We start from the raw sequence: 57,671 nt of genomic DNA on the forward strand, positions 1-57,671 counted from the left end.
CATTACCATCTGTTTTTTGAACTCGTTAGTAAAGCTGCGTTTTTCTCTTCGGGTTAAATTGATTGTCATTATTGTTACCTTTTTTTATTGTTGGTTTATCATAACAATGACCTTATAAAATTGGTACTAATTAGTGTAGCCTATCCAGGACAAATTGTTAGTGGTATCACAGATGCAAAAGGACATACCCGACGAATATTTACTGAGAATCCAGAAACAATTGTCGGTAAGGCTCTTGAGAAAAAATCACAAAATACGTTCGAAGCAAGACATATAGCAACAGGTAAGCGAGTAAAGCTCGATTTTAATGATAGTTAGGATAAAAAACAATGAATGGAATGAGTAATAAAAAAACCGCAAAACCAACAACTGCAGGGCGCAGTACTGCCACAACTCGTCGTGATGCATCCGAATTAGGTACAGTTTTATTAGTAGATAATGCTGTCGATATTTTTTATTTATGTAATAAAATGCAAGCAGCAAAAAATTCTCCCTATATTTGTAAAACAAATAATACGCCACGATATCAACGACAAGTAACCATGTGGATTAGGCAAGATGCTGCAAATTTTGGGTATCAATTCCCATATTGTGGTGAGGTAGGATACAACATGACCACTAACCCTCCAACTCCATTAATGAGTAAAAGTGAACCGTCTCGACCAAGTTATTGGCCCGTATCGAAATATCAAATGATCTATCGTGAATACCGCGAAACAAATATATATGGTGACCCAACAGGAGGTTATCAATTTGATTTTGGTGGCGTTAACGTGGTTGATTCTATGGTTAATAAAACAACACTTGAAAACGAGCTATCGCTAAAAAGAAGTCGTGATAATGACATTGAAAAAGGATATCGAACACTCGATCCTGAGAAAGCAAATGAGCGATTCCCAAATGGACGAGGTATGATCCGAATTCCTGACGTAATTAAAAAAAAGGATCATACTTTAACCGGTGAAAAAGGTTACCATCCTGATAATATTAATACTGTTATTGAAATAAAATTTCCTGGGGATAGTCTTACTGAGTTGCAGTTTAGAGCTTATTTAAGAATAGCGGGATATGATACCGATAAATTTCGCTTAATGACGTTAAAACAATGTGAATTTCGTAATAGCAAAGATAAAGAAGAAGAGATGCTTACCAAGGCTAAAAAAGAACCACTTTATCAAACTGTTGGCGAAACCGCTATGGCCAATACCAAATCAGTACTTAGCATTGAACAGCGCATGCAGCTTGAATATGATGCTATATACAAGCATATTATTAAATGGGTTAAACAACAAGAGATTGAGTATAGCCGTCCACAATTAGTGGCAATTGATGATTCCAACCAAAAAAGATATGCCGAAGCTTGGCAACGTTATGAACAACGGCATGAGATGATTGTTAACTATCCATTAGCTTCAGTTGGCATTGCAAGCATGTCCGCAATGGCTGGTACTTTCGTTGCTGGAACCTCCGTTACCGAAATAGCAACTACAACAACAGTAGTTCGTAGTGGGGCTAAAGTCATAGAGTTTACCCCAATAACAAAAGCCACGGTAGCAACCATTGGAGCAACATCTTTGCCATTAGCAGCCGAGCAGGGAATGACTAATAATTATGTATTAGAACGCAATGGACAGCTTACCTATTATCCAGAATTTAATGAGCAAGAAAAGCTTAAATATGAAGATGATCGCCTTATTGAAATTGATTATCGTTATCAGCAGAATTTAGACTTTGATAAAATAAACACAAAGATAGGATATATAGATGATTCTGCCGAAGCTAAGCAAAATAAGGACAGATTTCGGTTGGATAAAAACTATTATAAAATTCATTACTATCCATATCGACAACAGTTTTATTACTATTTTACTCCCGGCGATGAACCAACAGATTTTGAAAGCAATTGATAACCACTAGGCACACTTAATTATAGGATATACCATGCAAGATAAATTACAAAAGTTATTAGATGAATATCAGGAAAACTATAACAGATTTACCTATGGTCATTATTTAGATCCCAATAATATTGAAGATGCAATAAAAACCGGCTTGGTAGGGTGTTATTATTTAGATCAGGGTTATCTACCCGAAAAGCGCCAAGCAATAGGTCAGGTTTTGACGCTATATGATAAATATTGGGGCGATAAGCTAAAGTTTGGTTTTTTTGATGGAAATTCTAACCAACTGCATCCTTATCAAAAATTAAGTATAGATAAAAAACAAGATCTTATTAATAATTATGCATTAGATGTATTGAATTTTTATTGGAGTAATGTTGATAATTTAGAGTTTGTTCCAGAATATCTAATTAAAACTTTTTCAGAACCAGAGTGGTATGAAAAATTATATCCAGACGTAACTTATGTTCAACTCTATTTACCCATATCCGAACTTAAAGAGTTTGGCGTAGAGCAATTAATAGCGTTAAATCAACAAATCAGCGAAATATTACAACCAATGCATGGATTTTTTGGATTAGGTATCCAGCATAGTCATGAGTATTACGATTATCAATATTTAGAGTATGAACTGGCTCATCAGTTTTTGGGTTTAGATATTTCTAATGTTGAAGGTGATGAGCACCTTAGAGAGGGTTTTAAATGTATCAACTGGTTAACCATACTCAGTGACCAACTTATAACCGATAAATTAGGCAGTCTTGAGGCGTTAAAAGAGCATAATAATGATAACGAGATCCGTTTTTATCCTTACGCCGGAGGTGTGATTGTTCGGGCAGGCGAAGTGCCTGAGTTGGGTGATGTAGCAAGCAACCCCTATCCTAAGCACTATGTCAATGTTAATGCTTTATTAAAACCCGCACGAGCACCAGAAATTCTTTCACTAGGTTTGGGTTCAATAAACGGTGAAATTCGTTTTAACAAACGAACTTCAAAAGAGTGGCAAGGTCGGTTTGATGATGTCGAAGCAACGGATACTACAGTAAGTAATGAACCACAATCAGCGCAGATTATTAATATGGATTCAAAGGTTCGAATTAGCATTCAAACCGGTCAATTATGCCCACATACGGGCGTTTATTCTGCCCAGATCAATGGTAAGGTTGAGTATCGGGAGTTAACCCAAGGTCATAAAGTTGAGCCATTTATTGATAGTGAAACGCAACAAGTCTATAACGATGTAACTTGGCAACTGTTACGTCGGGAAGATGGTGGAAATGTCTATCGTGATTAACCCAAGGCTGAGCAGTGAATGAAAAATAAATTACAAAAGTTATTAGATGAATATCAGGAAAACTATAACAGATTTACCTATGGTCATTATTTAGATCCCAATAATATTGAAGATGCAATAAAAACCGGCTTGGTAGGGTGTTATTATTTAGATCAGGGTTATCTACCCGAAAAGCGCCAAGCAATAGGTCAGGTTTTGGCGCTATATGATAAATATTGGGGTGATAAGCTAAAGTTTGGATATATTGACGGTGAACCAAATAATCTAATTTCTTATACACAAACAACATTACATGAAAAAATTAATCAAATTAATCTAGCAGGAACAGATAATATTTGTTTTTATTGGAGTAATGTTGATGATTTAGAGTTCGTTCCAGGATATTTATGCAATGCCTATTCAAGAGCAGAATGGTATGAGAAGGTACATCAAGAAATAAGTTATGTTCAATTCTATTTACCCATATCCGAACTTAAAGAGTTTGGCGTAGAGCAATTAATAGCGTTAAATCAACAAATCAGTGAGATATTACAGCCAATGCATGGATTTTTTGGATTAGGTATCCAGCATAGTCATGAGTATTACGATTATCAATATTTAGAGTATGAACTGGCACATCAGTTTTTGGGTCTAGACATTTCTAATGTTCAAGCTGATAAGCGCCTTAGAGAAGGTTTTAAATGTATCAACTGGTTAACCATACTCAGTGACCAACTTATAACCGATAAATTAGGCAGTCTTGAGGCATTAAAAGAGCGTAATAGTGATAACCAGATCCGTTTTTATCCTTACGCCGGAGGTGTGGTTGTTCGGGCAGGTGAAGTGCCTGAGCTCGGTGATGTAGCAAGAAATCCCTATCCTAAGCACTATGTTAATGTTAATGCTTTATTAAAACCCGCACGAGCACCAGAAATTGCCTCATTAGGTTTTGGCTCAATAAACGGTGAAGTTCGTTTTAACAAACGAACATCAAAAGAGTGGCAATGTCGGTTTGATGATGTCGAAGCAACGGATATTGCAGTAAGTCATGAGCCACAATCAGCGCAGATTATTAATATGGATTCAAAGGTTCGAATTAGCATTCAAACCGGTCAATTATGCCCACATACTGGCGTTTATTCTGCCCAGATCAATGGTAAGGTAGAGTATCGGGAGTTAACTCAAGGTCATAAAGTTGAGCCATTTATTGATAGTGAAACGCAACAAGTCTATAACGATGTAACTTGGCAACTGTTACGTCGGGAAGATGGTGGAAATGTCTATCGTGATTAACCCAAGGCTGAGCAGTGAATGAAAAATAAATTACAAAAGTTATTAGATGAATATCAGGAAAACTATAACAGATTTACCTATGGTCATTATTTAGATCCCAATAATATTGAAGATGCAATAAAAACAGGTTTGGTAGGGTGTTATTATTTAGATCAGGGTTATCTACCTGAAAAGCGCCAAGCAATCGGTCAGATTTTGGCACTATATGATAAATATTGGGGTGATAAGCTAAAGTTTGGATATATTGACGGTGAACCAAATAATCTAATTTCTTATACACAAACAACATTATATGAAAAAATTAATCAAATTAATCTAGCAGGAACAGATAATATTTGTTTTTATTGGAGTAATGTTGATGATTTAGAGTTTGTTCCAGAATATTTATGTAATGCCTATTCAAGAGCAGAATGGTATGAGAAATTACATCAGGACATAAGTTTTGTTCAAATTTATTTACCCATATCCGAACTTAAAGAGTTTGGTGCCGAGCAATTAATAGCGTTAAATCAACAGATCAGCGAAATATTACAGCCAATGAATGGATTTTTTGGATTAGGTATCCAGCATAGTCATGAGTATTACGATTATCAATATTTAGAGTATGAACTGGCACATCAATTTTTGGGTTTAGATATTTCTAACGATGAAGCCGATGAACACTTTAGAGAAGGTTTTAAATGTATCAACTGGTTAACCATACTCAGTGACCAACTTATAGCCGATAAATTAGGCAGTCTTGAGACGTTAAAAGAGCGTAATAGTGATAACGAGATCCGTTTTTATCCTTACACCGGAGGTGTGGTTGTTCGGGCAGGTGAAGTGCCTGAGCTGGGTGATGTAGCAAGAAACCCCTATCCTAAGCACTATGTTAATGTTAATGCTTTATTAAAACCCGCACGAGCACCAGAAATTGCCTCATTAGGTTTTGGTTCAATAAACGGTGAAATTCGTTTTAATAATCGTACCTCAAAAGAGTGGCAATGTCGGTTTGATGATGTCGAAGCAACGGATATAACCGTAAGTCATGAGCCACAATCAGCGCAGATTATTAATATGGATTCAAAGGTTCGGATTAGCATACAAACCGGTCAATTATGCCCACATACTGGCGTTTATTCTGCCCAGTTCAATGGTAAGGTTGAATATCGGGAGTTAATCCAAGGCCATAAAGTTGAGCCATTTATTGATAGTGAAACGCAACAAGTCTATAACGATGTAACTTGGCAACTGTTACGTCGGGAAGATGGTGGAAATGTCTATCGTGATTAACCCAAAACAGAGCAATTAATGAAAAATAAATTACAAAAGTTATTAGATGAATATCAGGAAAACTATAACAGATTTACCTATGGTCATTATTTAGATCCGAATAATATTGAAGATGCAATAAAAACAGGCTTGGTAGGGTGTTATTATTTAGACCAAGGTTATCTACCTGAAAAGCGCTAAGCAATCGGTCAGGTTTTGGCACTATATGATAAATATTGGGGCGATAAGCTAAAGTTTGGTTTTTTTTGATGGAAACCCTAACCAACTGCATCCATATCAAAAGTTCAGTATAGATAAAAAGCAAGAGCTTATTAATAACTATGCTTTTGAGACATTAAATTTTTATTGGAGTAATGTTGATAATTTAGAGTTTGTTCCAGAATATTTTATTGAGACCTTTTCAAAACCAGAGTGGTATGAAAAATTACATCAGGATATAACTTATGTTCAACTCTATTTACCTATATCGGAACTTAAAGAGTTTGGCGTAGAGCAATTAATAGCGTTAAATCAACAGATAAGCGAAATATTACAGCCAATGCATGGATTTTTTGGATTAGGCATCCAACATAGTCATGAGTATTACGATTATCAATATTTAGAGTATGAACTGGCGCATCAGTTTTTGGGATTAGACATTTCTAACGATGAAGACGATGAACACCTTAGAGAAGGTTTTAAATGTATCAACTGGTTAACCATACTCAGTGACCAACTTATAACCGATAAATTAGGCAGTCTTGAGGCATTAAAAGAGCGTAATAGTGATAACGAGATCCGTTTTTATCCTTACGCAGGAGGTGTGGTTGTTCGAGCAGGTGAAGTGCCTGAGCTCGGTGATGTAGCAAGCAACCCCTATCCTAAGCACTATGTCAATGTTAATGCTTTATTAAAACCCGCACGAGCACCAGAAATTGCCTCATTAGGTTTTGGCTCAATAAACGGTGAAGTTCGTTTTAACAAACGAACATCAAAAGAGTGGCAATGTCGGTTTGATGATGTCGAAGCAACGGATATTGCAGTAAGTCATGAACCACAATCAGCGCAGATTATTAATATGGATTCAAAGGTTCGAATTAGCATTCAAACCGGTCAATTATGCCCACATACGGGCGTTTATTCTGCCAAAATCAATGGCAAGATTGAGTATCGGGAGTTAATCCAAGGTCATAAAGTTGAGCCATTTATTGATAGTGAAACGCAACAAGTCTATAACGATGTAACTTGGCAACTGTTACGTCGGGAAGATGGTGGCAATGTCTTTCGTGATTAACCCAAAATAGAGCAGTTAAGGAGATACTAAATTAAAAGAGATACAACCTATGAGCATAAAAGACTTTTATAAAATCCAGAAAGAAATTGAAGATAGATCTTGGCGTCATCAGCCAACGAAACCTGTCTTACCTTGTTTGGGCAATGAATTTATTGCAATTCGAGGCAAGATAGAGCGAATTGATAAAGAAGTAGAAAAAGCAGGATTTGAAATTGAGTCTTATGAGCATGTAAAAAAGAGTATTCAAAAAATGCACGAAGGAGCAAAAATAGGCGCAATTCTTGGTGCATTACGTGGTCAATATGGTTTGACGGGCGGTGCATATGTTGAACCAGCTCGTATTAAAGCTAATTTTGTCAATATACAGATTAATAATGAGATTTATCGAGGTTGGGTGGGTGATTGCCCGTTTGAAGCTGGTGATGAAGTTGAAGTAGTAGTTGAATGGCAAAACGACCACTACGAATTGTATGCCATTGCAAAACCAGACGAACGAATAATCAGTGTCTGTCCAAACTGTTTTAGAGGGCGATGGGCCTATTTCTTTTACACTTTTCCTCGTACAATAATTATATGGTTTATATCTCTTCTTGTGATAACCTTTTTCATGTATAATAGTATTGATGAATTATTATCATTGAACAAATCTTTTCTGAATAGGGTATTGGTTATAGCATATAATATGGGTTTCATTGCTATTTTAGGTTTATATATGGCAATAAAAGACAGTTTAACAACAAAAGTCAAAATTGCTGAACAGATATTTAAAGCACTAAACCTAGAAAAACTAACAAGGATTGATTTAAGGAAAAAAACTAACAGAAAAGTACGAAGATTAAAACGACAAGGAACATATCAATTAAATTCTCTCAAACCTAAAATTATTTTATTAACATGGATGAATGATAATTATCTATTTTATTACTAAAAATAATAATTATTGTGAATGAAATTATGAGCATAAAAGACTTTTATAAAATTCAAAAAGAAGTTGAAGATAGATCTTGGCGTCATCAGCCAACGAAACCTGTTTTACCCTGTTGGGGCAATGAATTTATTGCAATTCGAGGCAAGATAGAGCGAATTGATAAAGAAGTAGAAAAAGCAGGATTTGAAATTGAGTCTTATGAGCATGTAAAAAAGAGTATTCAAAAAATGCACGAAGGGGCAAAAATAGGCGCAATTCTTGGTACATTACGTGGTCAATATGGTTTGACGGGCGGTGCATATGTTGAGCCTCTTTCGCGTAAAGCTAATTTTGTCAATGTACAGATTAATAATGAGATTTATCGAGGTTGGGTAGGTGATTGCCCGTTTGAAGCAGGAGATGAAGTTGAAGTAGTAGTTGAATGGCAAAACGACCACTACGAACTGTATGCCATTGCAAAGCCAGACGAACGAATAATCAGTGTCTGTCCAAACTGTTTTAGAGGGCGCTGGGCCTATTTCTTTTATACTTTTCCCCGAGCTATTATTACTTTATTAATAATATCGCTAGTAATGACTGGCTTCTATATACACTATAATGACTTGGATAGCGTATTGACATTAAATAAAGAATATAAAAGATACATTTCATTTTCCACATTTTTTTTCGGTAGTGTTACAACTTTAGGTTTATATATGGCAATAAAAGACAGTTTAACAACAAAAGTCAAAATTGCTGAACAGATATTTAAAGCACTAAACCTAGAAAAACTAACAAGGATTGATTTAAGGAAAAAAACTAACAGAAAAGTACGAAGATTAAAACGACAAGGAACATATCAATCGAATTCTCTCAAACCTAAAATTATTTTATTAACATGGATGAATGACAATTATCTATTTTATTATTAAAAATAATAATTATTGTGAATGAAATTATGAGTATAAAAGACTTTTATAAAATTCAAAAAGAAGTTGAAAATAGATCTTGGTGTCATTAACTAACCCTTGTTGTTTAAAGCGTTAATTTCTTTCCTTAGTATATCCCTAAGGTTGGTAAACAGTTATCTAATAGTTTATTCTTTCTTAAATATTCCTATAATACTTTGAGCGATTCAATTATGAACGCTCAAAATAATTATTTAGGACGGTTTTCACACATTTTTTATATAATCAGAAGTAGCTAAGGGAATCAGTCGTAATTCCCTTAATTTATATGAGATGGTTGTAATGAAAGCGTTTATTCATCACTCAATTTAGAATTAATTGAACTAAAATATACCAATCACGACACCCACAGAAGTAATGGCCGTTAGGATCAAAATGACTTTGGTCGCGCTCATCTGTTTGGCTGACACGAGCCACCAAGCCAGTAATACCATAGTTAATGGTAGAATTTTAGGAAATATACCATCCAGTACACTTTGTAATGAACGCATGCTTTCACCCATCGGAATTTCTAGTTCTGAATTAAGCACAATATTCCCTGCGGCAAGTCCTCCCACCACCATAATACCAAGAACATTAAAGGCATCTGTAATGCGTTTTACATTATCACCAATAATATTATCAATGGCATTTACACCAAGTTTATAACCGTAATGGAAGCTGATGTAAGAAATCAATGGTCCTAAAATACCATATGATAAAATATAGAAGATTGGACCTATAGCATTTCCTCCTGCTGCCATACCCATTGCAATGGATAACAAAATAGGAACAATGATGCCTTGAATTAATGAATCACCAATTCCCGCTAATGGTCCCATTAACGTTGCTTTGATATTAACCGGTAATTCTTCAGGAACGTTGTGTCCTAAAGCTATCTCTTCTTCCATAGAGGCGACAATCCCATTGATGATTTGTCCCGTTTGCGGTTCGGTATTGTAAAACATTGAATGCCGGGTTAATAAACGGCGTTTTGCTTCGGGATCATGTTTGTAATATTTTTCGGCAAACGGAATATAAGAAAACGCCCAAGCGTGAGCTTGTAATTTTTCATAGCTCATTGAAGATAGATGTGTAAAACCCCATCGATACCAAATTTGACGTAACTCTTTTTTAGTCAATTTTGATTGGTTATTAATTGCTTTATCCATTGTTAATTCTCCTATCAAAATAGATCATCATCTTCAAATACATCAGAATTTGAGGTTGAATTATTCGACTCTTTGATTGCTGATGCAGCGGGTTTATTGATTGCCATATAGTATAAATAAGCAACTAAAGCGGAAATAAACACTAACGCAACCATACTTAATCCAGCGAATGCTAATAGTACAAAGCCTGCAAAGAAAAAGATAAGCTGAATTTTTGATTTAATGACAATATTCATTAGCATTGCAATACCTAATGCAGGTAATACACCGCCTAATACTGAGATGATTTTTGTTATTACTTCTGGTACATGATTTAATAACCAATCCACTAAACCTGAACCATAAAAGATCGCCAAAAATATTGGTATTGCTCTTAATAAAAATGTAGTGATTTGTGGAAAGAATAGATGATTAAGAACGATACCCCGTGTATCATTGTGTTCAGCAGCTTGCTGTGCTCTATTATTCCAAAACGAATAGACTGCCATTCGCGTATTATAGAAGATTAAACCAAATGTTTGCCCTAAAAATACTGACAAGGTCACAGCTACCGCAGGCTCTTTAGTCGTTGCTAATGCTAGACCAATACCGCCATAAGCCGCATAAGTAATTTCACTGTTGGTTGCGCCACCTGTTGATAAGTTGGCAATAAAAACAGCTTGAACGGCTAAACCACAAGCAACTCCCGCTTGAACGTCATTAAAGGCTAAACCAACTAAAAGACCTGCAACCAAAGGACGTCCAACAACATAAAATCCTCCTGACATACCAAATAACCAAGGTGATTCAATCGCGCCTAAGTAACAGAATATACCTGTAAGCAAGGCTGGGATAAATAGTGTTTCCATGATGTTTTCCTCAATTATTGAAAACTATAAGGTGTCATATTTTTTCTTCATAACTGACCAGCTTTTCGGTTCATCATCGGGTAGCAACTGAAATTCAATGGTGATACCTTGACTTTCGATATAATCAAAAGCTTGATAGTCTTTATCATCAATGGCAACCGTTCGCCCTAACACTTTGGTATCCGGTCTGGTATTCATACAACCGATATTAAGTACTGGATTGAGTTTTGCTCCAGCTTTAAGGAGTTTTTCAAACGTTTGAGGTGAATCACTTATTAAAAAAAAATTCTTAGCCGATTCCATGCCTTGCTGGATTTTTTCTACTCCTTGAGCAACGGTATAAATGCCTATTTTTAAGTTGCCAGCCGCCGCTTTTAGTACCCGTTTACGTAAGTCATCTGCGGCAATATTATCGCCAACAACTAAGATGCCATCGACAGGTCTTACTTTTGTCCAACGGGTCATTATTTGACCATGAATCACCCGATCATCCACTCTGGTTAATGTGATTGCCATAACTATTTACTCCTATCATTTAACTTTTAAAAATCCAAATCGTTATTGTTCGTTATTGCTGTTGGTGCAAGTGAAATTGAGTCTTGACCCGCTTGCAGAATTGAATCAAGTAATGCGTGAATATCTGATTCATCTTCAGATGCGCTACCTGCTTGAATCAGCATTGGTAAATTTAATCCTGAGATTAAAAATACTTTTTTATCTGGGTTAGCGAGCAGGTAACGAAATGTTTCGTTATAGGGCGTTCCCCCCACAATGTCACTTAACACAATGACAAATTCATTTGAAGTTAGTAAACTATCTAGAACGTTATTTAGTCTTACTGAAAAGTCACTAATCCCTTTCTCATCAAGTTTCACTACCGTAAAATGTGATGTATCCCCAGCAATCATTGCATAGCTTGTTAAAATGCCTTCACATAAGTCTCCATGTGAAGTGATCACAATTTTCATTATTTTTCACCCTCCCTTAAAACGATACTTATTAAATATATATTTACATATTGATTTTTTTATAACAAATAAATTATGTTTTATTTTTCGAAATGTGAGATATCTATCACATTTTAAAGGCTATTGTTATTGACAATACTGTTAATATTTTTAATATATGTTTTTACATATATAAATAACAAGGTGGAATTATGAATAAATATTCTTTGATACAATTAAGCCAACTTATTGATCACACTAACTTAAAACCTGATGCGACCAAAGCCATGATGGAAAAATTATGTCAGGAAGCAAAAAACTATCATTTTAAAATGGTGGCAATCAATCAGGTTCAGTCACAGCTTTGTGCGCAGCTATTGAAAGGAACGGGGGTTGATATCGGTGCTGCCATCGCTTTTCCGTTAGGGCAAACGACTATTGCTTCAAAATGTTTTGAAACTCAAAATGCTATTGAAAATGGTGCAACCGAAATTGATTATGTAATTAATATCTCAGAGTTAAAAGCAGGAAATTTACAATATATTGAAGATGAAATGACGCAAATAGTTAAAATTTGTCGACAACATAATGTGGTATCGAAAGTTATTTTTGAAAACTGTTATTTAACCGATGAAGAGAAGATCGCACTTTGTAAAATTGCGGTTAAAGTTAAACCTGATTTTATAAAAACTTCTACTGGATTTGGCACTTCAGGCGCCACTGTCGAGGATGTTAAATTAATGAAAAATCAGGTAGGTGATGCAGTTAAAGTTAAAGCGGCTGGCGGAATACGCAGTGCCGATATTTTCAAAAAAATGATTGCAGCCGGTGCACAACGAATTGGTACCAGTTCAGGCATAGCTATTATTGATGAGCTAAAACAGGAGTTAGTAGCAAGTAATAAAGATACGATCGAGCTTTAATCATCAATTTATTTAAATACTATCTGTCTTGATGCTGATTATCCTCGCAAACAACTAAATTGCGAGGATAATTTTTTCACATTAATTTGTTAAATGTGAGTTAACTTGCATGATTTAGTTCAAATACAAAAGAGTTAATATCACCACGATATTTAGAAATTGAGTACTCAATGGGGATCCGATCGTGAGTGAAAGCAATGGAATGGAAATAAAAAATCGGATCGCCTGCTTCTATATCCAATAGATCACTTGTGGTTTCGTCGGCTTTTAATACTTCAAGTTTGCGACGAATCTGTAAAATAGGAAAGTCCATCTTTTGTAATACTGAATACAGTTTTTCCTGAGTAAAATCATTATTGATGAAATTAGGTAAAAGTTTGGCGGGCAAATAAGTGGTAACTAATACCACAGGTTTACTTTCTGCATAGCGCAGGCGAACGAGCTTGTAGACATCTTCATACTCATTTATCTGCAAATTATTGGCAATATCAGCATTAGCTTTATCCAGCTTAAATGTAAGTACTTTAGTTTTAGGATGAAGTCCTTTCCGATTCATCTCGGAATCATAACTTTCAATAATGTGGGTAAATTCTTGACTGATCTTCTGTTGTTTAACAATCGTGCCTCGGCGTTTTCGACGTTCAAGGTAACCATCATTAACTAACTGCTGAATTGCTTGACGTACCGTTGGTCTACTGACTTGATAGATTTCAGTAAGTTCACATTCTTTCGGTATTAACTGCCCTTGAGGATAGACACCTGACTGTATTTTTTTTAATAGATCTTGTTGAATAGTCAAATGACGTGGCATTTTATTAATATGATTCATAATGATAGTAGTTTATTTGTTATGTTGCTACATATTAGTCGAAAGATTTTATTATGTAAAATTATTATCATAATTATCTTCGGTTTATTGTTGAAAAAGAGTAATAAAAGATTGTTTGATGATGCTAATGGTTCATTATTCTTGGCTAACACGAAAAGTCCGTGACACTATTTAACGATAATAAATCCGCTAAATCTGTCAAAAAATTTCAGGTTAACTATACGGTTAAGTATAAAAAGAGAAGCGATTTATTGATTCGAAGCATTAGTTAACACACTCAAGATTTGATGGCTAATGCGTTAAATATCATAAGCAACAAAATCTGAAACTTTTTGAATCATGATAATTTATGACACGATTTAATAATAATTAAGTCGCTAAATCTGTCAAAAAGTTTCAGGTTAACCATACGTTTGAGTATAAAAAAGAGAATCGAGTTATTGATTCGAAACGTTAGTTAACACACTCAAGATTTGATGGCTAATACATTAAATGTCATAAGCGACAAAAACTGAAACTTTTTGAATAATGATAATTTATGACACGATTTAATGATAATTAAGTCGCCAAATTTGTCAAAAAGTTTCAGGTTAACCATACGTTTGAGTATAAAAAATAAGTATATCTTTTATTTAATTTGAAACTTTTGCTAATACGCCTTGACCTTGATAACGATAAATTCTTGTATTATAGGCGACAAAAGCTGATTCACCTTTAATCAGTGTCAGTGTTACCGATTTTGTTGTTAAAGTGATGTTGCCCTCAATGCAAAATAGTATCTGCGGACTGGTTACCTTTTCATCTCTTGCTTGATTATCACTTTCAATAATTTCAAACTTAAAATCATCAACAGGAATAGGAAAATCAATTTTATTTTGATGAATAACAGGCGAAGTTAATAACTTATCTAAACTAAGGCTATTAAACTGGGTATTTTTCAATAATTCATCGACATCTAAATGCTTATTGGTCAAACCTGCCCGTAATACATTATCCGAGCTTGCCATCACTTCAAGTCCAGTACCACTTAAATAAGCATGCGGTGTTTGAGCGGATAAAAACATGGCTTGCGTTGGTTGCAGTTCAATAACATTTAAGATTAATGGCATAAATACCCCAATATCATTTGGGTAATCCTTAGCAAGAGTTTTAATGGTTAAATAAGGCTCGTTTGAAAACGGTTCAATATTAGTTAACAATTGGTTAATCGCTTGCTCTTTTCTTTCTGGAGATAGTGTTAGCAATGCCTGAAAAAACAGCTTTAATTGTTGTTCATTTGCATAATTTTGCAATTGTTCAAGTTCATTGCTTAATGCCGTAACATTAATTTCCTTAAACAACTGCAAAATTTCAGTAATAGGGCGAAAAGAGCGCAGGGCCTTAAATGGCGTTAGAGCATAAATCAGCTCTGGTTTGTGGTTAGGATCTTTATAATTGCGCTTAGGATCATCTAAAGCGATACCTAATTGATTCTCTTTTGCAAAACCTTGTTCGGCATTTAACTTAGTTGGGTGTACTTGTATCGATAATGCTTTATTTGCTGATAGTACTTTAAATAAGTAGGGAAGAGCAGAATATTGTTGATGAGTTTTAGCACCTAACGTTTCTAAAGGATGTTTTTTAATAAGATCATCAAGTCTGATTTTTTTATGATGATTATCGATAGCCAATGAACATCCCATTGGGTGAGCGCCCATCCAGATTTCAGCAATGGGTTTTTTCGTTGGATTTTTGATAGCAAACAATCTAGGTATATCCTCAATACTTCCCCAATCGTAATTTTTAACACTATTTTCAAGTTTCCATATGGTTTGGTGCATAAATTTAATCCTCTAGTTTTTCAGTTATATCCATACTATTTAATACTTGTTATAGGCTACTATACTCTTTGTAATCATCAATGCATAACCTAAAAACAAACCAATATATTGCAATAAATTGGTTTGTTTTAGAAGTCATATTACTGTTCGCTTTGCATTACTGGTAATTAATTAATAAAAATATTTAAATCTTATACGAGCACCGTATCGATCATCAGTATTATCACCATGTGATTTATTTCTATCTAATAATGACCAATAAGCACCTAAATAAATATTAAAATTATCCATATCCAATACATTATCAATCAAATAAGAGGCATTAACGGTGTGAATTTTATATTTGCCTTTGCTATTAATATGCCCATCTTTAATTTTATTTTCTGGATTAAATTTTTTAATATTATTGTTGGCATAGTAGTAACCTAGCCCAACTTTTTCCCAGATGATATCGGCACCGATGGTCATGTCATTTTCATCTTTGGCACTCATATAAGCAAAGCTGGTATTGATTTTGAGACCTTTGTTTTCCGCCCCCCAATCACCTTCACTGTTCCAAGAAAAAGTTGCGCCATAACCAGTACGCTGTGATTGATCGCGGAATTTACCATTTTTGTCGTAATACCCATACGCGTTTTTTACCACATTGGTTTCAGCTGCGATGGCGGTTGAGAAACTATTATTTTTCCAAGATAAAACGGGGCGAACATATACTACATTTTTCTTTTTCTCAATGTCATAACCGTGATAGGTCGATTTATTAAACATTTTTTCGCCGTTATTGACTAACGCATTGACTTCTAAATTGAAATTATTCAAAAAAGGCTTATTTAATTGGATGCTACCACCGTTTTTACTGCGTCCGCGACCTTCTTTCATCATATAAATATAGCCAAAACCATCTTCATAGATATCATTAGCCGTATTGCCTGAATATTCAATAAAAGTATCTTGACCAAGAGGAAACATATCATAGGCTTCGTAACGTCCTACTTTGATGCTCCATTCTTGTTTTTGTCCAAAATAAAAAGCCGCATCATCCAAATTCATATCTCCCCCCAGATCAGCCAGTGGTTGTACCACAAAACCCGCAAAATTATGACCATTTATTTCGCGATACCCATCTAAACCTATCAAAATTCGACCATTAATATCCCAGCGATCTTTATCAGCAGGTTTATTTTTTTTCTCGGCACTTTCTTTTAGTGAGCTAAGTTGTTGCTTGCTACTTGCAGCATCAACATTTATTTCAACATCGCCATAGAGTTTAAGTTTGCCTTGTGGGGTATCCCACTCAATTGCAGCATTGGCCATTGAACTCAACCCTATTAAACTGAATATAACTATTTTTTTCATAAAACTAACCCCTCAACCGTTTTGTATTATTTCATTGTTTGTAGGATGTATGCGATAACATTATATTGAAAAGTAATGTCAATTATTATTTATGTAACTACTTAAAAAATAATAAATGATATCGTTTACATTTATGATGTTATAGGCTGATGAGTATTTTTCAAACTTCAAAAATCTATTTATGTGACAGGTGTAACATTTTTAATTTTAATTTATCTCAGATTCTTAATTTTGAGGTTAACAAAAATGTTCAAGCTATACGAAGATGAGCCTAAGCTATATTTTACGAGTGATTAAGTATATAATGTTAAGCATATCCTATTAATTTAAGTTAAAGTTATATATTTATGAAATCTTCAATTATCAGTAAGTTAGAAACATTGCAAGAACGTTATGAAGAAGTTCAAGCATTATTATCTGACCCTTCGGTAATCGCCGATCAAAATCGCTTTCGCACACTTTCTAAAGAATATGCACAATTAGGTGGTGTAGTGAAGTGTTTTGCTAGCTGGAAGCAAACTCAAGAAAATATTGAAACCGCTAAAATGATGCTTTCTGATCCAGAAATGAGTGAAATGGCTCAAGAAGAGCTGAATGAAGCTTTAGGACAAGTGGAAGAACAAGAAAGACAGTTACAGGTATTATTATTACCAAAAGATCCGAATGATGATTATAACTGTTTTGTCGAAGTTCGCGCAGGAACCGGCGGAGATGAAGCGGCGATTTTTGCGGGTGATTTAGCTAGAATGTATACCCGTTATGCTGAATCACGTCGTTGGCGAGTTGAAATAATGAGCTCGAATGAGGGTGAGCATGGTGGCTATAAAGAAGTGATTATGCTAATTAGTGGCGATGGCGTCTACGGTAACTTAAAATTCGAATCGGGTGGTCATCGTGTTCAGCGTGTGCCTGAAACAGAGTCTCAAGGACGTATTCATACTTCTGCGTGTACTGTTGCTGTTTTACCAGAAATCCCTGAAGCGGAAATGCCTGAAATCAATCCAGCCGATTTAAAAATCGATACTTATCGTTCATCGGGTGCGGGTGGTCAGCACGTTAATACTACCGATTCAGCTATTCGTATTACCCACTTGCCAACGGGAATTGTTGTTGAGTGTCAAGATGAACGTTCACAACATAAAAATAAAGCCAAAGCCATGTCTGTGTTAGCTGCTCGTATTCAGGATGCTGAAATACGTAAACGTCAACAAGAAGAAGCGTCAACTCGGCGTAATCTTTTAGGTTCTGGCGATCGCTCAGATAGAATTAGAACCTATAACTATCCACAAGGGCGAGTGACCGATCATCGAATCAACCTGACTATCTATCGCTTAGACGAAGTAATGGAAGGTAAACTAGAAATGTTAATCGATCCAATTGTACAAGAATATCAAGCAGACCAACTTGCAGCTTTATCGGAACAGGATGAATGACATATTTAGAATGGCTTAAGGGCGCTTCACAAACATTAATTGATAGTGAAAGTCCTAAGCGTGATGCCGAAATTTTATTAAGTTTTGTCACACATAAAACACGCACATTTTTAATGGCATTTAGCGAAACCAAATTAACCGATGATGAGCTAATTGCCTTAGATAGAAATTTGAAACGTCGCCAAGCCGGTGAGCCTATCGCTTATATTACGGGTGAAAAAGAATTTTGGTCTTTGAAGTTTAATGTGTCAAACGCGACGTTAATCCCAAGACCCGATACTGAAAAATTGGTTGAGCTTAGTTTAGAATATTTACCTAAAGTACCGTGTGAAGTGTTAGATCTTGGTACTGGTACCGGTGCCATAGCCATTGCTATGGCAACTGAACGCCCAGATTGTTTATTTACTGGCGTTGAAAAAAATAATGATGCTTTAAATTTAGCTCAGAAAAATGCCAACCAGATTGGGGTTAATAACGTCTATTTTTTAAAAGGTGATTGGTATAAACCAATAAAAAACCGTAAATTTTCAATGATAACCAGTAATCCGCCTTATATCGAACCCACAGATATTCATTTATCACAAGGCGATGTTCGATTCGAACCGAAAAGCGCCTTAGTATCTGAAGATGAGGGATTAGCTGATATTAAATTGATTGTTCAAGGAGCAACGAAACATCTAAATCAATATGGCTGGCTACTCATCGAACATGGCTGGAAACAAGGCGAAGCCGTACAGACCATTTTTAAACAACACGGATTTCAATTAGTTGAAACTTTCACCGACTATAGTGGCAATGATAGGGTCACGCTCGGTCGCTGGTTTAAACCTTAACAAGGATAATTTTATGATGAAACAAAAAAGAGTAAACGTTGGTGATATTACCGTAGCCAATGATCTACCATTTGTGTTATTTGGTGGTATGAACGTACTTGAATCACGTGATTTGGCTATGAAAATTTGTGAACATTATGTCACTGTAACGGATAAATTAAATATCCCTTATATTTTCAAAGCATCTTTTGACAAAGCCAATCGATCATCAATTCACTCGTATCGTGGACCCGGCTTAGAAGAAGGGTTAAAAATCTTCCAAGAACTTAAACAGCAGTTTGGCATAAAAATCATTACTGATGTTCACACTGAAGAGCAATGTCAACCCGTTGCTGATGTGGTTGATGTCATTCAATTACCTGCCTTTTTAGCCAGACAAACGGATCTAGTGGTTGCAATGGCAAAAACAGGTGCAGTGATTAATGTTAAAAAACCACAATTTGTCAGCCCTGGTCAAATGGGGAATATTGTGGAAAAATTCGAAGAAGCGGGTAACAACAAAGTGATTCTTTGTGATCGCGGTAGCTGTTTTGGTTATGACAATTTAGTCGTTGATATGCTTGGTTTTAATATCATGAAAAAAGCCAGCAAAGGCTCACCGGTGATTTTTGATGTCACTCATGCACTCCAATGTCGTGACCCTATGGGTGCAGCCTCTGGCGGACGACGAGGTCAAGTGACTGAACTTGCCCGTTCAGGTATGGCGGTAGGTATAGCTGGACTATTTTTAGAATCACATCCTGATCCAAATCACGCAAAATGTGATGGTCCGTCAGCATTGCCATTAGCGAAACTGGAACCTTTCTTAAAACAGATGAAAGCGATTGATGAACTCGTAAAAAGTTTCGAAGAAATTGATACTGAAAGTTAATCTAATTCTATATTAAATTTCAATTTTAAAGATAAGGGAAATGCTGGGCATTTCTCTTTTTTTGCCTTACATTCCAAACCCGCCTTAACAAAAATCATGTTGATAATTTAATCTATCATAATAGTATAAATTATTTATTTAACCTGTTTTATCTCAATACATTATTATTTTTTAAAATAAAAAAAGTGAACTTTTTTTCAACTAAAATCATTCAAAATTAGATCTTTTTAGTGATTAGGATCACGAATTTAAATTATTTAATTTGCTAACTAAAATATGTTTATGCATTATAAAAATAGACATTTAGCTTCTTTTTTGGTTTAGCAAAGCTTTTTAAAAGTGTTAATGAAAACGTATAAAATAAAAATGGATTCAATTTTGAGTTAAATAGCGAGATCTTCTAACGAAGAATTGCTATTTAAATTAAATGGAATCGTTTTAAGGAAATAAATTATGAACCACTATAATAGATTAAACATTCCTCGTTCTTTGAGTTGTTTGACTAAACTCATCCTATCTTTGACCGTGTTAACCAGTGTTACACCCGTTTATGCTGCTTATGAAAGTAATTTTGTTGATGATTCGTCACTCACTGGCAATGTATTTTTCTGGAACCGTGATCGTGAAAGAAAAAATATCGACGAACATAAATATGAAAAAAACCTTAGGCACTCATCATTTAACACAAATTTAGATTTCAAGTCTGGTTATATTGCTGATCGATTTGCGATTGAATTAGGCGGTTATGGCGCTTGGGAAGTGAGTAACGGTGGTAATGGACATCCTAATGAAATCGGTTTTAGTGGCGCCAATACTCGATGGGGTGAAGATTGGAAAAAAGATGTCAGTGGACTCAGTTTTTATAAAGCATTAGTTAATTTTAAACTCGACGATAAATTTTGGCTCAGAGCAGGATATATCCAACCCTCAGGTCAAACGTTACTTGCTCCACATTGGAGTTTATTACCGGGCACTTATCGAGGTGTGGAATTCGGCACTTTGCTTGATTTCGATGATGCGGGTGCGTTATCCATGTCTTATATGTGGACAGATAAATATAAAGCACCTTGGTATAAACGACTTTATGAATTTAAACAATGGGGAAAAGGGAAAAAAATTGATTACCTCCATTCTGCTGGTTTGAAATATGACTTTAAAAACGATTTTGTAATAGAAAGTGCTTTCGGTCAGGCACAAAATTATATGAACCAATTTTTTGGTAAAGCCTCATATAAAACAGATGTATTTAATCATCCACTGACTATGAGCTACCAATTTTATGGCGCTAAAGATCAGTCTCACAAAGGTAAAAATGTTTATGATGGCTTAGCATGGTTGCAGGCCGCTACCTTAGGTTATCAAATGGGGCCTGTTGGTTTACGACTTGAAGGTGTTGTTGTTAAAGCAGAAGGGGAGCAAGGATTCTTTTTGCAACGTATGACGCCTGATTATGCTTCTTCAAATGGTCGATTAGATATCTGGTGGAATTCTCGCTCTGACTTTAATGCCAATGGTGAAAAAGCACTATTTGCAGAAATCACTTATGATTTAGGGGACTTATCAAATTACTTAACAGGGTGGAGAACAGGTGCTTCTTATGCTTATGGTTGGGATGCAAAACCAAGCACAAACAAACAATTTAATCAGAAAAAACGTTTAATTGAATCAGCTTATAACTTTGATTTAGGTTATACCGTACAAAATGGTTGGATAAAAGATACCTCTTTGCAACTTCATTTTACCAAATATAACAATCACACCAATATCCCAAGTTGGGGAGGTGGATATGGCAATATCTTCCAAGATGAACGCGATATCAAATTTATTGTTACTGTACCTTTCACCGTTTTCAATGCTAAACATAAATAGGTAATCGTCATGAAAAAGTTTAAATCAGCTATTATTGCTACATCCATAGCAACATTATTAAGTATGGGAGCAACACAATCTGCTAGTGCTTCACAAAAAATTGTAGATACCATGAGTTCACAATTACGTCTAAATTATCAAATCGTGGATAATGATGCTGTAAATCATGGAATAGATTGTGCGGCATTGGGTGCAGATTGGGCATCATGTAACAAAGTGACCTTAACCCTTAAAAATACAGGGTCTGCGATTACTGACAAAGATTGGGCAATCTATTTTCATAATATTCGAATGATCTTAGCGGTAAACAATGATCAATTTAAAATTACCCATGTCACCGGTGACCTACACAAGCTTGAACCTACGGAGAAATTCAAAAATATTCCCGCAAATGCTGTTGTGACTATTCCGATCATTGGTGAATATTGGCAAATCAGTGAAAGTGATGTTATGCCTAGATGGTATGTGACCTCATCAAAAGCTGAACCAAAAGTGATTGCCAATACCGATACCGATTCTGATAATCTCTCTGCATTTGTAAAACCATTAGGCGAACAATGGAAAATCTCGCCAAATGATCATAATGTTTTAATGACGCCTGAAAATCGTTATCAACGTAACAAAGATATACAAGAAATTAACGAAGAGTTGTTAAAAGGGCAAATTTTACCGACTCCATCTAAACTTACTGTTGGTAAAGAGACAATTACCCTAAATGAAAATGGCGTTAATTTAGTGCTTAATCACTTATCAAAAGAGAGTAAATCAGTATTAGAGGAACATTTTAGAAAACTAGAGATTGCTGTTAGCAGTAAAGGTTTTAACATTAATGCTTCAATTGATAAAAGTGCATTTAAAAAAGGTGTAAAAGGGAGTTATAAATTAGAGATAACGCCTCAAGGAGCAACCATTTTAGCCTTTGATGAAAGCGGAATTTTTTATGGTGTAGAATCGATATTATCAGTAATACATGCTAAAAACCCTCAAGTTATACCTACACTTTCAGCCGAGGATGCTCCTCGATTTGAATATCGAGGAATGATGTTAGATACCGGTCGAAACTTTAAAAGTAAAGAAGCGGTATTACAGTTACTTGATACGATGTCAAAATATAAAATGAATAAATTTCATTTCCATTTAAGTGACGATGAAGGTTGGCGAATTGAAATTCCGGGTTTACCTGAATTGACCGAGTTTGGAAGCAAACGCTGTCATGATTTAAGTGAGACAAAATGCTTATTACCACAACTCGGATCGGGTCCAAATAGCAACAATAGTGGCAGTGGATACTTTACTCGAAATGATTATATTGAAATAGTGAAGTATGCAAATGCTCGATTTATTGAAGTCATCCCAGAAATAGATATGCCTGCACATGCTAGAGCGGCGATTATGTCGATGGAAGTGAGATATCAACGCCTAATGAATAAAGGTCAAGAACAACAAGCTAATGAATATCGATTAGTCGATCCAACCGATACATCAAATACGACCACAGTACAATTTTATAATCGACAAAGTTATCTTAATCCGTGTTTAGATTCTTCGAAAAAATTTGTGAATAAAGTCATTAGTGAAATAGCCAAAATGCATGCTGAAGCTAAACAACCAATTTCAACTTGGCATTTTGGTGGTGATGAAGCGAAAAATATTCATTTTGGTAATGGCTACCAAGATATTAATGCCGCTCAAAAAGAGGCGGGTAAAGGTTTAATTGATCAAAGTATTGAAGATCATCCATGGGCAAAATCACAAGCTTGCCAAACCTTTGTTAACAAAGGGATTGTTAAAAACATTGAGCATCTACCAAGTCATTTTGCTGTCGAAGTGAGTAAAATCATTAAAAACAACGGAATTAATCGCATGCAAGTATGGCAAGATGGCGTAAAATTCGCAACCGATGCCAAATCTTTTGCCACCGATGAAGTGATTGTCAATTTCTGGGATAGTTTGTATTGGGGGGGATATGATTCAGTAAATGAATTCGCCAATAAAGGCTATAAAGTTATTGTATCTAACCCTGATTATGTCTATTTAGATATGCCTTACGAAGTTAATCCAAAAGAAAGTGGTTACTATTGGGCTTCTCGTTTCAATGATGAACGCAAAATATTCAGTTTTGCGCCCGATAACTTATCACAGAATGCAGAAACATCGTTTGATCGTAATGGTGATGCATTTGCTGCAAAAGGCACTATGAATTGGCCGGGCGCATATGGATTATCCGCTCAAATTTGGACTGAAAATATTCGCACAGATGATAAAATGGCTTACATGGCTTATCCTCGATTGCTCAGTGTTGCAGAGCGTGCATGGCATAAAGCCGATTGGGAGACAAATTATCAAAAAGATCGCCAATTCCAACAAGGCGAAACCCATTATGTTGATCAGCAAAAGCTTTTCAATGATTGGAATCAATTTGCCAATTTAATCGGTCAACGAGAATTAGCTAAATTAGATGCAGCTTCAATTAATTATCGTCTACCTGTCCCGGGTGCGAAGATTGAAAATGGTAAATTGATCGCGAACATCGTCTTCCCTGGTTTAAGTATTGAATATTCAATTGATAAAGGTAATCAGTGGCAACGCTATCAAGGTCCTACTGCCATTAAGAAAGGTGAAAGTGTCATTATTCGTAGTGTCTCGCCAAATAAACAAAGGACCAGTCGCATTGAAATTGTGAAATAAATTAATATTAATCATTATTCTTATCCGTTATTTAACGGATAAGAATAAAATAAAGAAGAATAAATAATCGATAAAACAAATAGATTAAAAATATCACCCCTATTAATGAAGCGTTTCCATATTATCATCAACCTCATTAAAATCATCACTGCCATCTTCAAAATAGGTTCCCCAACCATCATAATTGACACCAAATTGGTTAGTTAATGTGATGATTTCCGCTATTTGGGCATTAATTAATTCTGCATTAAGTGGACTTTCCGCCACAATATCAAACCCGATAACAACATTGCCAGTATCATCTACATCTTCATCAGGGTCGGTAGCTTCATAACCTAATTTATAAGCTTCTACAGCGACTTTTTCAAGTAGATCAAAATTTTGTGATGAGATATGATGTTCAATAATATAAAGCGCATGAGGATCGCTACCATCTTCTAATAGTTCTTCAATAATAGCGTTAGTATCTTGTTGAGCAAGCATAATTTGATCTTTCATAATTTACCTTTTAGTGGTCATGCAATTTGTGTGGTATATTACACGTTTAAAAATAATTTTCGAGAAAAAAAGTGATCGTTGATTTACATTCGCATACAACTGCGTCAGATGGCATATTGACACCTAGTGAACTGGTCAAAAGAGCAGCTGATAATCAAATCAGTATGTTAGCAATTACCGATCATGATACTATCAAAGGTCTGTTAGAGGCAAAAAACACGATAGAACGTGACAATTTACCCGTTAAATTAATTTATGGCGTTGAAGTGTCAACAATTTGGAAGAATAATGAAATTCATATTGTTGGATTAAATATCGATATTGAAAATTCACCGTTGCTTGAATTGTTATCAGCCCAAGAACAAGGTCGAATTGATAGAGCAATAAGTATTGATCAAAAATTGGCGAAAGTTAGCATTGATAATGCATATCAACAAGCACAACAATTTTCGAAAGGTGATATTGTATCACGTGCCCATTTTGCCCGTTTTTTAGTGGCCAATGGTCATGTTAAAGATGTTAAACAAGCATTTAAAAAATATTTAGGCAAAAGTGGTTATGCTTATGTGCCTGCAAAATGTTGCTCTATTGGTGATGCGGTTAATGCTATTCATGCAGCAGGTGGGCAAGCAGTACTTGCTCATCCTAGTCGTTATGATTTAACGTTAACTAAATTAAAAACCTTAATTGGTGAATTTAAAGAATATGGTGGTGATGCAATGGAAGTATCACAAAGCCGACAAACACAAGATGATTTACAACGATTGGCAAAATTAGCTAATGAATTCGGATTATTGGCATCTCAAGGTTCCGATTTTCATGATTTGGTTAATTATCTTGATTTAGGTAAAACCACACCTTTGCCAGCCAGTGTGACACCAATCTGGCATAATTGGAATGACTAAATAAAAAAACGAAACTTAACCATAACACTAATATAGAAGAAAACTATGAGCCAAACTTTTTATATTCATCCTGATAATCCACAAACAAGATTATTAGATCAAGTTGTCAAAATTTTAAATGATGGTGGCGTTATCGCTTTTCCGACAGATTCAGGTTATTCACTAGGCTGCTTGCTCGATAATAAGTATGGTGTTGATCGCATTTGCCAAATTCGCCAGCTTGATAAATATCACAACTTTACTTTAATGTGTCGCGATCTTTCGGAACTATCATCTTACGCTTTTGTTGATAACACGACTTTCCGTCTCTTGAAGAATAATACCCCCGGTAAATATGTCTTTATTTTGCAAGCCAGCAAAGAAGTACCTCGTCGATTAATGAATGAAAAACGTAAAACCATTGGTTTACGTATTCCTGATAATAAAATTGATTTAGCATTACTTGAATTGTTAGGGCAACCATTAATGACAACCACATTAATTTTACCTAATGAAGATGAAGCCCAATCCGATCCTGAAGAGATTGAAGATAAAATTGGTCATCAACTTGATGCTATTGTGCATGGTGGATACATTGGTCCGCAACCTACAACAGTAATCGACTTAACTAATGACTATCCAGATATTATTCGTCAAGGCAGTGGTGATATAAGCCCGTTTATTTAATGTAACTTTCTGTATAGATTAATGAAATATAAAATAATTAAACCTTTTGCTTTGGGAGGTATATTTTTCTATTTGTTAAGTGCTTTGTGGGCTTACCTACAAATTGGTTTTATTAATGAATCAGACTCAACAATAGGTTATGTTACAAATTTTAAATATGAATATAGTCTTTTTAGAGACCGATATAATCATCATGGTTTAATTTATTATCCTATTGTTACTTTTACTGATAAAAATGAAAAAAAGAGAATCTTCACTTCATCACTTGGGTCTAGTCCCAGTCCTTATGATATAGGTCAACAGGTGAAAGTTCTTTATAATGATAACACAGCTAAAATATCGGATTTTAGGACACTTTGGTCTGGTATAATTTTTATCGCTTTTATGGGAACGATATTTAGTGCAATTGGATTTTATTTGCCTTATTTTTTGGCAAAACATTCTGAAAATTATAGAATTAATCTCTTAAACAGCAAACGACATAAACGCAAGCACAAATATAAAATACTTCGAAAGAATAAACGTAAATAAAATAATTATTTAGTAACATTAAAAATTTATACCTATTTTTTGTTGCAAATTGAGTAACTCAATATTCAACAAATAAAATTTACTAACTGTATCAAAATAATAAAATCGATTTTGATATAAGTTTTCACTTAAAGTTAAACAAATATGATACCTGTGAAGGTAGCGAGAACTGCTTATGAAAAACATAAAAGATAATACTGAAAAATTACAAAAGGTACTAGCCAATTTAGGCAATGGTTCACGGCGTGAGATTGAAGCCATGATAGCGGCAGGGAAGATCAGCGTTAACGGTAAAATTGCCAATTTAGGCGATCGTGTCGATGTCAGTGCTAACCCTAAAATTCGCATCAATGGGCATTTAATTCAACTAAGAAGTAAAGAAAAAGAGATCTGCCGAGTTCTGGCTTATTATAAACCAGAGGGTGAAATTTGTTCACGTAATGATCCTCAAGGTCGTGCGACGGTATTTGAACGATTGCCACGTTTAAAAAATGCACGTTGGATCAATATTGGTCGTTTAGACATCAATACGTCAGGACTTTTGTTATTTACTACTGATGGTGAATTGGCTAACCGTTTAATGCATCCAAGACATGAAATCGAACGTGAATATGCTGTGCGAGTGTTTGGTAATATTACCGATCAGCAAATTAATCAATTGCGCAAAGGTGTACAATTGGAAGACGGTCCTGCTTCATTTAATTCAATTAAAGCACAAGGTGGTGATGGTCTTAACCAATGGTTTAATGTCGTTATAACCGAAGGTCGTAATCGTGAAGTGCGTAGAATGTGGGAAGCCATCGATGTACAAGTAAGCCGCTTATTGCGTATTCGTTATGGCAACATCAACTTACCAAAAGGCTTATCACGCGGTACATGGATGGAACTAGGTATTGATTCTGTCAACTATTTACGTGAACTTGTGGGCTTACCAGCAGAAGTTAAAAGTTTTACTAAAACAACTTCATCATCGGACAAAAAAACGGTTAGACCAAAACGTATCAAATTGAATAATCCGTCTAAATCACCTCGCCGTGCTACGGCTAAAAAACCTACTCGAAAATAGAGTTATTCATCACCTCAATACATAATTTGTATTGAGGTATGCGCTCATCAAAAAATTGATTAATGTTAAAAATATTATTTTTTACGCTTTGTTATCATCGTTGTGGTATAGAAATATAGCATTAAATGAAAAATGCTAAGTATTTTTTTTTCATAAAATCGGCAAAAATAATTAAAGGCTATTTTAATTAACGTGTAACCCATCAAACTTGTTATATTCTAAATAGTTTGATAAAGGATGAATAATTATTGAAAGGAAATATTATGCGAATAGTAATAACCATTTTTGTCATTTTTTTTCTTACCGCTTGCCATACACGTACAAGTGAGGAAGCATATAAAGAGGGAAAATATCTAGAAAGTATCAGTTTATTAACTAACAATATTGAAGAAAAAGGCCTTAAAAAGTATGACAAAGATAAAGCCGAAAAGTTACGCACTTTAGTCACTAATGTTATGGAACATTATGAAACCAATCTAGCCAATACTTCAGACACCGATTATAAAAAACGTATTGATATCTACCAAAACTTACTTAAGATGAAAATGATGCTTAGGGATCGTTTTTATAGTTCAACGGTCGATTTTTTTAATAATAAATACGATTCGGAACAATTGGAGCAAACCATTGCTAAACAATATTACGATTATGCAAATTCAATAACGGGCACAGACAGTATAAGCTATAAGAACAAAGCCAATTTATACCAACGTGGTTTAGAACGATATAATTATAAAGATATTGAAAAACGGTATCAAAACGCCAATACGAAATATATGCAGGTTGCTGCCAAAGAATACTATGATTTAGGTAAAAAATTTGCACAAGAAAAAAACTACAAAGAGGCTGCAACGGCTTTTAGTAATGCTTCACAAGTTTATCAACCACTCGGTAAATATAGAGATAGTGATAAACGAGCAATTGAAAATGACAAAAAATATTGTACGCAACAAGCCGAGGCTGCTTATCAACAAGCCCAACAACTCTCTCAAAATGCCAGAAAGCGTCACGAGTTTCGAGAAGTGGCAGATTACTTTAACAAAGCAGTAAAAGTTTACCAGCCATATGGAAAATATCGTGATGCAAAAGCATTAGCTGAAACTTACCAAAAAAAGGGAATTGTTAAAGTCTACTATAATTCATCCCCATCTCAATTTACGAATGAAATTAGAGAATATATAGGCTCATATTATATTGAGTTTACCAATTACTTGAGTGAAGCAGATATTGATATACGAATTGACTACGATATTGATTTTAATGATCTTGGCAAATCAGCTAATTATGAAACAAAAACTGAACAGGTATTTGATAAATATGTCGAAGTGCCAGATAAAAAAGGGAGAATTACCAAACTCAAAAGCTATAAAGATCAGCGCTACACTATAGAAACAGAAACTCATAGCAATCAACTAACATTAACGACAAACATCATGGTTAACGGTATGTATAGCTATATTAAATCATTTAAAGTTAAAGAAACTTCCGCTAAATACAAATATATTTATAGTGGTGATGTACCATCAAAATATCGTAACTATAGTGAAGGAAGTTTAAAATCTCGAGATGAACTCTATAAGCAAGCCCAACAAGAACAACTAACCGAATTAAGGTCTAGATTAAAGGATATTGCTAATGATCTTTCTTACCTTTAATAGAAAGATTTAAGAGATGATAAAAAGTATCTTGAGGTTGATAATGGACATGTTGCACATACTTTTTTAGTAAATTGCACGACTACGTTAACACCTCAAGATACCAACTCTACAGCTAATTATCATAAAATAAGAATCATTTAGTAGTGAAAATAAAATTCAAATTGACTGATATATAATCGGTATCTGAATGAGGCCTATTTCGGTATGTATCAATACTGATGATTGTGCATTAATGCCTACAACTATTGCTAATGAACACGACGTGATGATGAAAACGGCAATCAAACATTTTGATATTGGTCATTGCCAAGCAGAAGAGTGGATTGAACGGATTCGTCAAAAGGGTGTAGATATTTTTGATTCAAATCATATTGATTGGAATAATATATTTGAGCAATATTAAGTATTGCTAATATAGCGAATAACGTTAATTTTCAATAAAGTTGATATGGCAACAAAAGGCTCTAAATTAATTGACATATCGGTTAAACGAAGTTGGAATTAATTCAAATTTTTTCTTCGTTATATAATCGCCTAAGTTTTTCGGTTCGTTGGATTAGTTTGTGACGGACGTGTTCAGGCTCTAAGCAGAGGCATTGATGCCCAAAACTCATTAATATACCGTAACTATAATCATCTTCGATAAAATCAAAATCGACTAGATATTTATTATCATCGAATGGATTTATATCTTTCTCATCACAATAATCTAATATGCGTTCTAAGATAGAGCTATCAATTAATAATTTTATTTTAAAGACCTTTTTTTTCATGTCTCGTTTAAATAAAGAAACCATGTCGGGATTCGATCTTTTAGTAAAATTTATGTCTGTTTTATGGACGTTAGACATTTTCAATAATTTAAATAGGCGAAAATCATTTCTATTTAAACAGTAACCTTGTAAGTACCACTCTTTTTCTTTAAATAATAGTTGGTAAGGCTCAATTAATCGAGAAATCGTATCATGTTTAATTTTTACATAATCAAACGATAACAGTAATTGCTGACTCAACGCCACTTTAATAATCGCTATTTTATTATTATTATTATTGTTTTGTTTTAAAAACCAAGGAGATAAATCCACAGCAAGTTGGTTCAGCTCATTGCCTAAATCATTAAGTTCTTGCTGAGTTAAAAAGCTTTTAATTTTTTCTTGAGTAAGGGATTTTTCATTGTCACTTAAAATTGGAGAAGATAATAAATTCAGACCTTTTAAAAGAACAGTCACATCATCTTTAGTAAATAGACCTTTACTGATTTTATAATCTTTTAAAATACTGATTCCGCCCTGACTTCCTGCATAAGTGATGATCGGAATTCCCGCACGTTCAATAACTTGTATATCTCGATAAATGGTGCGCAATGATACATCTAATTTTTCCGATAATACTTTAGCACTTATCCTATCTTTTTGAAGTAATATCATAATGATAGTAATTATACGGTTAATTTTCATATATTAAATTTTGAAATAATTGATCTTAAATTTTTAATATGACATACAGTTGTCAGGGTTACCTCATCATAATATAGATAACATAATTTAAATATATTAATTTTTTTATATATACTACAAAAAGGTAACCAAAATGTTTAAACCAAATAGCGTTATTATCTATGTTAAAAACATCGATATTAGTACCGATTTTTACACAAAAATACTTAAACAAAATCCTATTGAAACCTATCCAGGATTTACAGTCTTTTTATTGAAAGACGATTTTATTTTAGGATTACAACAAGCCGATCAAATCACACCTAGTGCGCCGAATTATTATGGTGGTTTTGAGCTCTCTTTTAGTGATGTAACAAAAGATAAGGTAGACGAAATTTATTCATTGTGGAAAAAGTTGAACGTAAAAATAGAACTTGAACCTCAAATGCTTGATTTTGGATATACTTGTGTTGGCAATGATCCAGACGGGCATCGCCTTAGAATTTGCGCCACTGACACCTCAAAGTTTGAATAAAAGTGATTAAATAAAATTATAAAAACAATGATTATCTTTTTTTCATGAAGGTTTTATATTTAAATTAATTTGGGTGATAGGAAGAATAGGAGCGGTGGAACTCGCTCCTATATAAATAGGATATTCTAAATTAAATACTATTTGATATTTTATCTTGTTCTTCAAACCACATTTCAATGAAATCATCTTCTTTTGAAGATCTTTGATAAAGGGTACCGACAATAATTGCCCCGATAATAAAAAGTCCCGCAATAAAAGAAAAAACGCCTATTTGCATCAAAAATTCTGAATCTGTTTCTTCAAGTGAAAATATTATTGTTAAACAGATGCAAAACAAGAGTAATAAGCAACTTAAACAAGTTATGGTTGGATAGTAACCTTTTATGTTATCTTCTTTTGTCGGTGTATATGCCGTTTCATCGGATAATTGCATAATATTAATTGAATCTTTATTTTGCGTAGCAATGATTTGCCCTTTTTGCTCTTTAACTATACCATCTGCAGCGAGTGACAATGCAAGCCATGCATGACTATAATCTAACTTACCTAAATTTATCTCCAATTGATAAAATTTATTTGGTTCAAGTTTTATTCCGCTATTTGGATCAAATAATGTAGCTTTAAAACTGTGTAAAGCTGGAGATGGTAAATAGAGTGTCCATGCTTGGTTAATCTTTTCTCTTTGTACTTGTTTAGAATCCAAAAAGTACTCTAGATCTTTATTGAAATTAGTTAAATTTGTATTAAGGGAGCGGAATAAATTTATTTTCAAAGGAGATTGATTTAGTATTTCTTCATCATTTGAAAACAATAGTGCACAACAATATTCTGTTACCTGTAATTGAGTTTCAGTATCAAATAATAGATTAATTAATAGAATATTTTGTATCGAATTATCATCAATCCAATCATTAATCTTATCTATAGAAGGTATTATGTTGGAAAAAGTAATATTAGATTGATGAATATTTAGCTCATTGAGTTGACTATAAGTCATTAATACATTTTTTATAACTTCCATGTCTTGATTAGTGTTTAAAAGAATTGTCACACTTGGAAGAATGTTTAATTTAGATTTCATTGGTAATAAAATCTTATCAAACAAATGTAATAATGGACAACTGTCATTTTCTCTTATAATTGAAATGGGTATTACTTTATCTGGATTTATTGGAGAGTGCCCCTCAATTTTCATTATTTTTAAAGAGACATTATCAATTCCTGTAATATAATGGTAATCAATCAAATTAATTGAATTTTGGCACCAACTTTGCCAATTTATACGCATGTTTTTTAGATAGTTATTAAATATTAACGCATCAACTTTTTCATAAAAAAAGAAGCTGTATAAAAAACCTATCATAGACAAACCAAATAATATTGGCATAATAATAAAAAAAATGAAGATAAGATTAAATTGTGAGAACACAGCATCGTTATCATTCTGAACAATAACAATAAAAATGATATAAAATAAAAAACTAATCACAAAAATCAAAAAATACCCCCATTTTGAAAAATTCTTGGGTATTGTTTTTTCTTCAATATTTGGTAATTGCCATTTCATTAGTTGCATCCCACTTGTGTTAATGTTGATATTAATACACAGCCACATGCGGCATGACATCCTTCAACAACAACTTGGCGTTCATGCATTAACCAAGTAGGATGCCCTTCAATAATCGGATTTATACCATGCCCTTTTTTCGGGCAAGATACACTGTCTCCCACTAAAGCAACAGGTATACCATCAAAATCAGCTCCAGATGCACTAATAACATTTCCACCATGCGAATGTGGATCACCTAACCGTATTACACCCTTCATAAATAAATTCCTTATTTATAGTTTATTTACTTTTTCTGCACCAATTTCACAATGAATTTTGTCCCAACCTTGATAGGGTTCAGGTTTAATATTATCTGCGCCAGTTATCCGCTCTATTCTTGCCAATACATCAACAATGGTTAACCTGACACTTTTATCGGCTTATTTGTTAATATTAGAATTATTTTTCTGCCCCAATTTCACAACGAATTTTGTCCCAACCTTGATAGGGTTCAAGTTTAATATTACGCGCGTCAGTTATGCGCTCTATATAAGCGGGTTTATAATAAATTTCCCAATATCGCCCCAATAGTTGGACTTCTTTCAGGTGTTCACCTTTAAGGTATAAATCAATATTTTTTTTTGTGTTTACAACACCACTTAATGAATGAAAAGTTTGTTGAGGATATTTAAACATTTGCCAAAATACAGTATCCCCAAACAGTACATCATTTTTTAGAATAAAATAGCCTGTATTACCAGAAACGGTAACAGTATTAATAAAGCTTTCCATAGTCGATTTTTTAACATCATTAAATTGCAGGGTTAATGGTTTATCATCTACCCCAATAAAACGCTCGACTTGCTCACTTGGGTTAGCTGCAAAATCGGTCACCTCGCCAACATAAAAAGTTTTACCGCCGTCAATTGAAAACGGTATTGCTGACATATCGTCGGTTGGAATGCCAATATAGTCCTTACCTGGGTTGTAATAGTTAAATTTTGGTAACCTATCATGAGTAAAAAAGATTTTATCGATACGCGTATGAATATTTTTGGCCTGATCGTGGTACCAAATTAATCCTTCACAGTTTTCACCTTGTAGCTCTAAATAACGATCTGCATCATAACGGTAAATAACCTGACGTTTTTCACTTAAATAATAAAACGAAGCTGTATAGTTGGGATTACTTGTTTTAATAATTTCTGGATAAATAATTTCATAACCTTGCCTTGGCTCTGGCATTGAAATATCCAGTCCCGTTGTTTCTTCATATGTTTCCGGTAAATTGGAACCAAAGTTAATGATAAATGCCCATAAACCACCAGGAATGACAATGCAACAGATTAACAATTTAATTAGTTTCTTTTTCATGCTTTACCTCGTCTGTTACGCCTAATAGATGGCGTATTTGGACCTGTAATTTAATAAGTGGCGCATAACGGTTATAGACGGTTATCGGTTGTTTTAAGCTAGGATCACACTGCCATCGCTGCCAACCAGTATAATTGGCAGGCATGATTGGTATAGTTTGAGGTTGATCCGTCCAACGATACCCTTTATATTGTCTGAGACCTGCTAAATATTCCTCGTGAGCGGGCGATAATATCGCAAATCCCGAACCGATAGGCTTAGGCGAACGGTAAATACCTCGATTTTTATCTTTTAAGAAAAATTGATTATTCATAACCATAATGTTTTCTATAGTATTATAAGTAGGTTGATAACTTCCCATACCCTCATACGTCTCAATATGAATGGTACGAAAAGAACGTCCGCCGTCTTGGGAAACATCTATAGCAGAATAATCACTTAAAGGTACAAAGATATAATCTTCAGGCATATGGGCAAAAGGCTCGGTTAAAACCTTTGCCGAGTGCCGAGCTAATTCGTAATAGATCTGCTTTTGATCATCAACATAGTACATTCGCCCTTGGCAACCATAGCCAGTAAGTTGAATAAATCGATGCTCATCAAAACGGAACACAACTTGGGTAGGGGCTGTATATTTAACTTTATCTTCACCCGGTAAAGGGATGATTGCCAAAAAACAGACCAAAAAAACGCTGTAACTTAACCAACAAAAAAGATGCCAACGTTTAAAAAAACAAAGTAGAAATAATGATAAACTCAGTAGTAAATAACTTATAATCAACAACTAATATTCCTTCTATAGCAAATGACGCAATATTGCCATTTTGTTGCATTCCAATACAGCTAATCTAGCTATTACATCGACAATGGTTAACCTGACACTTTTATCGGCTTGTGTGTCAATATTAGAATTATTTTTCTGCCCCAACTTCACATCGAATTTTGTCCCAACCTTGATAGGGTTCAAGTTTAATATTACGTGCGCCAGTTATGCGCTCTATATAAGCAGGTTTATAATAAATTTCCCAATATGAGCCAAATTGTTGAATCTCTGACATATTTTTACCTTTAAGGTATAAATTGATATTTGTTTGGGTGTCTATAACACCACTTAATGAATGAAAAGTCTGTTGAGGGTATTTAAACATTTGCAAAAAGACAGTATCGCCAAAAAGTACATCATTTTTTAGAATAAAATAGCCTGTGTTACCAGAAATAGTAATTTTATTTTTAAAATAACCTAAACCTTTTTTAATATCTGAATCTGAAAACTCAAGAGTAAGCGGGCTATCATCTACCCCAATAAAACGCTCCACTTGCTCACTGGGTTTAGCCGCAAAGCTGGTAACATCGGCAACATAAAAAGTTTTACCGCCATCAATTGAAAACGGTATTGCTGACATATCATCAGTTGGAATGCCGATATAGTCCTTACCCGGGTTGTAATAGTTAAATTTTGGTAACCTATCGCGAGTAAAAAAGACTTTGTCAATACGTGTATGAATATTTTTGGCCTGATCGTGGTACCAAATTAATCCTTCACAGTTTTCACCTTGCAACTCTAAATAACGATCTGCATCATAACGGTAAATAACCTGACGTTTTTCACTTAAATAATAAAACGAAGCTGTATAGTTGGGATTACTTGTTTTAATAACTTCTGGATAAATAATTTCATAACCTTCTCTTGGCTCAGGCATTGGAATATCCAGTCCTGTTGTTTCTTCATATCTTTCCGGTAAATTTGAACCAAAGTTAATGATAAAAGCCCATAAACCGCCAGGAATGACAATGCAATAGATCAACAATTTAATTAGTCTCTTTTTCATGCTTTACCTCGTCTGTGACGCCTAATAGATGGCGTAATTGGGCTTGTAATTTAATAAGTGGCGCATAACGGTTATAGACGGTTATCGATTGTTTTAAGCTAGGATCACACTGCCATCGCTGCCAACCAGGATAATTAGCAGGCATGATTGGCATAGTTTGAGGTTGATCTGTCCAACGATACCCCTTATATTGTCTGTGACCCTCTAAATATTTCTCGTTAGTCGCCGACAATACCGTAAATGCCGAACCGATAGGTTTGGGTGAACGGTAAATACCTCGATTTTTATCTTTTAAGAAAAATTGATTATTCATAACCACAATGTTTTCTATAGTATTATAAGTAGGTTGATAACTTCCCATACCCTCATACGTCTCAATATGAATGGTACGAAAAGAACGTCCGCCGTCTTGGGAAACATCTATAGCAGAATAATCACTTAAAGGTACAAAGATATAATCTTCAGGCATATGGGCAAAAGGCTCGGTTAAAACCTTTGCCGAGTGCCGAGCTAATTCGTAATAGATCTGCTTTTGATCATCAACATAGTACATTCGCCCTTGGCAACCATAGCCAGTAAGTTGAATAAATCGGTGCTCATCAAAACGAAACACAACTTGGGTAGGGGCTGTATATTTTACTTTATCTTCACCTGGTAAAGGGATGATTGCCAAAAAACAGATCAAAAAAACGCTGTAACTTAGCCAACAAAAAAGATGCCAACGTTTAAAAAAACAAAATAGAAATAATACTAAACTCAGTAGTAAATAACTTATAATCAACAATTAATATTCCTTCTATAGCAAATGACGCAATATTGTCATTTTGTTGCATTCCATCCAATACGGTTTATCTTGCCAATACATCAACAATGGTTAACCTGACACTTTTATCGGCTTATTTGTTAATATTAGAATTATTTTTCTGCCCCAATTTCACAACGAATTTTGTCCCAACCTTGATAGGGTTCAAGTTTAATATTACGCGCGCCAGTTATTCGTTCTATATAAGCCGGTTTATAATAAATTTCCCAGTATGAACCAAATTGTTGGATTTCTGACATGTTTTTACCTTTAAGATATAAATTAATATCTGCTTTAGTATCGATACCATTTAATGAATGGTAAAATTGTCTAGGGTTTAACTCAATCCGTTCATAAAATACTGTTTCTCCAAACAGTAAATCGTTTTTCAGGATAAAATAGCCTGTATTGCCAGAAATAGTAATTTTATTTTTAAAATAACCTAACCCTTTTTTAATGTCTGAATCTGAAAACTCAAGAGTAAGTGGACTATCATCAACACCAATAAAACGCTCAACTTGCTCACTGGGTTTCGCCGCAAAGCTGGTCACCTTGCCAACATAAAAAGTTTTACCGCCATCAATTGAAAACGGTATTGCTGACATATCATCGGTTGGAATGCCAATATAGTCCTTACCCGGGTTGTAATAGTTAAATTTTGGTAACCTATCGTGAGTAAAAAAGACTTTGTCGATACGCGTATGAATATTTTTGACCTGATCGTGGTACCAAATTAATCCTTCACAGTTTTCACCTTGTAGCTCTAAATAACGATCTGCATCATAACGATAGATAACCTGACGTTTTTCACTTAAATAGTAAAACGAGGCTGTATCGTGGAGGTCATTAGTCCGAATCGCATCAGGGTAAATAATTTCGTAACCTTCTCTTGGTTCAGGCATTGGAATATCCAGTCCCGTTGTTCCTTCATATCTTTCCGGTAAATTGGAACCAAAGTTAATGATAAAAGCCCATAAACCACCAGGAATGACAATGCAACAGATCAACAGTTTAATTAGTTTCTTTTTCATGCTTTGCCTCCTCTGTGACGCCTAATAGATGGCGTAATTGGGTTTGTAATTTAATAAGCGGCGCATAACGGTTATAGACGGTTATCGGTTGTTTTAAGCTAGGATCACACTGCCATCGCTGCCAACCAGTATAATTGGCAGGCATGATTGGCATAGTTTGAGGTTGATCCGTCCAACGATACCCCTTATATTGTCTGAGACCTGCTAAATATTCCTCGTGAGCGGGCGATAATATCGCAAATCCCGAACCGATAGGCTTAGGCGAACGGTAAATACCTCGATTTTTATCTTTTAAGAAAAATTGATTATTCCTAACCACAATGTTTTCTACCGTATTATAATCTGGGCGATAATGACCCGTAAGATCCGTTGTTGGAAGATGTATAGAGCTGAATGAACGCCCGCCATCCTGGGAAAAATCTATGTCAGAATAGTCAGTACTTGGAATGAAAATATAATCTTCAGGCATATGAGCAAAGGGTTCAGTTAAAACTTTTGCAGAATGCCGAGCTAATTCGTAATAGATCTGCTTTTGGTCATCAACATAGTACATTCGCCCTTGGCAACCATAGCCAGTTAATTGGATAAATCGATGCTCATCAAAACGGAACACAACTTGGGTAGGGGCTGTATATTTAACTTTATCTTCGCCCGGTAAAGGGATGATTGCCAAAAAACAGACCAAAAAAACGCTGTAACTTAACCAACAAAAAAGATGCCAACGTTTAAAAAAACAAAATAGAAATAATGCTAAACTCAGTAGTAAATAACTAATCAACATCAGAAACTCCTTTTAAGTCAGGATCGGGAAACACCCATTGAGGTGGTTCAGTTAATTTTTGGTATTTCGGTTTTTTTAATTCTTCGTCTGTTCCTTGCTTTAATATCTTTTTATCTATAAATGGGTTACTATGGTAAAAATCATTCACTACCATATTATTATTTTTTGGTATATGTTTACTAGGGTAGTTCATGGCTTTTTTTAACTCATCAGGCAGTATACCTTTGTGAACATATTGAAAGGTTTCAGGATCGGTATTTTCAGGGTGGCGCCAGTCAGCCAGTACCCGCCAACTATTTAATAGTTTTTGATCTGTTGCGCTGATGTTTTCAACGGCTCCAATTGCTAAATCATAAGCCATGATTTTTGCAGGCGCTTCCAAACTGTTGGTTATGCCCGAATGATGAGAACTGGTATCCTTTTCATCGTCTACTTCTTTACCTATTTCGGACTCAATTTGTTTTTGTGGGTTACGGTAAATCACTAATATTTTATTTGCCTGCTTGACCATATAACTTGCGGACTCTATTCCTCTATCCCATTCAGGATGCTCGTCGAGCAATTTTTTTAATTGGAGTTCATCAGTGATGAAAGGCGATAAAATATCCTTTTCATCTATTTTTTTTTCAGGTATATAATCCGGTCGGTCAATGATTTCATAATTTAATTTTTTTTCTAAATCTTCAACAAATTGGTTATCACTATTATAAATATCATTATAGTGGATAGCTCTGCTTAACTTTGTTTTGCCACTTGGTTTGTCTACTGTGTAGATCATGGTTTCTGGAACGGGCTCACCATTAATCAATCGGGTGGTTAAAATATAAGGTGCAGTTGTTAAGTCACCTGTTGTTACTGAATTACATTCTCTCTCTGCTCTATACTTAAAAACCGATGGTGGTAAATTTGGATTTTTATTTGAATTTTCATTTATTTCATAATCTATACAATCTGACTCTAATTGACCAGAACTAGTCTTTTGATAAACAAGTTCCGGATAATCTCGTTTCATTTCTTCGTTAGAAGGTATATAATGCACATGAATTGATTGACCTTCATTCGCATAACAACCATGACTAAATAATCCATCACGCCCTTTGAATAAGGGTTCCTGTATTAATTTTGTTAACTGTTCTGAGAGTAACACAACCGGTATGTTTACCCCGTAATAGGTTTTAGCTCCACGACGTTGTTGATAATCTTTCACACTAATATAACTTGGGTAATCTTTTTCTTGTACTTCAATAAGAATAAGAGGAATGTTTACTTTTTTATTTTTAGGATCATTACCAACAATATGACCATGACTAAAAATTCGTTGTTTAAGATTTTGATGTTTACACTGTTTAAAAATATTATCGGGAATACCTTGCCAACCCATCCCTTGAACATTCCATAATGAGACCACATGATCATTGGGACTAAAGTATTGATATACTTTACCAAAGTTATCGCGATAAAACAGTTCTACATCATCGCCGAGCCTATCATACTGTTTTTTAGTTCCATCCGCTTGGGTATAAAGTTCATTATTGTCAATTGCAGTATTTATTACCCCTGTTTCTATCAAATCTTCAGGATTGAACTTTTTAAATCTCCTGTCAGTTTGGAAATTATGCATTTGGTTAACAAAATTAATAAATGTCTGCTCACGCCCGTATTGTGATTGGACCCCCATAGATAGATCTTTGGAAACTATTTCCGCATAGGTTGGCTCAAAAGCATAGGGTGAATGCGCTAATATCACGCAATCGGCAGGTAGAGGCTCGTTATTATCATTGGCTAAAATCAGGTTGGCTAACATGGTAATAATGGTGCCTTGACTGTGGGCAACGATATTAATTGGAATATCTTGCTCTTTGGTTTGTTCCCTAATGGTTTTGATTAAATTGGCTAATCGATGAGCAGCAAAAACATAATAGATACGATGTGGATTAGCATAGCTTCTTGCACCCTTTGGTGTAGCTACTACACCACCAAGACCTAACCAACCAGCCATTCCCGGACCATACATATCGGGTATACAAGTGGTTGCATTGGCGAAGGGCCCACCATTACGTCGATAAAGGTAATCGATCCAGTTACCAAATTTGTCGCAATTAAGTTTATTGACCTCTATATTTTCGGTTTTGAGATGGTAGTTACGATCAATCCAATAGCTATCGTAGGGTAATTCAGGATCTTTAACATTGCTATCCTGTAATCTTTTGTAATAGGCGATCTGTTCTTGTTTATAGGTCTCTTCGTCAACTGGTCTGTATCCCCAAGTGAATGGAATAATAGGTGAATAACTTTTATGTTTTACCGTTTTCGGTTTTAACGGCGGTTTTATTTGATCAACGTTTTCTTGCCATTCTGGCAACATCTGGATTCGTGGCGAAAAATCATCAGCACTTGTTTGCGCCCATCGCCACTTGTTAGGTTTTAAATCTTTACGCCCTAAGCGACGGTTTAAACCTTCGCAAATCATTTTATCTTGATTTTCAAACGCTTCTCCAACATCATTTACGCCATGAATTAATATTACAACACAGGGTAATGGGCGTGATGCTTCTATATTACTTGTTAACATGGCTCCCGATTCAGGGGGAAGTCCTGTAGTACTATCCGAGATATTGTTTCCTTTTAAGTTATCAAAATCAGGCATAACCTATTCCTTTTTTAATATTTCTATTTTTATTTGTTCTAATTCTGTCATTGGAATGATTTCTGTTTCTCCATTCTCATCGGTTATACCATCTTGTGTACTTCCGTCATTGAAGTGGATACGGTACGGTTGATTTTTTAGCACCTGTGAGGGTGAATCATTAAAGTGCAATTTGAATTTACGTGCAAGACTGCCTTTTTCAAATGAAGGTACCGCTTCTTTTATACTTTCAGGACCACTGTAAGATAAAACCGCCGTTTTTTGTAATATGCTGGTTGGTGCTATCATTTCGATAGTGCCATTTTTGATACGAATTCCACCACCACCACTAAGCAGTAGCAGTTCATTTTGGGCATTAATGGTAATTTTACCTGCACAGCTAGTGATAAACATATTTTTTTGGGCAGTTAACTCCATTTCATCGGATTGGGCTTGAATTTGAACTCGTCCTGAAGCAGCGATAAGTTTTATTCCTAACTTATGGGCAAAAAGAGATATCCTTTCACCTGCTGCCATAGAGAGCTTTTTAAAAATATTGATGCTGGCATTGTTACCTGCAGTAGCAATAATATTTTCATTGGCAGCATGTTGAATGCTTCTGGGCGAAATTTGTGTGATCCCTTGTTCACCATGAATAACAACAGTTGATTCCTGTAATTGATTACTGGCATCGAATAATGCTTGCTGTTCGGTTATTTCGGCTAGTTCAGCGCCACTTACTTTGCCGCAACCGATCAACGCTTGAGATATATCAAGAGATTTTTCAATCTGTTTGATGGTTCCTTTCATATCAAGCTGTTCACCAGTCGCTTTTTCTTGGCTTATGGTTGTAAGATAAACACCTTTACTGGCTCTAATTGCTCCAAACTCATCGGTCCTAAGTTCAAACCCTTCGCCACGTTGTTGTTTTTTATTATTTACTAAATGCCCAAGGTTAAGCTGAGTTTTACCGTATTCGGTGGCTAATTTGATGTGTTCTTGCTCACGCTTATCATCCATGCGCAGTTTATTATTGGCAGGTGTTCGAATTACATTACGGTGTTTGTTACTGGTCGAAACGTGATCAGGATTGCTGCTGTCATGCATTGCATGAGCAATATAAGGTCTATCTGGATTGCCCGAAGTAAAACCGATCGCCACTTCTGTGCCGTCTATAAGCGGGAAGTGGAACCCATAAGTATCACCCGCATAAGGTTTAGCGAGTCTAACCCATAAGCTTTCTTCACCTTTCTTCCATTCGGTTAAATCAAAATCGAATTTAACCCGATAACGACCTTGAGTATCAATGTAACCGTAGATATCATTATCTGGGCTGGTGACTCTAGCTGGCAAGGTTCCACTCACCTTTGGCCAAGCAATTGGAGCAGGGCGATAGGGTTTTAATTCTTCGAATGGAATAGCTGTAAAATGGGTTTTGTAAGATGAGCTTCGGTCTGCATAACTCTGTATTGATAGGATTATAATCCCTTTTTGAATATGGTTAATTGGACTTTCATCAACGGTAATTATTTGCCCTGGCATTAATTGATAATCATTACACTCACCACGGATAATGATTTTATCACAGATGTAATATTCATGACGGATTTGCGCATACCAATGGCCACTTTCTACTGTGTTTGGGCTACCTTTTTGCTTATAGTGTTCACCATAGCGGTAATCATTGCCATAAGTAGTGGTGTCCTTAATTTGGGTATTAACGTTAGATTTTAGATTACTCTCGGCGGCGCGATAATTATAATCATTAACCGATACTTGTTGTTGTTTGGTTTTACTTCTAAATTGTAAATTCCAAATACTGTTTTGTTGAACATCATTCATACCGCTAGGCGGTTTAAAAGGCAAGTGTCCTGTATTATCAAATCCTTGTTCGTAATCACTGATAACCATGACATCACAAGAGTGCTGTACATGTGTTTCAAAACGAAACCAAATCCCAATATCGGCTAAAATACGCTGAATAAAAACAAGGTCACTTTCTTGCCATTGAGTAATAAATTCACGAGCAGGATAGGCGTTTTTCAGTTCTAGGCGATATTCAATACCAGTAAATCCATGGGAACGTAAAACATCTTCTACAACAGCAATCACGCTTTTGTTTTGATAGATAGCACATCGATGTTCATTGGCTAGTAGTGCCAGGCGTGAATTTAATATGACTTGATAACGAGCTTCATCTTTACTTACTGATATCAAGCTAAATTCAGTAATAACACCATATATTGTCCTATTTTGTGCTGGAGAGGTTAGCGAACTGAGTTGAACAAGTTGTTTTATAGAATTTGGTGCATGAAAGGTAAGCGAGGCAGGTTGATTCAGTATTGAGTTAATGTCGATTTGTTTATTGGTACTGGTAAATGTTATTTCGTAATGCCAAGGTTCACTCAATGACTCTTGTCCGTTAATGGAGTAAATTGAGAGCATTGCGAGTTCATCAAGTTGATCAATTGACAAGCTATAGTGATTGAGTTGACTATCAGTTGCTAATGAAGCAATTCCATTTATTAAGGAGTTTATCCCATCCATTTTTGCCTCTTATACTTATCTTTGCTTTTTTACATCAAACTATGTGAATTTTTGTAAATAAGATACGTTAAAATAGATTATTGTCAATGAGTTAGTTTAATAGGTTTGATCATTTTTTACAATTAATGCGATTAATAAGTGATACGACTTAGTTTTTTTATTATCCAAGTTCTAAATCACAACTTTAAAGGAAAAAGCAACAGATCGCTTTAATGAAAAGATTCGAATAGTTTAATATATATCTTTATAATTTATTGAAATATTAAACTAGTTTTAAATGAGATTAATTATTGTGGTAATGCCCAATATTTAACCAAAACAAAAAATCGGTCAAATTAACATGGATTTTATAAAGTATGCTGAGATTTATACTCATTAATCTATCAAAAAAATGGACATAATCACGTATGTTTTACCAAGCGATTAATTGTGAAAAATAAAATCGTTTGATAATAAACATAATATGTTGATGCAAAGTTGAAAAAGAAGCTTTCTGAAATAAGATAATATCCAAAAAAAACTCACCATAATTTTATTATTTTTGGTGAGATTTTTATTTATTAAAGACGATTTATTTTTCTAGTCCTAATACCATTCGTCCATTTTTGGTTGCTACATTTACCACATTATCCAAATCGGTATAGCGGCAGCCGGTAACAAGTAGTTTAAGTTCTTCCCACATATTGCCCGTTGAAAATGGCAGCATATAATCACTAATATTATCGGTACCAATGGCAACGGGAATCCCGGCTGAGGCAAGTTCGTCAACAGGGGTGAGTGAGTTACGAGTAGGGCCTTGTTCTTCACGGCGTGGGCTATCAATCCAAGCAAATGGGCAAGCAATGACCATCATTTTTGCTTCTTTCATTTTTTGATAAAGTTTTTGACGATATTCCAAGCTGTGTGCTGTGATTGAAATACTGTGAATAGCAACGACACGACCATGCATACCATGCTCTAAAGTTTTATCGGTGAGTTGTTCGGTTTCGATTTCGTCTGATGAGTTAAATTGGTCAACATGAACATGAACCATTTTACCCAATGATTTACCCGTTTGCATTAACACATCAAGATGTTTTAATCCCATTCCTTTACCATGATCACGTTCATCTCGGCGAGGTAAGCCACCAATGATATCAACCAAATCAGCACCTTTATCAAACCAATAGCGAGCTTCTTTATCGATGACACCTTTAAGTGTTTGATTGACTAATTTAATGATAATGTCATCTTTGTATGTTTCACGAGCTCGAAGTGCGCCTCTAATAGCGCGTTCTTCAGCAATTGGGTCGATATCCACAAATGACCCCATTGCCGTTACACCTTGTTCAATCATACGCTCAACCGCCATACTAAAATGGCGATAGTAATCATCTTCACTCATTGATGCCTTAACTTTATCTAAAGTATCCCATTTTTCAATTAAGGTCTGTTTTTGGTACACATCAAAACTATCTACCGTTATGGTAAAAGCACGATCGGCATGCATATGTGAATTAACCCAACCGCCATTTTGCTTTATTTTATTCATCAAATATGCTTTTAAACTTTGATCTCGACTGGTTGATAACATTTTTTTATTATCGGTCATAATGTGCCTCTATAATTCAATTACTTTTGGGATTTAATAAAAATGGTGGATAAAAAAATCCTCCATGAAGGAGGATTAAAAAAATCAACAATTGTGGACGAAAATATTGTTGATTCAAATTTAACATATCAAGCTAACCTAGACTGGTGTATAAAACTATTGGAATTCTAACCAAATTGGGGTTAATAGCAAGCATAAAATTTTAAAAAATATCTAAATAAATGAAATAGTTAAAGTATTATTTTTTAGATTTTTTCAAGTCTAAATACAGGGTTTTTATAGGATGGTTTTGGGTCTATGGCAATTTTTAACATATAACTCTATATTTTATATAAAGATTTACTAGTCCAAAAATCGAGATATTTTTATGCTGAGTCAATATTTCAACTTTCAGATAAATATAGAAAAATTTATTGAATGTCTGCCATCATTTACTCGTGTGTATCCAATTTCTATGAGTAATCAATGATGAGTAGAAATAATTAAAAATAGACATCATGTTCGTAATCTCTTTTTATTAATCGGTAATTTTAGCTATACTCTTAACTTGATTATTTAGATTAAACATCAAGAGGTTTATATGAGCCATTTAAGTATTATCGCGACAATTACAGTTAAAACAGAATACTATGAAGCTTTTCAACCTATTTTAAAAAAACTTGTTGAAGAGAGCCAAAAAGAAGCAGGTTGCCTCCATTATGAACTTAATCAGAGTATTAGTAATCCTAATGTTTATGTTGTAATTGAAACATGGGCTTCTCAAGCTGCTATAGACAGTCATAACGCAACGCCACATTTTGTTGAGTTTGCTACGTTTGCCAAAGATCATGTAGATGGGTTAGATATTTGTGTAGCAAAACCTGTTAATTTCTAAAATTTTTTCAGGTTAACAATATATTTAAATATAAAAAAGCCACCGATACAATTTTTATCGGTGGCTTTTAAATGGATTTTTTGCAAGATAATTTTATTAATTATTGCTAGCTATCTTTTTAATTACATTTTATCGACGGTTTTAATACCTAACATATCAAGACCAACTTTAAGTGTTTTAGCCGTTAATGAAGCCAATTTTAAGCGGCTTTGTTTCAAGTTTTCATTTTCAGCCGTCAAGATAGGGCAGTTTTCATAGAAACTTGAAAACAGCGTTGCAATTTCATAAAGATAAGCACAAAGCACATGTGGCGTACCTTCGTTTGCTACTGTAGTTATCGTTTCATCAAATTGGATTAAACGAGTCGCTAAGGCGCGCTCTTTATCGCTGTCCAAACTTATATCGCCTGTTAAGCTATCTTCAGAAATATCAGACTTTCTAAACACGGACAGCACTCGAGTATAAGCATACTGTAAATAAGGCGCAGTATTCCCTTCAAACGACAACATATTATCCCAATCAAATACATAATCGGTAGTACGGTTTTTGGAAAGATCCGCATATTTAACGGCACCGATAGCAACGGCATCAACGATTTGGGCAAGTTCAGCTTCTGATAGATCAGGATTTTTGCTACGAATGAGCGAGCTTGCGCGTTCACAAGCTTCATCAAGCAAGTCATTTAATTTTACGGTATCACCCGAACGTGTTTTAAATGGTTTGCCATCTTTACCAAGCATCATACCAAACATATGATGTTCTAATTTCAATGATTCTGGAACATATTTAGCCTTATGTACAATCGCCCATACTTGCTCTAAATGTTGATGTTGACGAGAATCAGTATAATAAAGAATACGATCAGCGTGTAACGTTTCATAACGGTATTTGGCACAAGCGATATCGGTTGTTGCATACAGATAGCCACCATCACGTTTTTGGATAATAACGCCCATTGGTTCGCCTTCTTTATTTTTATACTCATCTAAAAATACAACAATGGCACCTTCACTCTCAACCGCTAATTTTTTCTGTTTAAGATCGGCAACAATACCCGGTAGCATACTGTTATAAATGCTTTCGCCCATGGTATCTTCAACTGTTAATGTCACATTTAATCGTTTATAAGTTGCGATGTTTTGTGTCATGGTAATATCAACAAGCTTACGCCACATATCACGACAGTACTCATCACCGCCTTGTAATTTAACCACATAATTACGAGCTTTTTCAGCAAAGACTTCATCTTCATCATAATGTTTTTTTGCTGCACGATAGAAAGATTCTAAATCCGACAGTTCCATATCATTAGCATGTTCGTTTTGCATTTTTTCAAGATAAGCAATCAACATACCAAACTGTGTACCCCAGTCGCCGACATGGTTAGCTCGAATGACATTGTGACCTAAGAAAGATAATACCCGCACACTGGCGTCACCAATGATGGTTGAACGCAAATGGCCAACGTGCATCTCTTTAGCGACGTTTGGCGCTGAATAGTCAACCACAATCGTTTGTGGCTTAGCAGGTAAAGTAATATTGAGTTTATCACTGTTTAATGCGATTTCATTCTGCTCGGCAATCCAACTATTTTTTAGAAAAATATTAATAAAACCCGGACCAGCAATTTCAACTTTATCGGCAATATCATCAATATCTAAATGCTGTAAAACCTTTTCTGCCAATGCTCTTGGTGGCATACCTAGTTTTTTTGCGGTTGCCATAATACCATTAGCTTGATAATCACCAAATTGCACCTTAGCCGATTGCTTAATTAAAGCATCACAGTTGTTATCGGCGCCAGCCAGAATCATTGCTTGCGAAACGCGTTGCGTTAATAATTGTTGAATATTCACACTAAACCTAATCGATTATAATAAAATGTCCAATATGATACCGACAAAGTGATAAATTGTCACTGTGGGATTAGTTTTAGAGGGCTTTTTTTTCGAATAGTGGAACTGATTTAAATGACTTGATGGCTATTTTTATAACAAAACTTATGTATGATTTCAAAAATTTATTCAAACTACCAATCCATTAATTACCTCATCTAGTTTTTTACTGATCAATTAAATTATCACTTCAAACAAAAGAAAACGAAACAGTATAGACTCCTGAATAATTTTTACAAAGTTATCACAGTCGTTTTTAATGTGATTGGGTTTTTAATACTTTTATTATATTAGATTGATCATTTTTTTTGGTTTAAACCTAAAGAAGATCGGTTTTGGAAGTGAATTAATCATGTTTTTTAGAACGTTTATGTAAACCGTTTTTATTAATCAAATTTATTATTCACACATTGGCGGTTCATCGAGGTAAAGATACTATAGAAAATTTATTAGTATTCGATGATTAGTGCATGTAGGTTAAAAGAATCTGTAATCCATTATCTCATTACATTTAATAACGATGTTAGTAAGTAGTCTTTTAAACAATTATTTCAAACTAAGGAAACGAAACGGTATAGACTCCTGAATAATTTTTACAAAATTATAACTATCGTTTTTAATGTGATTCGATTTTTAATATTTTTATTAAATTAGACTTTTCATTTGTTTTTGGTTCAAACCTAAAGAAGATCGGTTTAGTGAAGTAAGTTAATCATGTTTTTTTAAAACATTTATGTAAACCGTTTTTATGCAATTAAGTTTATTATTCACATATTGGCAGTTTATTGAGGTAAAGATATTCCAGAAAAATTTATTGGTATTCGATGATTAGTGCATGTAAGTTAAAAGAATCTGTAGCCAATTATCTGATTACATTTAATAACAATGATAAGTCGTCTTTTAAACAATTATTTCAAGCTAAGAAGATGAAACGGTATAGACTCCTGAATAATTTTTACAAAGTTATCACTGTCGTTTTTAATGTGATTGGGTTTTTAATATTTTTATTGTATTAGACTTTTTATTTGTTTTTGGTTTAGAACTACAAAAGATAAGCTTATTGAATACTTTTTTATAAGAAAATCCTTATATTTTGCAGTAGGTTAATAATATTTTTTTATTATTAAAAATTTCGATAACCCGTTATATTACTTATTTAATAAATTATATGAGTACTAGGATGAAAAAATTTATAAAAGTATTATCTAGCATTGTCTTTTTAAGCATATCCCTAAACAGTCAGGCGGCATTACCTGAATCAATTAAAATAGGTTCTGATACTTCTTATGCTCCATTTGATTACATTGATGAAAATGGTGAAATTACGGGGTTTAACATTGAAATAACCAAAGCACTTTGTGAAAAAGCAAATGTAAAGTGTGTTTTTCAAACCACTGACTTTGATGCGTTAATTCCATCCCTTTTATCAAGAAAGATTGATATGATTTCATCATCATTGATGATGACTGAAAAACGTAAAAAGCAGATAGCTTTTTCAGATGAAATTTTTGCCACTAAATCACGTCTGATAACAAAAGAGGGCGCCAATATCCTGCCGACAGTTGAGTCATTAAAAGGGAAACGAGTCGGCATTGAACAAGGTACTTCACAAGAACATTTTGCTAATGAAGTGTGGCGTCCAAAGGGTGTGACCATTGTTCCTTATCAAAATCAGTTACAAGTTTTTTCTGATTTAGTAGCGGGGCGTTTAGATGCGGCGCTGCAAGATGAAGTAACAGGAAGCTATGCATTTTTAAAACAACCTCAAGGAAAAGGTTTTATTTTTGCAGGTGAGGCACTTACAGATAAAAAATATTTTGATGTTGGGGTAGGTTTAGGATTCCGTAAAAAAGATAATGAACTTAAGGAAGCTTTTAACAAAGCACTTGTCGAGATTTTAGCCGATGGCACCTATAAAAAAATCAACGATAAATACTTTGATTTTGATGTTTATAATAAGAAATAAGTAATGCAGGGCTATAGTTTACTCATCTTTCAAGGTGCATTAATTACCATAGGACTGGCAATTGCTTCTTTAGTGGTTGCCGTTTTACTGGGTGTGGTTTGTGCACTTGGTAAATTGTCACATTTAAAAACATTGCGATTAATATGTCAGATTTATACTTCGGTCATTCGAGGCGTGCCTGATTTGGTGTTAATGATGTTAATCTTTTTTGGTTTGCAATTTGCAGTCAATAATATCACTGATTTTTTTAATGCCGATATCATCGAAGTTAATCCCTTTGTTGCGGGTATTTTAACGCTTGGATTTATTTATGGGGCGTACTTTACGGAAACCTTTCGTGGCGCTTATCAAGCTGTATCAAAAAATACCCTAAATGCAGCGGTAGCACTTGGATTAAGTCAGATGCAGGTATTTCGTTATGTGATGTTTCCTTTAATGATGCGTTTTGCGCTTCCTGGTATGGCTAATAATTGGCTCATTATATTGAAAGCAACGGCGTTGGTTTCACTATTAGGACTATTTGATTTAGTTAAAGCGACGAAGACGGTAGGGGAAGCAACTTATCAACCGTTATTTTTTGCATTAATCGCAGCAGTTTTTTATCTGCTTTTTACCACTATGTCGATTCTTGTATTAAATTGGCTAGATAAACGTTATTCAGTCGGACTAACAAAAGCAAAATCATAAAAAAGAGCATTATAGAATGATAGAAATTCTTCAAGATTATTGGCAAGCTTTGTTATGGACTGATGGCTATAATATTACTGGCCTAGCTATGACGCTTTGGATCTTAATTTTATCTGTTTTGTTTGGCGGTATTTTGTCTATTTTTTTAGCCATTGGGCGTAATTGCTCAAATAAATTTATCAAACTGCCAATTTGGTTATTCACCTATGTTTTTAGAGGCACACCGCTGTATGTACAATTACTTGTGATTTATACAGGAATTTATACGTTAAGCATTGTTAAAGACCACCAGTGGCTAGACGATTTTTTTCAAAGCGGTTTGAATTGTACTATTTTGGCTTTCACGCTTAATACTTGTGCTTATACAACTGAAGTTTTTGCGGGGGCCATACGCAATGTGCCAAGCGGTGAAATTGAAGCTGCAACGGCATTAGGCTTTAATCGTTGGCAATTATATCAATATATTATCTTTCCAAGAGCTTTTCATATTGCTTTACCTGCTTACAGTAATGAAGTGATTTTTATGTTACATTCGACGGCACTGGCATTTACGGTAACGGTTCAAGATGTAATGAAAATTGCTCGAGATATTTATGCTGAAACCTATCAACCTTTTCATGCGTTTGGCATCGCGGCAGTTATCTATCTTTGTGTGAGTTTTGTATTAATCTTTGGTTTTAAAAAGTTAGAGAAGTATTGTTTAGCATATCAACATTATTAGTATTATCACTCTAAACATAAATATACAAAACAGCGCGTTGAATCAGTGGATTAAGATTTTATTGTAATAAAAAAATCAGGTTATCATAGTTGTGATAGCCTGATTTTTAAGATTTAATTATTTAATTAGTTGGATAGATATCATTTACGTCATCATGATTACCATGGTCACTTGAGCCAGGTAATGCTCGAGTTCGATCGATCGGTACATAACTGCCACTTGGCGTTTCTATCTGACATTCGCCCAAATAGATGGAATATTTTGTTTGGGCATGCATACTCACTCCGCGAAAATAACAATGAGTGGCATTGTAGAGATCATTTCGACAAAGTACGGCTATTACCAGCCAAACGCCAACAATTGACAATAATATCCACTTTAAATATTTCCAAGTAAACGACCAAAATCTTTGATTACGAATACGACAGTAAGCAACGATAAGTAAAATAACTGCAACAAATCCTAAAAATTCAAATAACCAAAATAGCCACATATTGTTATCTCCTAATTAACAATTATTCGCCATTTTATACCAACTTTGTTCTTACATCCATGATCCATTACGAATTATACCAACAGCAATTCCCTCAATTGCAAAACTTTGCTGTTCAAGATCAACTTCGATAGGTGAGAACTCTTCGTTTTCGGCAATTAATTGTACATGTTTACCTTTACGTGAAAGTCTTTTAACTGTTACTTCATCATCAATGCGAGCAACCACGACTTGCCCATTTTTTACGTCTTGCGTTTTGTGTACGGCAAGCAGATCACCATCAATAATCCCGATGTCTTTCATTGACATACCATGAACTCTAAGTAAAAAATCGGCATGAGGTTTAAATAGGGATGGATCGACTTGGTAGTGACTTTCAATATGTTCTTGTGCCAAAATTGGCGAACCTGCTGCAACTTGTCCAATTAAAGGAATTCCCTGAAAATCATTTTGCTCTTCTTGTCTTTCCAGTAATAAACGAATTCCTCGAGATGATCCGGCAATCATTTCAATTGCCCCTTTTTTGGCAAGTGCTTTTAGGTGTTCTTCTGCTGCATTTGCTGAGCGAAATCCTAATTTTTGGGCAATTTCAGCTCGAGTAGGTGGCATGCCAGTTGTTTGAATATTATCTTTGATTAAATCATAAATCTGTCTTTGGCGTTCCGTTAATGGTCTCATTATTAATTCCTGTTTTTTTATACAGATGCATGTGATTATATACAGCTATAGATATAAAACCAACAATTTTATTAAATTTATTTTCGGTATGATGATAAATCAAAGTAATAGTGGGCTTATTTCTGCAAAATAAACACCATTTTTTCGACTATTTGCAGGATGATTCGCTTAAAACACCTATTTATTTTAATCAATTGGGCAATAAAAAATAACACGATTTTACTATTTTCAAAAAAATCAATTCGTTGATCAATTCTGAGGCTATTTTGAACAAATATTGCTTATGATATCTAAACAAAATTCGCTGTTTTCTTTACTTTTTAGATAATTTGGCGTATGTAATGAAAATCACTTGTATGTTATACTATTAGAAGTATTTTATTTGATTGGATTTGGAATCTATTTCATGCCTTATATTGTAGCTCTGAGTGGTGGAATCGCTAGTGGTAAAAGTACCATCGCTAACCTTTTTGCTCAGTTAGGTGTGCCTATTATTGATGCTGATGTCATTGCTCGGCAAGTTGTTGAAATAGGAACTGATGCCTATAAGGTGATTGTTAAACATTTTAGCCAAGAAATTTTATTACCCAATAATGAGATAGATCGTAGTCAATTAAGAGACATTATCTTCAATAATGATCATGAAAGACTTTGGCTAAATAATTTGTTACATCCAATCATTCAAGAACAAACACAAATCCAAATTGCCCAGCAAACTGTTGCTTATGTAATTTGGGTTGTCCCCCTATTAGTTGAGAATAATTTACATAATTTGGCTGATAGAGTCTTAATGGTTGATACGCCAGAACAATTACAATTAGAGCGACTTATCCAAAGAGATAATATCGATGAATCGCTAGCAAAAAAAATGATATCGTCACAAATTTCTTCTCAAAAACGATTAACGTATGCTGATGATATCATTGTTAATAATGGTGATTTGACTTCATTAACCGCACAAGTAAATAAATTGCATCAACAATATCTGAATAACTTTAATATTAAGAATGGTTAAGTATGGATAAAATTATTTTTGAACATCCACTAAATGAAAAGATGCGAACATGGTTACGTATTGAATTTTTATTAAAGCAATTAAATTTGCACAGTCATTTTGATCAAAATAATGCGCTTTTATTTTTTCATGCTCTATCTGAACTATTAGAAATCATTGAACGCAATGATGTAAAAAGTGAATTAATCAAGGAAATTGAGACCCAAAAAAATAGACTTTTATCATGGGTAAATATCGACGGTGTCGATCAAGAGTTATTGAATAATTTGATTAATCAATTTGATGCCTACTTGGTTAAATTTAACTCGGTTATGCGATTAGGGCAGGCCTTAAAAGATGACCGTTTTATTACTGCGATTCGTCAACGTTTAATGATCCCAGGAGGATGCTGTAGTTTTGATCTGCCATCCTTTTATTTATGGTTAGAGCAGTTACAAGAAAAACGTGATAGGCAAGTGCAAAATTGGTTACAACATTTGGCAATTCTTGATGAGGCCTTGTCATGTTGTATGCAAATGATTCGGCAAATGGGTAATTTTAAACCATTTGTTTGTAGCAATAATTTTTTTCAAGAAACTAATGGCGAGTTTAATTTAATTCGAATTCGTGTTTCATTGGATAAAAATGTTTATCCGCAAGTTTCTGGGCATATGTCTCGTTATAGTATTCGATTTATACCACTTGAAGCGAGTGAAAACGCCCATACCGAAGCAATCGAATTTGAATTAGCTTGTTGTTAACATTATTAAATATTTTAAAAGAGTTTAAATGAATAAAGAAACTATCCAATTTGTCAAATGTCCAACTTGTCAAAAGGATGTTGAGTGGTCAGACAAAAGTATATATCGACCGTTTTGCAGTAAACGTTGTCAACTTATCGATCTCGGTGAGTGGGCTAATGAAGAACACCGCATTGCAGATAAAGAGATATCTGAACAAGATCGTTGGAGTGAAGATGACCTTTCCGATTATGTAGGTAAACATTAATGAAAGTACTTGGAATTGAAACTTCATGTGATGAAACAGGTATTGCTATTTACGATGATGAGCAAGGCTTGATCGCAAACCAACTTTATTCACAAATTAAATTACATGCTGATTATGGTGGCGTTGTCCCTGAACTGGCTTCACGTGATCATATTCGCAAAACAGTCCCTTTAATTCAAGCTGCATTAAAAGAGGCTAACTTAACCTCTGCGGATATTGATGGTGTTGCTTATACTGCAGGGCCCGGTTTAGTGGGAGCTTTAATGGTTGGAGCGTCAATAGGTCGTTCTCTTGCCTATGCTTGGAATGTCCCGGCTGTTGCAGTGCATCATATGGAAGGGCATTTACTTGCGCCAATGTTGGAAGATAATCCTCCGCAGTATCCGTTTGTGGCTTTGCTTGTCTCTGGTGGGCATACACAGCTTATTAGTGTGACCGGTATTGGTCAATATCGCTTAATGGGCGAATCTATTGATGATGCGGCTGGTGAAGCATTTGATAAAACAGCTAAATTACTTGGTTTAGACTACCCAGGTGGTGCTAAACTTTCGAAATTAGCTGAGCAAGGTGATTCTTCTCGATTCCATTTTCCAAGGCCCATGACGGATCGTCCCGGACTGGATTTTAGTTTTTCGGGATTAAAAACGGCTGCGGCCAATACTATCCATCAGTATAATCAAGGTGTTGATCTTGATGAACAAACGAAAGCCGATATTGCACGGGCGTTTGAAGATGCGTTAGTTGATACATTATTAATAAAATCTCGCCGAGCACTTGATCAAACGGGTTTTAACCGCTTGGTGATTGCTGGTGGGGTAAGTGCCAACAAAACATTACGTAATAAATTAGCTGAGCTGATGGCACAACGTAAAGGTCAGGTTTACTACCCTCGCATAGAATTTTGTACAGATAATGGCGCTATGATTGCCTATGCAGGTATGATTCATCTAAAACAACAACAGTATAGCGATTTAGCAATTAATGTCCGACCAAGATGGCCGTTAAGCGAGCTAAATGTGTCATAATATCATTGATTAATGGTTGGTCTGTTATTGGTTTTAAATTTTTTTAGGGAATGATTTTATTAAAGTGGGAATTTTTCCCACTTTTTATGTGACTAGAAAACTAAAATTAATTTTGGCTAATTGTAGTTTGATCATCTGAACGATTGTTAAGATCATCATCTTTATTTAATGCTAACTTTTCGATGTTTCGGTTAATATTAAATAAAACACATATTAATTCAAAACCAATTCTGGCTGAAATAATTCCAACTACAAGAGTAATAATACCGCTAATAAGCGTAAACATTCCACCAAAAAAGCTGTATTGAAAACTTGCAAAACTAGCAAAAATCACACCCAATCCGCCCAATGCGATAAAAACTAATGTTATCCAATAAATAACAGTAATGAATACTGGAGTGATCATTTTTTTGAAAAAGAAAAAGTCAGCTAGTGAAAAATTCTCAGAATTTATTATTTTTTTCATTTTATTTCCTTAATTAAAAATTATTGATGATTAATACTTTTAATTTAGATCAATAGCGTATACATTTAAGAATAAATCTACCAATAAAGCAATATTTTTATCATATAAAAAACTTTTGAGAAACTACATGAAAACTTTTATCCCCGGCAAAGACGCTGCTCTTGAAGATTCTATTAACTATTTTCATCAACAATTAGCTAACTATAATTTAGAAGTGAAAGAAGCCTCTTGGCTTAACCCTGTGCCAAATGTTTGGTCTGTTCATATTCAAAACACCGAATGCCCACTTTGTTTTGCCAATGGTAAAGGAGCAAGTAAAAAAGCTGCGTTAGCGTCAGCGCTAGGCGAGTATTTTGAACGATTATCGACTAACTATTTCTTTTCCGATTTTTATTTGGGTGAAATTGCAGCCAATGCAGATTTTGTACACTATCCAACCGAAAAATGGTTCCCAATCCCTGAAGATGGGCTTTTACCTGAAGGATTATTATCTGAAAAATTGCTTGAGTTTTACAATCCCAATGACGAATTGACGGCTATGGATTTAATTGATTTGCAATCAAGTCATCCGCAACGAGGCATATGTGCTTTACCTTTTGTTCAACAGTCAGATCAAAAAACAGTTTATGTGCCTGTCAATTTGATTGCTAATTTATACGCTTCTAATGGTATGTCTGCTGGTAACACCCGTAATGAAGCTCGAGTACAGGGGCTATCCGAAATTTTTGAACGTTTTGCCAAAAATAAAATTATTGCTGAGGCGATTAGTTTACCGCTTATACCAACTGATGTGATTAATCGCTATCCTGAGGTGTTAGCAGCAATTGAGGCGCTAGAAAAAGAAGGATTTCCGCTTTACTGCTTTGATGCGTCTCTTGGTGGGGAATTTCCAGTAATTTGTGTCGTGTTATTTAATCCTCAAAATGGTACGAGTTATGCGTCGTTTGGAGCACATCCTAATTTTGGCGTTGCCCTTGAAAGAAC

At 34.6% G+C, this 57,671-nt stretch carries 55 protein-coding genes (1 of these 55 running past the window's edge); 31 read left to right on the forward strand and 24 right to left on the reverse strand.

Annotation, left to right across the window (positions count from 1 at the left end):
• Nucleotides 1-120: 120 nt before the first annotated feature.
• The 9 genes from H3S88_RS05115 to H3S88_RS05155 are packed head-to-tail and all read left to right on the forward strand — an operon-like array spanning nucleotide 121 to nucleotide 8,851.
• Nucleotides 121-318: a hypothetical protein gene (locus tag H3S88_RS05115; RefSeq protein WP_198227912.1), complete on the forward strand. Its 198-nt coding sequence runs from the start codon at nucleotides 121-123 to the stop codon at nucleotides 316-318.
• Nucleotides 319-338: 20 nt separating this feature from the next.
• Nucleotides 339-1,907, forward strand: coding sequence for a hypothetical protein (locus H3S88_RS05120; protein WP_198227910.1), 1,569 nt, complete (start codon nucleotides 339-341; stop codon nucleotides 1,905-1,907).
• A 34-nt stretch (nucleotides 1,908-1,941) separates the two neighbouring features.
• Nucleotides 1,942-3,195 (forward strand): type VI immunity family protein, encoded by a 1,254-nt coding sequence (locus tag H3S88_RS05125; RefSeq protein ID WP_198227908.1) that lies wholly within the window; start codon nucleotides 1,942-1,944, stop codon nucleotides 3,193-3,195.
• An 18-nt stretch (nucleotides 3,196-3,213) separates the two neighbouring features.
• Nucleotides 3,214-4,467 carry a type VI immunity family protein gene (locus tag H3S88_RS05130; RefSeq protein WP_198227906.1) on the forward strand — a complete coding sequence of 418 codons (1,254 nt, stop codon included), beginning with the start codon at nucleotides 3,214-3,216 and terminating at the stop codon, nucleotides 4,465-4,467.
• A gap of 18 nt (nucleotides 4,468-4,485) precedes the next feature.
• Nucleotides 4,486-5,739, forward strand: coding sequence for a type VI immunity family protein (locus H3S88_RS05135; protein ID WP_198227904.1), 1,254 nt, complete (start codon nucleotides 4,486-4,488; stop codon nucleotides 5,737-5,739).
• Between the two features lie 18 nt (nucleotides 5,740-5,757).
• A complete protein-coding gene (locus tag H3S88_RS05140; RefSeq protein WP_198227902.1) occupies nucleotides 5,758-5,919 on the forward strand; it encodes a hypothetical protein in 162 nt (53 codons plus the stop codon).
• Nucleotides 5,920-5,974: 55 nt separating this feature from the next.
• Complete coding sequence (locus H3S88_RS05145; protein ID WP_198227900.1) at nucleotides 5,975-7,012, forward strand: type VI immunity family protein; 1,038 nt, start codon at nucleotides 5,975-5,977, stop codon at nucleotides 7,010-7,012.
• 49 nt (nucleotides 7,013-7,061) lie between these two features.
• The gene (locus H3S88_RS05150; RefSeq protein ID WP_198227898.1) at nucleotides 7,062-7,940 is read left to right on the forward strand and encodes a putative type VI secretion system effector; all 879 of its coding nucleotides are present in this window, start codon (nucleotides 7,062-7,064) and stop codon (nucleotides 7,938-7,940) included.
• A 26-nt stretch (nucleotides 7,941-7,966) separates the two neighbouring features.
• A complete protein-coding gene (locus H3S88_RS05155) occupies nucleotides 7,967-8,851 on the forward strand; it encodes a putative type VI secretion system effector (protein WP_198227896.1) in 885 nt (294 codons plus the stop codon).
• Between the two features lie 359 nt (nucleotides 8,852-9,210).
• On the opposite strand, the gene H3S88_RS05160 is transcribed toward H3S88_RS05155, so the two are convergent.
• Genes H3S88_RS05160 through H3S88_RS05175 form a run of 4 tightly spaced genes read right to left on the reverse strand, consistent with a single transcriptional unit; the run spans nucleotide 9,211 to nucleotide 11,854 of the window.
• Nucleotides 9,211-10,038 (reverse strand): PTS system mannose/fructose/sorbose family transporter subunit IID, encoded by an 828-nt coding sequence (locus H3S88_RS05160; protein ID WP_025315140.1) that lies wholly within the window; start codon nucleotides 10,036-10,038, stop codon nucleotides 9,211-9,213.
• A 14-nt stretch (nucleotides 10,039-10,052) separates the two neighbouring features.
• Nucleotides 10,053-10,886, reverse strand: coding sequence for a PTS sugar transporter subunit IIC (locus H3S88_RS05165; protein WP_039126835.1), 834 nt, complete (start codon nucleotides 10,884-10,886; stop codon nucleotides 10,053-10,055).
• A gap of 24 nt (nucleotides 10,887-10,910) precedes the next feature.
• Nucleotides 10,911-11,402 (reverse strand): PTS sugar transporter subunit IIB, encoded by a 492-nt coding sequence (locus H3S88_RS05170; protein WP_025315142.1) that lies wholly within the window; start codon nucleotides 11,400-11,402, stop codon nucleotides 10,911-10,913.
• Nucleotides 11,403-11,428: 26 nt separating this feature from the next.
• Nucleotides 11,429-11,854: a PTS sugar transporter subunit IIA gene (locus tag H3S88_RS05175; protein WP_198227894.1), complete on the reverse strand. Its 426-nt coding sequence runs from the start codon at nucleotides 11,852-11,854 to the stop codon at nucleotides 11,429-11,431.
• A 191-nt stretch (nucleotides 11,855-12,045) separates the two neighbouring features.
• Here H3S88_RS05175 and deoC point away from each other — a divergent pair, with 191 nt between their 5' ends.
• On the forward strand, nucleotides 12,046-12,756 hold the full coding sequence (gene deoC / locus H3S88_RS05180) for a deoxyribose-phosphate aldolase (protein WP_198227892.1): 711 nt from the start codon (nucleotides 12,046-12,048) through the stop codon (nucleotides 12,754-12,756).
• Nucleotides 12,757-12,856: 100 nt separating this feature from the next.
• Here deoC and H3S88_RS05185 read toward each other — a convergent pair whose 3' ends face one another.
• From H3S88_RS05185 to H3S88_RS05195, 3 genes are all read right to left on the reverse strand, one after another.
• Nucleotides 12,857-13,585 carry a GntR family transcriptional regulator gene (locus tag H3S88_RS05185; RefSeq protein WP_039126847.1) on the reverse strand — a complete coding sequence of 243 codons (729 nt, stop codon included), beginning with the start codon at nucleotides 13,583-13,585 and terminating at the stop codon, nucleotides 12,857-12,859.
• A 632-nt stretch (nucleotides 13,586-14,217) separates the two neighbouring features.
• A complete protein-coding gene (gene manA, locus H3S88_RS05190) occupies nucleotides 14,218-15,405 on the reverse strand; it encodes a mannose-6-phosphate isomerase, class I (protein ID WP_198227890.1) in 1,188 nt (395 codons plus the stop codon).
• A 171-nt stretch (nucleotides 15,406-15,576) separates the two neighbouring features.
• The gene (locus H3S88_RS05195; RefSeq protein WP_039126852.1) at nucleotides 15,577-16,761 is read right to left on the reverse strand and encodes a carbohydrate porin; all 1,185 of its coding nucleotides are present in this window, start codon (nucleotides 16,759-16,761) and stop codon (nucleotides 15,577-15,579) included.
• 347 nt (nucleotides 16,762-17,108) lie between these two features.
• Here H3S88_RS05195 and prfA point away from each other — a divergent pair, with 347 nt between their 5' ends.
• The 5 genes from prfA to H3S88_RS05220 all read left to right on the forward strand — a co-directional run bounded on the left by prfA (nucleotide 17,109) and on the right by H3S88_RS05220 (nucleotide 24,455).
• Nucleotides 17,109-18,194 carry a peptide chain release factor 1 gene (prfA, locus tag H3S88_RS05200; protein WP_039126855.1) on the forward strand — a complete coding sequence of 362 codons (1,086 nt, stop codon included), beginning with the start codon at nucleotides 17,109-17,111 and terminating at the stop codon, nucleotides 18,192-18,194.
• A complete protein-coding gene (gene prmC, locus H3S88_RS05205; protein WP_039126859.1) occupies nucleotides 18,191-19,027 on the forward strand; it encodes a peptide chain release factor N(5)-glutamine methyltransferase in 837 nt (278 codons plus the stop codon). Before prfA ends, prmC begins: the two co-directional genes overlap by 4 nt.
• Nucleotides 19,028-19,043: 16 nt before the next feature.
• Nucleotides 19,044-19,898 (forward strand): 3-deoxy-8-phosphooctulonate synthase, encoded by an 855-nt coding sequence (kdsA, locus tag H3S88_RS05210; RefSeq protein ID WP_086308427.1) that lies wholly within the window; start codon nucleotides 19,044-19,046, stop codon nucleotides 19,896-19,898.
• A gap of 453 nt (nucleotides 19,899-20,351) precedes the next feature.
• Nucleotides 20,352-21,767 (forward strand): OprD family outer membrane porin, encoded by a 1,416-nt coding sequence (locus tag H3S88_RS05215; protein WP_198227888.1) that lies wholly within the window; start codon nucleotides 20,352-20,354, stop codon nucleotides 21,765-21,767.
• Between the two features lie 9 nt (nucleotides 21,768-21,776).
• Entirely contained in the window at nucleotides 21,777-24,455 is a 2,679-nt protein-coding gene (locus H3S88_RS05220) for a beta-N-acetylhexosaminidase (protein ID WP_198227886.1), read from the forward strand.
• A gap of 102 nt (nucleotides 24,456-24,557) precedes the next feature.
• Here the strand turns inward: H3S88_RS05220 and rraB are convergent, their stop codons facing one another.
• A complete protein-coding gene (rraB, locus tag H3S88_RS05225; protein WP_039126862.1) occupies nucleotides 24,558-24,953 on the reverse strand; it encodes a ribonuclease E inhibitor RraB in 396 nt (131 codons plus the stop codon).
• Between the two features lie 71 nt (nucleotides 24,954-25,024).
• On the opposite strand from rraB, the gene H3S88_RS05230 reads away from it, so the two are divergent.
• The 6 genes from H3S88_RS05230 (at nucleotide 25,025) to H3S88_RS05255 (ending at nucleotide 30,182) form a co-directional block, all read left to right on the forward strand.
• Entirely contained in the window at nucleotides 25,025-25,858 is an 834-nt protein-coding gene (locus H3S88_RS05230) for a PHP domain-containing protein (protein ID WP_144091893.1), read from the forward strand.
• Nucleotides 25,859-25,903: 45 nt separating this feature from the next.
• The gene (locus H3S88_RS05235) at nucleotides 25,904-26,524 is read left to right on the forward strand and encodes an L-threonylcarbamoyladenylate synthase (RefSeq protein ID WP_039126866.1); all 621 of its coding nucleotides are present in this window, start codon (nucleotides 25,904-25,906) and stop codon (nucleotides 26,522-26,524) included.
• Nucleotides 26,525-26,545: 21 nt separating this feature from the next.
• Nucleotides 26,546-27,055 carry a DUF3592 domain-containing protein gene (locus H3S88_RS05240; protein WP_198227884.1) on the forward strand — a complete coding sequence of 170 codons (510 nt, stop codon included), beginning with the start codon at nucleotides 26,546-26,548 and terminating at the stop codon, nucleotides 27,053-27,055.
• A 175-nt stretch (nucleotides 27,056-27,230) separates the two neighbouring features.
• Nucleotides 27,231-28,121 carry a 23S rRNA pseudouridine(2605) synthase RluB gene (gene rluB, locus H3S88_RS05245; protein WP_039126869.1) on the forward strand — a complete coding sequence of 297 codons (891 nt, stop codon included), beginning with the start codon at nucleotides 27,231-27,233 and terminating at the stop codon, nucleotides 28,119-28,121.
• A 263-nt stretch (nucleotides 28,122-28,384) separates the two neighbouring features.
• Nucleotides 28,385-29,776, forward strand: coding sequence for a hypothetical protein (locus tag H3S88_RS05250; protein ID WP_198227883.1), 1,392 nt, complete (start codon nucleotides 28,385-28,387; stop codon nucleotides 29,774-29,776).
• A gap of 190 nt (nucleotides 29,777-29,966) precedes the next feature.
• Nucleotides 29,967-30,182, forward strand: coding sequence for a hypothetical protein (locus H3S88_RS05255; protein ID WP_198227881.1), 216 nt, complete (start codon nucleotides 29,967-29,969; stop codon nucleotides 30,180-30,182).
• Between the two features lie 103 nt (nucleotides 30,183-30,285).
• Here H3S88_RS05255 and H3S88_RS05260 read toward each other — a convergent pair whose 3' ends face one another.
• Complete coding sequence (locus tag H3S88_RS05260) at nucleotides 30,286-31,236, reverse strand: YafY family protein (RefSeq protein WP_255519172.1); 951 nt, start codon at nucleotides 31,234-31,236, stop codon at nucleotides 30,286-30,288.
• A gap of 133 nt (nucleotides 31,237-31,369) precedes the next feature.
• Here H3S88_RS05260 and H3S88_RS05265 point away from each other — a divergent pair, with 133 nt between their 5' ends.
• Nucleotides 31,370-31,750, forward strand: coding sequence for a VOC family protein (locus H3S88_RS05265; RefSeq protein WP_198227878.1), 381 nt, complete (start codon nucleotides 31,370-31,372; stop codon nucleotides 31,748-31,750).
• 130 nt (nucleotides 31,751-31,880) lie between these two features.
• Here the strand turns inward: H3S88_RS05265 and H3S88_RS05270 are convergent, their stop codons facing one another.
• From H3S88_RS05270 to H3S88_RS05320, 11 genes are all read right to left on the reverse strand, one after another.
• Nucleotides 31,881-33,317, reverse strand: a complete 1,437-nt coding sequence (locus H3S88_RS05270) for a hypothetical protein (RefSeq protein ID WP_198227876.1) — start codon at nucleotides 33,315-33,317, stop codon at nucleotides 31,881-31,883.
• Nucleotides 33,317-33,577, reverse strand: coding sequence for a PAAR domain-containing protein (locus tag H3S88_RS05275; RefSeq protein WP_198227874.1), 261 nt, complete (start codon nucleotides 33,575-33,577; stop codon nucleotides 33,317-33,319). Before H3S88_RS05275 ends, H3S88_RS05270 begins: the two co-directional genes overlap by 1 nt.
• 181 nt (nucleotides 33,578-33,758) lie before the next feature.
• Nucleotides 33,759-34,673, reverse strand: a complete 915-nt coding sequence (locus H3S88_RS05280) for a hypothetical protein (RefSeq protein WP_198227872.1) — start codon at nucleotides 34,671-34,673, stop codon at nucleotides 33,759-33,761.
• Nucleotides 34,654-35,457 (reverse strand): hypothetical protein, encoded by an 804-nt coding sequence (locus tag H3S88_RS05285; protein ID WP_198231912.1) that lies wholly within the window; start codon nucleotides 35,455-35,457, stop codon nucleotides 34,654-34,656. The genes H3S88_RS05280 and H3S88_RS05285 overlap by 20 nt, the downstream gene beginning before the upstream one ends.
• Nucleotides 35,458-35,584: 127 nt before the next feature.
• Nucleotides 35,585-36,502: a hypothetical protein gene (locus tag H3S88_RS05290; RefSeq protein ID WP_198227867.1), complete on the reverse strand. Its 918-nt coding sequence runs from the start codon at nucleotides 36,500-36,502 to the stop codon at nucleotides 35,585-35,587.
• Nucleotides 36,483-37,286, reverse strand: a complete 804-nt coding sequence (locus H3S88_RS05295; RefSeq protein WP_198231914.1) for a hypothetical protein — start codon at nucleotides 37,284-37,286, stop codon at nucleotides 36,483-36,485. Before H3S88_RS05295 ends, H3S88_RS05290 begins: the two co-directional genes overlap by 20 nt.
• Nucleotides 37,287-37,417: 131 nt before the next feature.
• Complete coding sequence (locus H3S88_RS05300; protein WP_198227863.1) at nucleotides 37,418-38,335, reverse strand: hypothetical protein; 918 nt, start codon at nucleotides 38,333-38,335, stop codon at nucleotides 37,418-37,420.
• Nucleotides 38,316-39,116: a hypothetical protein gene (locus H3S88_RS05305; RefSeq protein ID WP_198227861.1), complete on the reverse strand. Its 801-nt coding sequence runs from the start codon at nucleotides 39,114-39,116 to the stop codon at nucleotides 38,316-38,318. Before H3S88_RS05305 ends, H3S88_RS05300 begins: the two co-directional genes overlap by 20 nt.
• Entirely contained in the window at nucleotides 39,106-41,763 is a 2,658-nt protein-coding gene (locus H3S88_RS05310) for a DUF3274 domain-containing protein (RefSeq protein ID WP_198227859.1), read from the reverse strand. Before H3S88_RS05310 ends, H3S88_RS05305 begins: the two co-directional genes overlap by 11 nt.
• A gap of 3 nt (nucleotides 41,764-41,766) precedes the next feature.
• Entirely contained in the window at nucleotides 41,767-44,289 is a 2,523-nt protein-coding gene (locus H3S88_RS05315) for a type VI secretion system Vgr family protein (protein WP_198227857.1), read from the reverse strand.
• Nucleotides 44,290-44,860: 571 nt separating this feature from the next.
• Nucleotides 44,861-45,880 carry an amidohydrolase family protein gene (locus H3S88_RS05320; RefSeq protein WP_025315173.1) on the reverse strand — a complete coding sequence of 340 codons (1,020 nt, stop codon included), beginning with the start codon at nucleotides 45,878-45,880 and terminating at the stop codon, nucleotides 44,861-44,863.
• A gap of 580 nt (nucleotides 45,881-46,460) precedes the next feature.
• Here H3S88_RS05320 and H3S88_RS05325 point away from each other — a divergent pair.
• Entirely contained in the window at nucleotides 46,461-46,754 is a 294-nt protein-coding gene (locus H3S88_RS05325; protein ID WP_198227855.1) for a putative quinol monooxygenase, read from the forward strand.
• 122 nt (nucleotides 46,755-46,876) lie between these two features.
• Here the strand turns inward: H3S88_RS05325 and argS are convergent, their stop codons facing one another.
• Nucleotides 46,877-48,610: an arginine--tRNA ligase gene (gene argS / locus H3S88_RS05330; protein WP_198227853.1), complete on the reverse strand. Its 1,734-nt coding sequence runs from the start codon at nucleotides 48,608-48,610 to the stop codon at nucleotides 46,877-46,879.
• 1,219 nt (nucleotides 48,611-49,829) lie between these two features.
• Between argS and H3S88_RS05335 the strand changes: the two genes are divergently transcribed.
• Genes H3S88_RS05335 through H3S88_RS05345 form a run of 3 tightly spaced genes read left to right on the forward strand, consistent with a single transcriptional unit; the run spans nucleotide 49,830 to nucleotide 52,023 of the window.
• Nucleotides 49,830-50,615 (forward strand): lysine/arginine/ornithine ABC transporter substrate-binding protein, encoded by a 786-nt coding sequence (locus tag H3S88_RS05335; RefSeq protein ID WP_198227851.1) that lies wholly within the window; start codon nucleotides 49,830-49,832, stop codon nucleotides 50,613-50,615.
• Nucleotides 50,616-50,618: 3 nt separating this feature from the next.
• Nucleotides 50,619-51,302: an ABC transporter permease gene (locus H3S88_RS05340; protein WP_086327408.1), complete on the forward strand. Its 684-nt coding sequence runs from the start codon at nucleotides 50,619-50,621 to the stop codon at nucleotides 51,300-51,302.
• Nucleotides 51,303-51,318: 16 nt separating this feature from the next.
• Nucleotides 51,319-52,023, forward strand: a complete 705-nt coding sequence (locus H3S88_RS05345; RefSeq protein ID WP_086327407.1) for an ABC transporter permease — start codon at nucleotides 51,319-51,321, stop codon at nucleotides 52,021-52,023.
• Nucleotides 52,024-52,144: 121 nt separating this feature from the next.
• Here the strand turns inward: H3S88_RS05345 and H3S88_RS05350 are convergent, their stop codons facing one another.
• Together H3S88_RS05350 and lexA are read right to left on the reverse strand one after the other, a co-directional pair.
• Entirely contained in the window at nucleotides 52,145-52,516 is a 372-nt protein-coding gene (locus tag H3S88_RS05350; protein WP_086327406.1) for a hypothetical protein, read from the reverse strand.
• A 51-nt stretch (nucleotides 52,517-52,567) separates the two neighbouring features.
• Nucleotides 52,568-53,194, reverse strand: coding sequence for a transcriptional repressor LexA (gene lexA, locus H3S88_RS05355; RefSeq protein ID WP_065737288.1), 627 nt, complete (start codon nucleotides 53,192-53,194; stop codon nucleotides 52,568-52,570).
• Nucleotides 53,195-53,600: 406 nt separating this feature from the next.
• Here lexA and coaE point away from each other — a divergent pair, with 406 nt between their 5' ends.
• The 4 genes from coaE to tsaD are packed head-to-tail and all read left to right on the forward strand — an operon-like array spanning nucleotide 53,601 to nucleotide 56,221.
• Nucleotides 53,601-54,209, forward strand: coding sequence for a dephospho-CoA kinase (gene coaE, locus H3S88_RS05360; protein WP_198231916.1), 609 nt, complete (start codon nucleotides 53,601-53,603; stop codon nucleotides 54,207-54,209).
• Nucleotides 54,210-54,211: 2 nt separating this feature from the next.
• Entirely contained in the window at nucleotides 54,212-54,949 is a 738-nt protein-coding gene (gene zapD / locus H3S88_RS05365; RefSeq protein WP_198231918.1) for a cell division protein ZapD, read from the forward strand.
• Nucleotides 54,950-54,977: 28 nt separating this feature from the next.
• The gene (gene yacG, locus H3S88_RS05370) at nucleotides 54,978-55,196 is read left to right on the forward strand and encodes a DNA gyrase inhibitor YacG (RefSeq protein WP_198231920.1); all 219 of its coding nucleotides are present in this window, start codon (nucleotides 54,978-54,980) and stop codon (nucleotides 55,194-55,196) included.
• Nucleotides 55,196-56,221, forward strand: coding sequence for a tRNA (adenosine(37)-N6)-threonylcarbamoyltransferase complex transferase subunit TsaD (tsaD, locus tag H3S88_RS05375; protein WP_198231922.1), 1,026 nt, complete (start codon nucleotides 55,196-55,198; stop codon nucleotides 56,219-56,221). The genes yacG and tsaD overlap by 1 nt, the downstream gene beginning before the upstream one ends.
• 106 nt (nucleotides 56,222-56,327) lie before the next feature.
• Here the strand turns inward: tsaD and H3S88_RS05380 are convergent, their stop codons facing one another.
• Nucleotides 56,328-56,687 carry a DUF4282 domain-containing protein gene (locus H3S88_RS05380; RefSeq protein WP_086326889.1) on the reverse strand — a complete coding sequence of 120 codons (360 nt, stop codon included), beginning with the start codon at nucleotides 56,685-56,687 and terminating at the stop codon, nucleotides 56,328-56,330.
• 127 nt (nucleotides 56,688-56,814) lie between these two features.
• Between H3S88_RS05380 and ycaO the strand changes: the two genes are divergently transcribed.
• Nucleotides 56,815-57,671, forward strand: the 5' end (the start) of a protein-coding gene (ycaO, locus tag H3S88_RS05385) for a 30S ribosomal protein S12 methylthiotransferase accessory factor YcaO (RefSeq protein ID WP_198231924.1). It continues 910 nt past the right edge of the window; 857 of the gene's 1,767 nt are visible here — the first part of the coding sequence; its start codon is at nucleotides 56,815-56,817; its stop codon lies beyond the right edge, outside the window.

The sequence above is a fragment of the Gilliamella sp. B14448G11 genome, from assembly GCF_016101765.1.
GTDB classification, from domain to species: domain Bacteria; phylum Pseudomonadota; class Gammaproteobacteria; order Enterobacterales; family Orbaceae; genus Gilliamella; species Gilliamella apicola_N.

Coding starts and splice junctions, on each gene's coding strand:
- H3S88_RS05135 (WP_198227904.1), top strand. CDS start 4,486: ATGAAAAATAAATTACAAAAGTTATTAGATGAATATCAGGAAAACTAT.
- H3S88_RS05170 (WP_025315142.1), bottom strand. CDS start 11,402: ATGGCAATCACATTAACCAGAGTGGATGATCGGGTGATTCATGGTCAA.
- rraB (WP_039126862.1), bottom strand. CDS start 24,953: ATGAAAGATCAAATTATGCTTGCTCAACAAGATACTAACGCTATTATT.
- deoC (WP_198227892.1), top strand. CDS start 12,046: ATGAATAAATATTCTTTGATACAATTAAGCCAACTTATTGATCACACT.
- H3S88_RS05310 (WP_198227859.1), bottom strand. CDS start 41,763: ATGCCTGATTTTGATAACTTAAAAGGAAACAATATCTCGGATAGTACT.
- H3S88_RS05290 (WP_198227867.1), bottom strand. CDS start 36,502: ATGAAAAAGAGACTAATTAAATTGTTGATCTATTGCATTGTCATTCCT.
- H3S88_RS05240 (WP_198227884.1), top strand. CDS start 26,546: ATGAAATATAAAATAATTAAACCTTTTGCTTTGGGAGGTATATTTTTC.
- H3S88_RS05220 (WP_198227886.1), top strand. CDS start 21,777: ATGAAAAAGTTTAAATCAGCTATTATTGCTACATCCATAGCAACATTA.
- H3S88_RS05250 (WP_198227883.1), top strand. CDS start 28,385: ATGCGAATAGTAATAACCATTTTTGTCATTTTTTTTCTTACCGCTTGC.
- H3S88_RS05125 (WP_198227908.1), top strand. CDS start 1,942: ATGCAAGATAAATTACAAAAGTTATTAGATGAATATCAGGAAAACTAT.
- kdsA (WP_086308427.1), top strand. CDS start 19,044: ATGAAACAAAAAAGAGTAAACGTTGGTGATATTACCGTAGCCAATGAT.
- H3S88_RS05260 (WP_255519172.1), bottom strand. CDS start 31,236: ATGAAAATTAACCGTATAATTACTATCATTATGATATTACTTCAAAAA.
- H3S88_RS05215 (WP_198227888.1), top strand. CDS start 20,352: ATGAACCACTATAATAGATTAAACATTCCTCGTTCTTTGAGTTGTTTG.
- H3S88_RS05150 (WP_198227898.1), top strand. CDS start 7,062: ATGAGCATAAAAGACTTTTATAAAATCCAGAAAGAAATTGAAGATAGA.
- manA (WP_198227890.1), bottom strand. CDS start 15,405: ATGCACCAAACCATATGGAAACTTGAAAATAGTGTTAAAAATTACGAT.
- H3S88_RS05320 (WP_025315173.1), bottom strand. CDS start 45,880: ATGACCGATAATAAAAAAATGTTATCAACCAGTCGAGATCAAAGTTTA.
- H3S88_RS05315 (WP_198227857.1), bottom strand. CDS start 44,289: ATGGATGGGATAAACTCCTTAATAAATGGAATTGCTTCATTAGCAACT.
- H3S88_RS05270 (WP_198227876.1), bottom strand. CDS start 33,317: ATGAAATGGCAATTACCAAATATTGAAGAAAAAACAATACCCAAGAAT.
- H3S88_RS05275 (WP_198227874.1), bottom strand. CDS start 33,577: ATGAAGGGTGTAATACGGTTAGGTGATCCACATTCGCATGGTGGAAAT.
- H3S88_RS05340 (WP_086327408.1), top strand. CDS start 50,619: ATGCAGGGCTATAGTTTACTCATCTTTCAAGGTGCATTAATTACCATA.
- H3S88_RS05255 (WP_198227881.1), top strand. CDS start 29,967: ATGAGGCCTATTTCGGTATGTATCAATACTGATGATTGTGCATTAATG.
- H3S88_RS05175 (WP_198227894.1), bottom strand. CDS start 11,854: ATGAAAATTGTGATCACTTCACATGGAGACTTATGTGAAGGCATTTTA.
- H3S88_RS05235 (WP_039126866.1), top strand. CDS start 25,904: ATGAGCCAAACTTTTTATATTCATCCTGATAATCCACAAACAAGATTA.
- H3S88_RS05130 (WP_198227906.1), top strand. CDS start 3,214: ATGAAAAATAAATTACAAAAGTTATTAGATGAATATCAGGAAAACTAT.
- H3S88_RS05165 (WP_039126835.1), bottom strand. CDS start 10,886: ATGGAAACACTATTTATCCCAGCCTTGCTTACAGGTATATTCTGTTAC.
- H3S88_RS05140 (WP_198227902.1), top strand. CDS start 5,758: ATGAAAAATAAATTACAAAAGTTATTAGATGAATATCAGGAAAACTAT.
- yacG (WP_198231920.1), top strand. CDS start 54,978: ATGAATAAAGAAACTATCCAATTTGTCAAATGTCCAACTTGTCAAAAG.
- H3S88_RS05345 (WP_086327407.1), top strand. CDS start 51,319: ATGATAGAAATTCTTCAAGATTATTGGCAAGCTTTGTTATGGACTGAT.
- H3S88_RS05305 (WP_198227861.1), bottom strand. CDS start 39,116: ATGTTGATTAGTTATTTACTACTGAGTTTAGCATTATTTCTATTTTGT.
- H3S88_RS05185 (WP_039126847.1), bottom strand. CDS start 13,585: ATGAATCATATTAATAAAATGCCACGTCATTTGACTATTCAACAAGAT.
- H3S88_RS05280 (WP_198227872.1), bottom strand. CDS start 34,673: ATGAAAAAGAAACTAATTAAATTGTTAATCTGTTGCATTGTCATTCCT.
- H3S88_RS05120 (WP_198227910.1), top strand. CDS start 339: ATGAGTAATAAAAAAACCGCAAAACCAACAACTGCAGGGCGCAGTACT.
- H3S88_RS05155 (WP_198227896.1), top strand. CDS start 7,967: ATGAGCATAAAAGACTTTTATAAAATTCAAAAAGAAGTTGAAGATAGA.
- H3S88_RS05300 (WP_198227863.1), bottom strand. CDS start 38,335: ATGAAAAAGAAACTAATTAAACTGTTGATCTGTTGCATTGTCATTCCT.
- zapD (WP_198231918.1), top strand. CDS start 54,212: ATGGATAAAATTATTTTTGAACATCCACTAAATGAAAAGATGCGAACA.
- prmC (WP_039126859.1), top strand. CDS start 18,191: ATGACATATTTAGAATGGCTTAAGGGCGCTTCACAAACATTAATTGAT.
- coaE (WP_198231916.1), top strand. CDS start 53,601: ATGCCTTATATTGTAGCTCTGAGTGGTGGAATCGCTAGTGGTAAAAGT.
- H3S88_RS05265 (WP_198227878.1), top strand. CDS start 31,370: ATGTTTAAACCAAATAGCGTTATTATCTATGTTAAAAACATCGATATT.
- H3S88_RS05325 (WP_198227855.1), top strand. CDS start 46,461: ATGAGCCATTTAAGTATTATCGCGACAATTACAGTTAAAACAGAATAC.
- H3S88_RS05350 (WP_086327406.1), bottom strand. CDS start 52,516: ATGTGGCTATTTTGGTTATTTGAATTTTTAGGATTTGTTGCAGTTATT.
- lexA (WP_065737288.1), bottom strand. CDS start 53,194: ATGAGACCATTAACGGAACGCCAAAGACAGATTTATGATTTAATCAAA.
- prfA (WP_039126855.1), top strand. CDS start 17,109: ATGAAATCTTCAATTATCAGTAAGTTAGAAACATTGCAAGAACGTTAT.
- H3S88_RS05160 (WP_025315140.1), bottom strand. CDS start 10,038: ATGGATAAAGCAATTAATAACCAATCAAAATTGACTAAAAAAGAGTTA.
- tsaD (WP_198231922.1), top strand. CDS start 55,196: ATGAAAGTACTTGGAATTGAAACTTCATGTGATGAAACAGGTATTGCT.
- rluB (WP_039126869.1), top strand. CDS start 27,231: ATGAAAAACATAAAAGATAATACTGAAAAATTACAAAAGGTACTAGCC.
- H3S88_RS05195 (WP_039126852.1), bottom strand. CDS start 16,761: ATGAAAAAAATAGTTATATTCAGTTTAATAGGGTTGAGTTCAATGGCC.
- H3S88_RS05380 (WP_086326889.1), bottom strand. CDS start 56,687: ATGAAAAAAATAATAAATTCTGAGAATTTTTCACTAGCTGACTTTTTC.
- H3S88_RS05335 (WP_198227851.1), top strand. CDS start 49,830: ATGAAAAAATTTATAAAAGTATTATCTAGCATTGTCTTTTTAAGCATA.